At 71.7% G+C, this 55869-nt stretch carries 56 protein-coding genes (2 of these 56 running past the window's edge); 36 read left to right on the top strand and 20 right to left on the bottom strand.

Features of this window, described 5'->3' with window-relative positions; all coding sequences use genetic code 11:
- The 11 genes from E0W78_RS03390 to E0W78_RS03345 all read left to right on the top strand — a co-directional run.
- Positions 1-752 carry the 3' portion of a sirohydrochlorin chelatase gene (locus E0W78_RS03390; RefSeq protein WP_131402427.1) on the top strand. 49 nt of this gene lie to the left of the window's left edge, so 752 of the gene's 801 nt are visible here — the last part of the coding sequence; its start codon lies off the left edge, out of view; its stop codon occupies positions 750-752.
- An 89-nt stretch (positions 753-841) separates the two neighbouring features.
- The gene (locus E0W78_RS03385; protein ID WP_131402426.1) at positions 842-3334 is read left to right on the top strand and encodes a DNA translocase FtsK; all 2493 of its coding nucleotides are present in this window, start codon (positions 842-844) and stop codon (positions 3332-3334) included.
- A 2-nt stretch (positions 3335-3336) separates the two neighbouring features.
- Positions 3337-3819 (top strand): hypothetical protein, encoded by a 483-nt coding sequence (locus E0W78_RS16690; RefSeq protein ID WP_207392611.1) that lies wholly within the window; start codon positions 3337-3339, stop codon positions 3817-3819.
- A gap of 5 nt (positions 3820-3824) precedes the next feature.
- On the top strand, positions 3825-4448 hold the full coding sequence (locus E0W78_RS03380) for a CDP-alcohol phosphatidyltransferase family protein (protein ID WP_207392610.1): 624 nt from the start codon (positions 3825-3827) through the stop codon (positions 4446-4448).
- Between the two features lies 1 nt (position 4449).
- Positions 4450-4944, top strand: a complete 495-nt coding sequence (locus tag E0W78_RS03375) for a nicotinamide-nucleotide amidohydrolase family protein (RefSeq protein ID WP_131402425.1) — start codon at positions 4450-4452, stop codon at positions 4942-4944.
- Positions 4945-4972: 28 nt separating this feature from the next.
- Positions 4973-5266 carry a helix-turn-helix transcriptional regulator gene (locus tag E0W78_RS03370; protein ID WP_019145421.1) on the top strand — a complete coding sequence of 98 codons (294 nt, stop codon included), beginning with the start codon at positions 4973-4975 and terminating at the stop codon, positions 5264-5266.
- Complete coding sequence (locus E0W78_RS03365; RefSeq protein WP_131402583.1) at positions 5266-5460, top strand: DUF3046 domain-containing protein; 195 nt, start codon at positions 5266-5268, stop codon at positions 5458-5460. The genes E0W78_RS03370 and E0W78_RS03365 overlap by 1 nt, the downstream gene beginning before the upstream one ends.
- Before the next feature lie 192 nt (positions 5461-5652).
- Complete coding sequence (recA, locus tag E0W78_RS03360) at positions 5653-6747, top strand: recombinase RecA (protein WP_131402424.1); 1095 nt, start codon at positions 5653-5655, stop codon at positions 6745-6747.
- On the top strand, positions 6747-7271 hold the full coding sequence (locus E0W78_RS03355; protein WP_131402423.1) for a regulatory protein RecX: 525 nt from the start codon (positions 6747-6749) through the stop codon (positions 7269-7271). Before recA ends, E0W78_RS03355 begins: the two co-directional genes overlap by 1 nt.
- A gap of 58 nt (positions 7272-7329) precedes the next feature.
- Entirely contained in the window at positions 7330-8403 is a 1074-nt protein-coding gene (locus E0W78_RS03350) for an exo-alpha-sialidase (RefSeq protein ID WP_131402422.1), read from the top strand.
- 36 nt (positions 8404-8439) lie between these two features.
- Positions 8440-8898: a hotdog fold domain-containing protein gene (locus tag E0W78_RS03345; RefSeq protein WP_131402421.1), complete on the top strand. Its 459-nt coding sequence runs from the start codon at positions 8440-8442 to the stop codon at positions 8896-8898.
- A gap of 59 nt (positions 8899-8957) precedes the next feature.
- Here the strand turns inward: E0W78_RS03345 and E0W78_RS03340 are convergent, their stop codons facing one another.
- The 5 genes from E0W78_RS03340 to E0W78_RS03320 all read right to left on the bottom strand — a co-directional run bounded on the left by E0W78_RS03340 (position 8958) and on the right by E0W78_RS03320 (position 13862).
- Entirely contained in the window at positions 8958-9833 is an 876-nt protein-coding gene (locus E0W78_RS03340; protein WP_131402420.1) for an amino acid ABC transporter permease, read from the bottom strand.
- Positions 9830-10480 (bottom strand): amino acid ABC transporter permease, encoded by a 651-nt coding sequence (locus E0W78_RS03335; protein WP_131402419.1) that lies wholly within the window; start codon positions 10478-10480, stop codon positions 9830-9832. The genes E0W78_RS03340 and E0W78_RS03335 overlap by 4 nt, the downstream gene beginning before the upstream one ends.
- Positions 10481-10531: 51 nt before the next feature.
- Positions 10532-11413 carry a glutamate ABC transporter substrate-binding protein gene (locus E0W78_RS03330; protein ID WP_131402418.1) on the bottom strand — a complete coding sequence of 294 codons (882 nt, stop codon included), beginning with the start codon at positions 11411-11413 and terminating at the stop codon, positions 10532-10534.
- 28 nt (positions 11414-11441) lie between these two features.
- Positions 11442-12170 (bottom strand): amino acid ABC transporter ATP-binding protein, encoded by a 729-nt coding sequence (locus E0W78_RS03325; protein WP_207392623.1) that lies wholly within the window; start codon positions 12168-12170, stop codon positions 11442-11444.
- 132 nt (positions 12171-12302) lie between these two features.
- Positions 12303-13862, bottom strand: coding sequence for a hypothetical protein (locus tag E0W78_RS03320; RefSeq protein ID WP_131402416.1), 1560 nt, complete (start codon positions 13860-13862; stop codon positions 12303-12305).
- A gap of 125 nt (positions 13863-13987) precedes the next feature.
- Between E0W78_RS03320 and E0W78_RS03315 the strand changes: the two genes are divergently transcribed.
- The 6 genes from E0W78_RS03315 to E0W78_RS03290 all read left to right on the top strand — a co-directional run bounded on the left by E0W78_RS03315 (position 13988) and on the right by E0W78_RS03290 (position 19647).
- The gene (locus tag E0W78_RS03315) at positions 13988-14677 is read left to right on the top strand and encodes a DUF305 domain-containing protein (protein WP_207392609.1); all 690 of its coding nucleotides are present in this window, start codon (positions 13988-13990) and stop codon (positions 14675-14677) included.
- A 58-nt stretch (positions 14678-14735) separates the two neighbouring features.
- The gene (gene miaB, locus E0W78_RS03310) at positions 14736-16208 is read left to right on the top strand and encodes a tRNA (N6-isopentenyl adenosine(37)-C2)-methylthiotransferase MiaB (RefSeq protein ID WP_131402414.1); all 1473 of its coding nucleotides are present in this window, start codon (positions 14736-14738) and stop codon (positions 16206-16208) included.
- Between the two features lie 72 nt (positions 16209-16280).
- Positions 16281-18074 carry a thiamine pyrophosphate-requiring protein gene (locus E0W78_RS03305; protein WP_131402413.1) on the top strand — a complete coding sequence of 598 codons (1794 nt, stop codon included), beginning with the start codon at positions 16281-16283 and terminating at the stop codon, positions 18072-18074.
- A gap of 5 nt (positions 18075-18079) precedes the next feature.
- Positions 18080-18433: a hypothetical protein gene (locus tag E0W78_RS03300; RefSeq protein WP_131402412.1), complete on the top strand. Its 354-nt coding sequence runs from the start codon at positions 18080-18082 to the stop codon at positions 18431-18433.
- A gap of 21 nt (positions 18434-18454) precedes the next feature.
- Positions 18455-19012 (top strand): HhH-GPD-type base excision DNA repair protein, encoded by a 558-nt coding sequence (locus E0W78_RS03295; RefSeq protein WP_131402411.1) that lies wholly within the window; start codon positions 18455-18457, stop codon positions 19010-19012.
- Positions 19009-19647: a hypothetical protein gene (locus E0W78_RS03290; RefSeq protein WP_131402410.1), complete on the top strand. Its 639-nt coding sequence runs from the start codon at positions 19009-19011 to the stop codon at positions 19645-19647. The genes E0W78_RS03295 and E0W78_RS03290 overlap by 4 nt, the downstream gene beginning before the upstream one ends.
- 141 nt (positions 19648-19788) lie before the next feature.
- On the opposite strand, the gene E0W78_RS03285 is transcribed toward E0W78_RS03290, so the two are convergent.
- Positions 19789-20037: an antitoxin gene (locus tag E0W78_RS03285; RefSeq protein ID WP_131402409.1), complete on the bottom strand. Its 249-nt coding sequence runs from the start codon at positions 20035-20037 to the stop codon at positions 19789-19791.
- A gap of 73 nt (positions 20038-20110) precedes the next feature.
- On the opposite strand from E0W78_RS03285, the gene miaA reads away from it, so the two are divergent.
- The 5 genes from miaA to galE all read left to right on the top strand — a co-directional run bounded on the left by miaA (position 20111) and on the right by galE (position 26230).
- On the top strand, positions 20111-21016 hold the full coding sequence (gene miaA / locus E0W78_RS03280; RefSeq protein ID WP_131402408.1) for a tRNA (adenosine(37)-N6)-dimethylallyltransferase MiaA: 906 nt from the start codon (positions 20111-20113) through the stop codon (positions 21014-21016).
- Positions 21013-21846 carry a diaminopimelate epimerase gene (dapF, locus tag E0W78_RS03275; protein ID WP_131402407.1) on the top strand — a complete coding sequence of 278 codons (834 nt, stop codon included), beginning with the start codon at positions 21013-21015 and terminating at the stop codon, positions 21844-21846. Before miaA ends, dapF begins: the two co-directional genes overlap by 4 nt.
- Positions 21839-23224, top strand: coding sequence for a GTPase HflX (gene hflX, locus E0W78_RS03270; protein WP_131402406.1), 1386 nt, complete (start codon positions 21839-21841; stop codon positions 23222-23224). The genes dapF and hflX overlap by 8 nt, the downstream gene beginning before the upstream one ends.
- Before the next feature lie 71 nt (positions 23225-23295).
- Positions 23296-25260: an ATP-dependent DNA helicase gene (locus E0W78_RS03265; RefSeq protein ID WP_242686208.1), complete on the top strand. Its 1965-nt coding sequence runs from the start codon at positions 23296-23298 to the stop codon at positions 25258-25260.
- 13 nt (positions 25261-25273) lie between these two features.
- Entirely contained in the window at positions 25274-26230 is a 957-nt protein-coding gene (gene galE / locus E0W78_RS03260) for a UDP-glucose 4-epimerase GalE (protein WP_131402405.1), read from the top strand.
- Between the two features lie 3 nt (positions 26231-26233).
- On the opposite strand, the gene lexA is transcribed toward galE, so the two are convergent.
- Positions 26234-26959, bottom strand: coding sequence for a transcriptional repressor LexA (gene lexA / locus E0W78_RS03255; RefSeq protein ID WP_131402404.1), 726 nt, complete (start codon positions 26957-26959; stop codon positions 26234-26236).
- Between the two features lie 310 nt (positions 26960-27269).
- Between lexA and E0W78_RS16440 the strand changes: the two genes are divergently transcribed.
- Complete coding sequence (locus E0W78_RS16440; protein ID WP_165570391.1) at positions 27270-27614, top strand: LysM domain-containing protein; 345 nt, start codon at positions 27270-27272, stop codon at positions 27612-27614.
- A 56-nt stretch (positions 27615-27670) separates the two neighbouring features.
- Here the strand turns inward: E0W78_RS16440 and E0W78_RS03245 are convergent, their stop codons facing one another.
- Entirely contained in the window at positions 27671-28825 is a 1155-nt protein-coding gene (locus E0W78_RS03245; RefSeq protein ID WP_131402402.1) for an ROK family transcriptional regulator, read from the bottom strand.
- 225 nt (positions 28826-29050) lie between these two features.
- On the opposite strand from E0W78_RS03245, the gene E0W78_RS03240 reads away from it, so the two are divergent.
- The 3 genes from E0W78_RS03240 (at position 29051) to E0W78_RS03230 (ending at position 32185) form a co-directional block, all read left to right on the top strand.
- Positions 29051-30085, top strand: coding sequence for a substrate-binding domain-containing protein (locus tag E0W78_RS03240; protein WP_131402401.1), 1035 nt, complete (start codon positions 29051-29053; stop codon positions 30083-30085).
- Between the two features lie 85 nt (positions 30086-30170).
- On the top strand, positions 30171-30962 hold the full coding sequence (locus E0W78_RS03235) for an ATP-binding cassette domain-containing protein (protein WP_131402400.1): 792 nt from the start codon (positions 30171-30173) through the stop codon (positions 30960-30962).
- Entirely contained in the window at positions 30959-32185 is a 1227-nt protein-coding gene (locus tag E0W78_RS03230) for a sugar ABC transporter permease (protein WP_131402399.1), read from the top strand. Before E0W78_RS03235 ends, E0W78_RS03230 begins: the two co-directional genes overlap by 4 nt.
- A 158-nt stretch (positions 32186-32343) precedes the next feature.
- Here E0W78_RS03230 and E0W78_RS03225 read toward each other — a convergent pair whose 3' ends face one another.
- Positions 32344-32907, bottom strand: coding sequence for a DNA starvation/stationary phase protection protein (locus E0W78_RS03225; RefSeq protein ID WP_131402398.1), 564 nt, complete (start codon positions 32905-32907; stop codon positions 32344-32346).
- 40 nt (positions 32908-32947) lie between these two features.
- Positions 32948-36103 (bottom strand): EAL domain-containing protein, encoded by a 3156-nt coding sequence (locus E0W78_RS03220; protein WP_131402397.1) that lies wholly within the window; start codon positions 36101-36103, stop codon positions 32948-32950.
- 351 nt (positions 36104-36454) lie between these two features.
- On the opposite strand from E0W78_RS03220, the gene nrdR reads away from it, so the two are divergent.
- Both nrdR and E0W78_RS03210 read left to right on the top strand, forming a co-directional pair.
- Positions 36455-36949 carry a transcriptional regulator NrdR gene (nrdR, locus tag E0W78_RS03215; protein ID WP_131402396.1) on the top strand — a complete coding sequence of 165 codons (495 nt, stop codon included), beginning with the start codon at positions 36455-36457 and terminating at the stop codon, positions 36947-36949.
- A gap of 84 nt (positions 36950-37033) precedes the next feature.
- A complete protein-coding gene (locus E0W78_RS03210) occupies positions 37034-39919 on the top strand; it encodes a vitamin B12-dependent ribonucleotide reductase (RefSeq protein ID WP_131402395.1) in 2886 nt (961 codons plus the stop codon).
- 56 nt (positions 39920-39975) lie between these two features.
- On the opposite strand, the gene E0W78_RS03205 is transcribed toward E0W78_RS03210, so the two are convergent.
- Both E0W78_RS03205 and E0W78_RS03200 read right to left on the bottom strand, forming a co-directional pair.
- Positions 39976-40821 (bottom strand): HNH endonuclease, encoded by an 846-nt coding sequence (locus E0W78_RS03205; protein WP_207392608.1) that lies wholly within the window; start codon positions 40819-40821, stop codon positions 39976-39978.
- A 97-nt stretch (positions 40822-40918) separates the two neighbouring features.
- On the bottom strand, positions 40919-41602 hold the full coding sequence (locus E0W78_RS03200) for a DUF4386 domain-containing protein (protein ID WP_131402393.1): 684 nt from the start codon (positions 41600-41602) through the stop codon (positions 40919-40921).
- Positions 41603-41733: 131 nt separating this feature from the next.
- Between E0W78_RS03200 and E0W78_RS03195 the strand changes: the two genes are divergently transcribed.
- Positions 41734-42411: a TetR family transcriptional regulator gene (locus E0W78_RS03195; protein WP_207392607.1), complete on the top strand. Its 678-nt coding sequence runs from the start codon at positions 41734-41736 to the stop codon at positions 42409-42411.
- Between the two features lie 84 nt (positions 42412-42495).
- Positions 42496-43104, top strand: coding sequence for a hypothetical protein (locus E0W78_RS03190; protein WP_131402391.1), 609 nt, complete (start codon positions 42496-42498; stop codon positions 43102-43104).
- Positions 43105-43207: 103 nt separating this feature from the next.
- Here the strand turns inward: E0W78_RS03190 and E0W78_RS03185 are convergent, their stop codons facing one another.
- The 5 genes from E0W78_RS03185 to E0W78_RS03165 are packed head-to-tail and all read right to left on the bottom strand — an operon-like array spanning position 43208 to position 47589.
- Positions 43208-44083 carry a universal stress protein gene (locus tag E0W78_RS03185; RefSeq protein WP_131402390.1) on the bottom strand — a complete coding sequence of 292 codons (876 nt, stop codon included), beginning with the start codon at positions 44081-44083 and terminating at the stop codon, positions 43208-43210.
- Positions 44084-44141: 58 nt separating this feature from the next.
- Complete coding sequence (locus E0W78_RS03180) at positions 44142-45005, bottom strand: SGNH hydrolase domain-containing protein (protein WP_131402389.1); 864 nt, start codon at positions 45003-45005, stop codon at positions 44142-44144.
- A 21-nt stretch (positions 45006-45026) separates the two neighbouring features.
- Complete coding sequence (locus tag E0W78_RS03175) at positions 45027-45683, bottom strand: response regulator transcription factor (protein WP_131402388.1); 657 nt, start codon at positions 45681-45683, stop codon at positions 45027-45029.
- Positions 45680-47125 (bottom strand): HAMP domain-containing sensor histidine kinase, encoded by a 1446-nt coding sequence (locus E0W78_RS03170; RefSeq protein WP_131402387.1) that lies wholly within the window; start codon positions 47123-47125, stop codon positions 45680-45682. The genes E0W78_RS03175 and E0W78_RS03170 overlap by 4 nt, the downstream gene beginning before the upstream one ends.
- Positions 47122-47589, bottom strand: coding sequence for a YbaK/EbsC family protein (locus tag E0W78_RS03165; RefSeq protein ID WP_131402386.1), 468 nt, complete (start codon positions 47587-47589; stop codon positions 47122-47124). The genes E0W78_RS03170 and E0W78_RS03165 overlap by 4 nt, the downstream gene beginning before the upstream one ends.
- A gap of 118 nt (positions 47590-47707) precedes the next feature.
- Between E0W78_RS03165 and E0W78_RS03160 the strand changes: the two genes are divergently transcribed.
- The 4 genes from E0W78_RS03160 to E0W78_RS03145 all read left to right on the top strand — a co-directional run bounded on the left by E0W78_RS03160 (position 47708) and on the right by E0W78_RS03145 (position 51344).
- Positions 47708-48325, top strand: a complete 618-nt coding sequence (locus E0W78_RS03160; protein WP_131402385.1) for a hypothetical protein — start codon at positions 47708-47710, stop codon at positions 48323-48325.
- Entirely contained in the window at positions 48322-49254 is a 933-nt protein-coding gene (locus E0W78_RS03155) for an NADP-dependent oxidoreductase (RefSeq protein WP_131402384.1), read from the top strand. Before E0W78_RS03160 ends, E0W78_RS03155 begins: the two co-directional genes overlap by 4 nt.
- Positions 49255-49329: 75 nt before the next feature.
- The gene (locus E0W78_RS03150; protein ID WP_131402383.1) at positions 49330-50988 is read left to right on the top strand and encodes a catalase; all 1659 of its coding nucleotides are present in this window, start codon (positions 49330-49332) and stop codon (positions 50986-50988) included.
- A gap of 101 nt (positions 50989-51089) precedes the next feature.
- Positions 51090-51344, top strand: coding sequence for an excalibur calcium-binding domain-containing protein (locus tag E0W78_RS03145; RefSeq protein ID WP_131402581.1), 255 nt, complete (start codon positions 51090-51092; stop codon positions 51342-51344).
- A 6-nt stretch (positions 51345-51350) separates the two neighbouring features.
- Here E0W78_RS03145 and E0W78_RS03140 read toward each other — a convergent pair whose 3' ends face one another.
- A complete protein-coding gene (locus E0W78_RS03140) occupies positions 51351-51878 on the bottom strand; it encodes a hypothetical protein (RefSeq protein WP_131402382.1) in 528 nt (175 codons plus the stop codon).
- A 76-nt stretch (positions 51879-51954) separates the two neighbouring features.
- On the opposite strand from E0W78_RS03140, the gene E0W78_RS03135 reads away from it, so the two are divergent.
- Positions 51955-52623, top strand: a complete 669-nt coding sequence (locus E0W78_RS03135) for a lytic murein transglycosylase (RefSeq protein WP_207392605.1) — start codon at positions 51955-51957, stop codon at positions 52621-52623.
- A gap of 103 nt (positions 52624-52726) precedes the next feature.
- On the opposite strand, the gene E0W78_RS03130 is transcribed toward E0W78_RS03135, so the two are convergent.
- A complete protein-coding gene (locus E0W78_RS03130; RefSeq protein ID WP_131402380.1) occupies positions 52727-54232 on the bottom strand; it encodes an acetyl-CoA hydrolase/transferase family protein in 1506 nt (501 codons plus the stop codon).
- Between the two features lie 57 nt (positions 54233-54289).
- Entirely contained in the window at positions 54290-55003 is a 714-nt protein-coding gene (locus E0W78_RS03125; protein WP_131402379.1) for a hypothetical protein, read from the bottom strand.
- Between the two features lie 78 nt (positions 55004-55081).
- Between E0W78_RS03125 and E0W78_RS03120 the strand changes: the two genes are divergently transcribed.
- Positions 55082-55869: the 5' portion of an FhaA domain-containing protein gene (locus tag E0W78_RS03120; protein ID WP_131402378.1), read on the top strand. It continues 193 nt past the right edge of the window; only the first 788 of its 981 coding nucleotides appear in the window; it begins with the start codon at positions 55082-55084; its stop codon lies off the right edge, out of view.

Genomic DNA, 55869 nt, shown 5'->3' with positions numbered 1-55869 from the left:
ACCGTCCGGTCGCCGGCCGTGACCGTCCGCGGCTCGAGGGGGCGGTCGTGAGCGTCGAGGTGCTGCTCGCCTGCTCGCCGGCGCCGACGACCCCGGTCGAGCGCGCCGCGCTGGCCGGGCTGGCCAACGCGGTCCGCCGCGAGGCCCCGGGCCTGGACGTGCGCCAGGTCGTCGTCTCCGGCCCGCTCGCCGACTCCCTCCCCGTCCTGGACGTCCCCGCCGTGGCGGTGCCGATCGGACTGTCGCCCCAGCGCGACGTCGTCCGGGCCCTGGCCACGGCTCGCGCCCAGGCGCCTCGGCTGCGGCTCGCCGCGCCCCTGGGGCCCGACTGGGCCCTCGCGGAGATCGGCGCCGAGCGGCTCATCGCGGCGGGTGCCCGCAAGGGCGACACCATCGTGCTCGGCGTCCCGGGCTCCACCGAGGGGCAGGAGCTCGCCGCGTTCGCCCGGGCGGCCCGGCTGCTCAGCGCGGTGTGGGGCGGGCGCGTGCACCTCGGTTCGCTGACGGGCTCAGACACGTCCCTGACCGACGCCATCGACATCGCGCGGGCCTACGGACGCCGCGTGGTCGTCTCGTCCTACCTGCTCAGCGGGGGACAGCAGCTCGGTGCCCTGCGCGCGTGCGGGGCCGACCTGGTGACGGCGCCTTTCCTCGACGGCGGGCCGCCCGACGCGCGGCTGGCCGGGCTGGTGCTGACCCGGTTCGAGCAGGCGCTGGGACGTTCGGCGCTGGCCAGCGACCCCGGGGCCTGAGGTCGCCGATCCCGTGCGTCCCGAGAACGCGGGGCGGGACGGGCGTGTACGGGCGCCCAACTCTCGACTCTTGCTTTAGGCTTACGCCCATGGCGACCCGTACGTCTTCCCCGCCGCGCAAGCGGCCGTCCGGTAGCCAGGCCCGCAAGCGACCCGCGAGCAAGAAGCCCGCGGCCCGCAAGCCGGCGGCGCGCAAGCCCGCCGCCGCGTCCGGTCCTGGCCCGCTCGTGCTTGCCCTCGGTGGCCTCGGCCGCCTGGTGCTCGCGTGCTGGACCGGCCTGGCCGCCCTCGTGGGCACGATCACCCGCAGCGTGGGCCGCAGCGCCCGCGACCTCGACCCCGAGCAGCGCCGTGACGGCATCGGCCTGGCGGTCCTCGCCCTGGCCATCGTCGTCGCCGCGTCGGTGTGGTGGCACATCCCCGGCTTCGTGGGGCGTGCCGTGCGTGGCGCCACCATGGGCAGCGTGGGCGTGCTCGCCTGGGCCGTGCCGGTCGCCCTGCTCGTGCTCGCGTGGCGCACGATGCGTCCCTCCCAGGAGGAGACGCCCGCCGGACGCACGCTGCTCGGCTGGTTCTGCCTGGTCGGCGGCCTGCTCGGCCTCGTGCACCTGGCGCACGGCGTCCCGCGGCCGTCCGACCACGACGCGGACGCGATGCGCGAGGCCGGGGGAGCGATCGGCTACCTCGTCTCCGCCGTGCTGGTCGACCTGCTCAAGTCCGCCTGGGTCGTCGCCCCGATCCTGGTGCTGCTGACCGCGTTCGGCGCCCTCACCGTGCTCAACACGCCGCTCTACGCCGTGCCCGCACGCGCCGCCGCCGTGCGCGACCGGCTGCTCGGCCGCTCGGCCTCGCCCGCCGAGGACGTCCCGGAGCCGGTCGTGGAGGAGAAGCCGGCGCGCAAGCGTCACCCGCGCACGCCGCCGCCCGCCGTCGACGAGGTCTACGAGAACCCGCTGGTCGAGGGTCCGGACGACGAGGACGCCGGCGACCGGCCCGAGCCCCTGGAGACCGCGGCCGACGTCGAGTCCGAGGTGCTGGTCACCGAGGAGCCGGCCAAGGTCGAGAAGCCCTTCGAGCCGATCCCGTCGCGCACCGAGCAGCTGGCGCTGTCCGGCGACGTCGTCTACAACCTGCCCGAGCCGTCGTTGCTGCGCGAGGGCACGCCGCCCAAGGCTCGCTCCGCGGCGTCCGACGACGTCGTGAAGCGGCTCACCGAGGTGCTCGAGCAGTTCCAGATCGACGCCGCCGTCACCGGCTACACGCGCGGCCCGACGGTCACGCGCTACGAGGTCGAGCTCGGCCCGGCCGTCAAGGTCGAGAAGGTCACCGCGCTCACCAAGAACATCTCCTACGCCGTCGCCTCCAACGAGGTGCGCATCCTGTCGCCGATCCCGGGCAAGTCCGCCATCGGCGTCGAGATCCCGAACGTCGACAAGGAGATGGTGTCGCTCGGCGACGTGCTGCGCTCGAGCAAGGCCCGCGGCGACCACCACCCGATGATCGTCGGGCTGGGCAAGGACGTCGAGGGCGGCTTCGTCGTGGCGAACCTGGCCAAGATGCCCCACCTGCTCGTCGCCGGCGCCACCGGCTCGGGCAAGTCGTCGTTCGTGAACTCGATGATCAGCTCGATCCTCATGCGCGCCACGCCCGACGAGGTGCGCATGATCCTGGTCGACCCCAAGCGCGTGGAGCTCACCAGCTACGAGGGCATCCCGCACCTGATCACGCCGATCATCACCAACCCCAAGAAGGCGGCCGAGGCGCTGCAGTGGGTCGTGCGCGAGATGGACATGCGCTACGACGACCTGGCCAACTTCGGCTTCCGCCACATCGACGACTTCAACAAGGCGGTGCGCGCCGGCCAGGTGGAGCTGCCCCCGGGCAGCGAGCGCGAGCTGGCGCCGTACCCGTACCTGCTCGTCGTGGTCGACGAGCTCGCCGACCTCATGATGGTCGCCCCGCGCGACGTCGAGGACTCGATCGTCCGCATCACGCAGCTGGCGCGTGCGGCCGGCATCCACCTGGTGCTGGCCACGCAGCGTCCGTCCGTGGACGTCGTCACCGGCCTGATCAAGGCCAACGTGCCCAGCCGCCTGGCCTTCGCGACCAGCTCGCTGGCCGACAGCCGGGTCATCCTCGACCAGCCGGGCGCCGAGAAGCTCGTCGGCCAGGGTGACGGCCTGTTCCTGCCGATGGGCGCGAACAAGGCGATGCGCATGCAGGGCGCCTGGGTCGACGAGGCCGAGATCAAGGCGATGGTCTCCCACGTCAAGGAGCAGCTGCAGCCGACGTACCGCGAGGACGTGACCGCCGCCAAGGAGTCCAAGCGCGAGCTGGACGACGACATCGGCGACGACATGGACCTCGTGCTCCAGGCGATCGAGCTCGTCGTCACGACGCAGTTCGGCTCGACCTCGATGCTGCAGCGCAAGCTGCGCGTCGGCTTCGCCAAGGCCGGCCGGCTCATGGACATCATGGAGAGCCGCGGCGTCGTCGGGCCGAGCGAGGGCTCGAAGGCGCGCGACGTCCTGGTCAAGCCCGACGACCTCGAGGACGTCCTCGCCTCGGTGCAGGTGGGATGAGCGTGACCTCGCTGCACGTCGTGACCGACCACGGCTCCGTCGACCCCGACCCGGCCTACGAGATCCACCGTCGCGGCCTGCTGTTCGTCGTCCTCGGCGCGCTGTGCCTGGCGCTGGGCGCCGGGTTCGCGGTGCTCGCGCTCGAGGGCGAGGGCCCGGTGTGGTGGTACGGCGTGGCCGCGGTGCTCATCGTGCTCGGCCTCGTCCACCTCGCGGCCACCGCGGACGCCCGCACGCCGGTGCTCGTCGCGGACGACCTGGGCCTGCGGCTGCGCCAGCGCCGCTCGTGGGTCGGCCTGCCCTGGCGCGAGGTCGGCGACCTGCGCGTCGAGCCGCGCCACGGCCTGCTGCGCGACCCGCACGTCAAGGTCGTGACCCGCCAGGGGGAGCGCGTGTTCACGGTCCCGCTGGGGCTCGCGATGTCGTCGTCGCCGGCCGCCGCGCAGGACCGCCTGGCCCGCCTGCGCCGTACTGCCTCATACTGAGCGACGTGTCGTCCGCAGAAGAGCGCGCTCAGCAGCCGCCGAGCAACCTCAACATCGCCAACGTCCTGACCGTCGTACGGATCCTGGGCGTCCCCGTGTTCGGGTGGCTCCTGCTGGCCGAGGGCGGCGAGTCCGTCGGGCTGCGGATCGCGGCCTGGGTCGCCTTCGTGCTGCTCATGATCACCGACAAGATCGACGGCGACCTCGCGCGCAGCCGCAACCTGGTCACCGACTTCGGCAAGCTGGCCGACCCGATCGCCGACAAGGCGCTGACCGGCATGGCGTTCATCGGCCTGGCGATCATCTTCGACAGCTGGCTGTTCTGGACGGTGACCGTGCTCGTGCTCGTGCGCGAGTGGGGCATCACGGCCATGCGGTTCGCGGTCAAGAAGTACGGCGTGATGCCGGCCAGCAAGGGCGGCAAGCTCAAGACGATGCTCCAGGCGATCGCGCTCGGCGGCTACGTCCTGCCGCTGGAGCTGTGGGACAACGTCGCGGCGGACGCGCTGCGCTGGGCCACCCACGTGGTCATGGCCGCGGCCGTCGCCCAGACGCTCTGGACGGGCGCCGTCTACGTCCGCGACGCGATCGCGCTGCGGCGCGAGGCGCAGGACCGCAGCGCGGCCTGACATGACCGCCGACGTCGCGGAGCGCGCGGTCGCGCTGCTGCGCGAGCGCGGCGAGTCCGTCGCCACCGCCGAGTCGCTGACCGGCGGCCGTGTGTGCGCCGCGCTGGTCGACGTGCCCGGTGCGTCCGTCGTGGTCCGCGGGGGAGTCGTGGCCTACGCCGCCGACCTGAAGACCGAGCTGCTCGGCGTCCCGGCCAACCTGGTCGCCGAGCGGGGCACCGTCGACGCCGACGTGGCGGCCGCGATGGCCGAGGGGGTGCGCGTCCGCCTCGGCGCCACGTGGGGCGTGTCGACCACCGGCGTCGCCGGTCCCGGACCCAGCGAGGGCAAGCCGCAGGGCACGGTGCACGTCGCCGTGGCCGGCCCGGACGGGGTGCGTGGGGAGCTGCTGGCGCTGCCCGGCGACCGCGACGACGTCCGTTCCTCGACCGTCCTGGCGGGCTTGTCGCTGCTGGTCGCTAGGCTGGGGGAACATCTCGGCCCACGGACGGGTTGAACGAGACGATGACACCGGAGGTGCAGGCATGACGCTGATGCGACAGTTCGTCGGTGAGGTCCTGCGCGCCCGCCGGATCGCCCAGGGACTCACCCTGCGCGACGTCTCGGCCAAGGCCCGGGTCAGCCTGGGCTACATCTCCGAGATCGAGCGCGGCCACAAGGAGCCGAGCTCGGAGCTGCTGGCAGCGCTCGCCGGCGCGCTCGACGTCCCGCTCTCGAAGGTGCTGGTCGACGTGAGCGCCCTGCTCGAGGTCGAGGAGGCCACCGAGCTGGCCAGCGTGTCGTCCATCGCCCCCGACGTGTCGATGTCCGCCGCTTGATGCGTCACAGCGAGTTCTGGGAGCGCATGGAGCTCCACCTCGGCGAGGCCTACGCCCACGTGTGGGCGTCCACCCAGTCGCTCGGCGAGCTGGGCAGCCGCACGCCGACCGACGCCCTCGACGCCGGCGTCGACCCCAAGCTCGTCTGGCGCGCGGTGCACGCGAACCTGCAGCTCCCCGCGTCCGAGCGCTGACCTTACCTCCGCCCGGCGTGTCGCGCGCTGGTCGAACACCTGTTCGTGTAGCGTGAGGTCCACAGGTTGACGTCGGGAGGACGTCCCTCCACAGGCGGGTCGACGAGGCCCAGGATGTCAGTGGGTCCTCCTAGCGTTGAAGATGCCTGGCCATCCGGCGCCTCGGTGCCCCTCGCAGAACGGAACCGCCCCATGCCTCCCAAGACCTCCTCCCGCTCCGCCGTCAAGCCCGACGCGGACAAGGGCAAGGCGCTCGACAACGCGATCGCGCAGATCGACCGCAACTACGGCAAGGGCGCGGTCATGCGCCTGGGCGACCAGGCCCGCGCGCCGATCGAGATCATCCCCACCGGCGCCACCTCGCTGGACGTGGCCCTCGGCATCGGCGGCCTGCCCCGCGGCCGCATCGTCGAGATCTACGGCCCGGAGTCCTCCGGAAAGACCACGGTCGCGCTGCACGCGGTGGCCAGCGCGCAGAAGGCCGGCGGCGTCGCGGCGTTCATCGACGCCGAGCACGCGCTCGACCCCGAGTACGCCCGCAAGCTCGGCGTCGACACCGACGCGCTGCTGGTCTCCCAGCCCGACAGCGGCGAGCAGGCGCTCGAGATCGCCGACATGCTGATCCGCTCCGGCGCGCTCGACATCATCGTCATCGACTCCGTCGCCGCGCTCGTGCCCCGCGCCGAGATCGACGGCGAGATGGGCGACAGCCACGTCGGCCTCCAGGCCCGGCTCATGAGCCAGGCGCTGCGCAAGATGACCGGCGCCATCAACGGCTCGGGCACCACGGCGATCTTCATCAACCAGCTGCGCGAGAAGATCGGCGTGATGTTCGGCAGCCCCGAGACCACCACGGGCGGCAAGGCGCTGAAGTTCTACGCCTCGATCCGGCTCGACGTGCGCCGCATCGAGACGCTCAAGGACGGCACCGACATGGTCGGCAACCGCACCAAGGTCAAGATCGTCAAGAACAAGCTCGCCCCGCCGTTCAAGATCGCCGAGTTCGACATCATGTACGGCCAGGGCATCAGCCGTGAGGGCAGCCTGATCGATCTCGGCGTCGAGACGGGCATCGTCCGCAAGGCCGGCGCCTGGTACACCTACGACGGCGACCAGCTCGGTCAGGGCAAGGAGAACTCGCGCAACTTCCTGCGCGACAACCCCGACCTCGCCGAGGAGCTGGAGAAGCGCATCAAGGAGCACCTGGGAGTCGGGCCGAACGTGGCCGAGCCGGCCGACGACGTCGCCCCCGACGTGGCCGAGACGGACGACGCCACCGCGTTCTGATGTCCGTGCCGCACGACCCGCAGCAGGACCTGCCGGAGGCGGACGCCGAGTCGTTCGCCCGGCAGATCCTGCTGCAGCGGCTGACCGACCAGCCGCGCAGCCGCGCCGAGCTGGCGGAGTCGCTGGCCAAGAAGAACGTCCCGGCCGACGTCGCGGTCCGGCTGCTCGACCGGTTCGAGGAGGTCGGCCTCATCGACGACGCGGCCTTCGCCCGCATGTGGGTGGAGTCGCGGCAGCGCTCGAAGGGGCTCGGCCGATCGGCGCTGGCTCGTGAGCTGCGCAAGAAGGGCATCGACGACGACGTGGCCGCCGAGGCGCTCGAGCAGGTCGACGCCGACACCGAGGTGGAGGCGGCCCATCAGCTCGTCCAGAAGAAGCTGCGCAGCATGCAGGGTCTCGACCGCACGGTGAAGACCCGGCGGCTCACCGGCATGCTCGCCCGCAAGGGCTACTCGCCGAACGTCGCGTTCAGCGTCGTCCGCGAGGAGCTCGGCTCCGAGCCGGAGCCGCTCGAGTCGATGTGACCCGTTGACGCTGCCGCCATGGCACTCCTACCGTCGTCTGGACGAAGGGCGGAGTGTCATGGCGGCTGTCGTGCTGGTCGGGACGCGCAAGGGACTGTTCGTGGGACGGTCCGACGACCGTGAGCGCTGGGCCTGGGACCCGCTCGCCTTCTCCATGGAGGAGGTCTACTCGCTCGGCGTCAGCCCGCACGGATCGCCGCCACGCCTGTTCGCCGGCACCACCAGCTGGCCCTTCGGTCCGCGGCTCATGCGCTCGGACGACCTCGGGGCGTCGTGGCAGGAGCCGAAGCGGGCCTTCGGCTTCCCGCCGGGATCCGGCGCCATCGTGGAACGCATCTGGCAGGTGCAGGTGTCCCCGGTCGACCCGGACGTCGTGTGGGCGGGCACCCAGCCCTCGGCCCTGTTCCGGTCGACCGACGGCGGCGAGACGTTCGACCTCGTCCAGTCGCTGTGGGACCACCCGCACCGGCCCGACTGGGAGCCGGGTGCCGGCGGCCAGGCCATCCACACGATCCTGCCGCACCCCACCGATCCCGACGTCGTGACGGTCGCGATGTCGACAGGCGGCGTGTACCGCAGCGAGGACGGCGGGGCCTCGTGGCACCCGCGCAACCATGGCATCGCGGTGCCGTTCCAGCCGGGCGAGACCCCGGAGTACGGGCAGTGCGTGCACAAGGTGGCGGTCGACGCCGCCGACCCCGACCGGATGTACGCGCAGAACCACGGCGGCGTCTACCGCACCGACGACGCGGGTCGCACCTGGACGCGGATCAGCGAGCCGTTGCCGGCCGAGTTCGGCTTCCCGGTCCTGACGCACCCGCGTCGGCCCGGCACGGCGTACGTCTTCCCGCTGAGCGCCGACATCGAGCGGTTCCCGCCGGGCGCCCGCCCGAGCATCTGGCGGACCGAGGACGCCGGCGACAACTGGCACGAGCTGCACGAGGGCTTGCCCGACGAGGCCTACACGGTCGTGCTCCGCGATGCCCTGTGCCACGACGGCGCCGACCCGTTGGGCGTCTACGTCGGCACCCGCCACGGCGCGGTGTGGTCGAGCACGGACGAGGGGGAGTCCTGGCACGAGATCCGTTCCAACCTGCCCGAGGTGGTGTGCGTGCGGGCGCTGACGGTCTGACACCATCCACGGTTACCTACCGGTAACGTGGTGCCCATGACCGCGACCTACGACATGTACCGGCGCATCACGGCGCTGCCCCAGGGCGACTGGATCTTCTCGAAGCTGTTCGGGCGCAAGGCCCCGTACTTCCGCACGATCAAGATGCGCGTCCGGTCCGTCGAGCCGCACCACGCTGAGCTGCTGCTGCCCAAGCGGAAGGCCGTGCACAACCACATCGGCACCGTGCACGCCATCGCCGTCTGCAACGGTCTCGAGGCCGCCATGGGCCTGCTGGCCGAGGCGACGGTGCCGGACGGCCACCGCTGGCTGCCCAAGGGCATGGACGTGAAGTACCTCGCGAAGTCCACGTCCGACCTCGTCTGCACGGCCACGACCACCGCCGAGGACTGGGCCCAGGCGCCCGACGTCCCCGTGACCGTGCGCGCGACCCGTGCCGACGGCACGGTCGTCGTCGAGGGGACCATCCATCTGTGGGTCACGCCCAAGTCCTGACCCGGACGCACGAGGGCCCCGGCACCATCGGTGCCGGGGCCCTCGTGCGTGTGGGGCGCCTAGACGGGGCCACCCACGGTGCTGCCGTTGTCGAGACGGCGCTGCTCCAGGTCCGTGGTGCTCCGAGCCGCGTCGTTGCCGACCGTCTTGGGCGAGCGGTTGATGCGCCCCTCGACCCAGTTGCCGAACCAGCTCAGCAGCAGGTTGAGGATGATGTAGATGACCGCGAGGACGATGGCCGTGGACAGGTAGTTGCCGAACGTCCGCCAGATCTCGCGGCCGGCGACCGTGAGGCCGGACGCGGTGATGACGTAGCCCAGCGACGTGTCCTTGAGGGCGACGATGCACTGGCTGATGAGCGACGGGATCATGATCCGGATCGCCTGCGGCAGCTGGATGATCCGCGTGACCGCGGTCTTGCGCAGGCCGAGGGCGTAGCCGGCCTCGACCTGGCCGCTCGGGACGGCGTTGATCCCCGCCCGGAAGATCTCGGCCAGGACGGAACCGTTGTAGAGCACGAGTCCGGCGACGAGCGGCCAGATCGTGTAGAGCGGGTAGCCGGCCAGGGACCAGATGAAGATGATCAGGAGCAGCAGGGGGACGGCGCGGAAGAACTCCACGAACAGCCATGCCGGCCAGCGGACGATGCGGTGGTCCGACAGCTTGGCGACACCCAGGACCACGCCGAGCACCACGGCACCGGCGATGGCGAGGACCGCCGAGATGATGGTCCACATCAGGCCCTCGAGGAGGACGTTGATGTAGACCGGCGTGACGAACGGCTCCCAGTTCTGCGCCGTGAAGAGGTCCTCGCTGTACAGCTTCCAGATCGCGAGCGCGAAGAGGCCGACCAGGGCCAGGATCGTCAGCCCGCCGATGATGCGGTGACGGCGGCGTGCCTTCGGGCCGGGGACGTCGAACAGGACGCTGGTCATCGGGTCACCACCTTCCAGCGGCGCTCGATCAGGTAGGCGATCAACGAGATGACCTCCACGATGACGACGTAGCCGAGGCCGATGCCGAAGAAGATCCACCACCGGTCGGTGGCGTGGTCGTTCAGCAGGCCCCTCATCCGGAACGTGGCCTCCGCGATGCCGAAGGCACCCGCGAGGGAGGTGTTCTTCACCAGGGCGATGAGCACGCTGGCGACCGGCGGGACGATCAGGCGTCCGGCCTGCGGCAGCACGACCTGCGTCATCGTCATGCCGAACGGCATCCCGACGGCGCGAGCTGCCTCGGCCTGCCCGACGGGCACGCCGTTGATGCCCGAGCGCAGCGCCTCGGCGATGAACGTCGAGGTGTAGATGCCCATCGCGATGGTGATGAGCGGGAAGAACCCGGGGTTGATGCCGATGTCCGGCATGCCGTAGTACGCGATGATGATGAGGATCAGCAGGGGCGTGTTGCGGAACAGGGTCACGTAGACCGTCGCCGCTCCGCGCAGCACCCCGACGGGGCTGACGCGGGCGACCGCCACGAGGACGCCGATCACGAGCGCGTACGCGCCCGAGACCAGCACCAGCTGCAACGTCTTCCAGAATCCGTCGAGGATCAGGTCGGCGTTGTCGACCAGGACGTCCATCTCATCCTTTCGGTGGCGATCAGGCCCGCGTCAGCGGGTCGTGCTCAGTGCTCAGGCGCAGGCGTCGAGCTTCGGCGCCTCGGGGACCTCGTTGCCGGACTTGCCGAGGGTGGCGTCGAACGCGTCCTCCCAGGCGCCGTCCTCGAACGCCTTGGTCAGCGTGTCGTTGAGGAAGGTGCACAGCTCGGGGGAGTCCTTGCTGTAGCCGATGCCGTAGCGCTCCTCGGAGAACGGCTCGCCGACGACCTTGAGGGCGTCCGGGTCCTGAGCGGCGTAGCCGAGCAGGATCGAGCCGTCGGTGGTGACCGCGTCGACCGAGCCGTTCTTCAGCTGCTCGACGCACTCGGAGTACGTGTCGAAGCCGGCGGGCGTGACGTCGTACTTCTCCTCGATCGTCTTGATCGGGGTGGAGCCGGTGACCGAGCAGACCTTCTGGCCCTTCAGATCCTCGGGGCCGGTGATGTCGCTGTCGGCGGCGACGAGCAGCTGCTGGCCGGTGAGGTAGTACGGGCCAGCCTGGCCGACGACCTGGCGGCGCTCGTCGGTGATCGAGTAGGACGCGATCACGAAGTCGACGGTGCCGTTCTGCAGGAAGGGCTCACGGTTGTCCGAGATGGTCTCGACCCACTCGATGTCCTTGGGCTCGATGCCGAGCTGGCCGGCGATGATCTTGCCCATCTCCGGGTCGAAGCCGGTCGGCTCGTCCGAGCCGGCGGCCTTGAAGCCGATGCCGGGCTGGTCGAACTTGACGCCGATCTTGACCTTGCCGGCCTCGGCGATCTCGGCCATGCGGGTGCCGTCGTCGAACTTCGGGCTGTCGACGACCTCGTAGTCGTTGTCGGCGGCCTCGTTCTCGGAGCCGGCGTCGCCGCAGGCGGCGAGCGTCAGCAGGGCAGCGGCGCCGAGCGCCGCGAAGCGGGTGCTGATCTTCATTGTTCCCCCAGGGGTGTTGAGTGGGTGGTCAGTGCTTGAGGATCTTGCCCAGGAAGTCCCGGGCGCGCTCCGACTGCGGGTGGTCGAAGAACTCCTGCGGCGTGTTCTGCTCGACGATGCGTCCGTCGGCCATGAACACGACGCGGTCGGCAGCGGTGCGGGCGAAGCCCATCTCGTGGGTGACCACGATCATCGTCATGCCGTCCCGCGCCAGCGAGGTCATCGTGTCGAGGACCTCGCTGATCATCTCGGGGTCCAGCGCCGAGGTCGGCTCGTCGAAGAGCATCACCTTGGGCTGCATCGCCAGGGCGCGGGCGATCGCCACACGCTGCTGCTGGCCGCCGGAGAGCTGCGCGGGCAGCTTCTGGGCCTGCGAGTCGACTCCGACGCGCTTGAGCAGCTCCATCGCGCGGGCCTCGGCGTCGGCCTTCTTCTCGCCGCGGACCTTGATCGGGCCCAGCGTGACGTTCTCGAGGATCGTCTTGTGCGCGAAGAGGTTGAACGACTGGAACACCATGCCGACGTCCGCGCGCAGCTGGGCGAGTGGCTTGCCCTCGGCCGGGAGCGGCTGGCCGTCGAGGGAGATCGTGCCCTCGTCGATCGTCTCGAGCCGGTTGATCGTGCGGCAGAGCGTCGACTTGCCGGACCCCGAGGGGCCGATCACGACGACGACCTCGCCCTGGGCGACCTCAAGGTCGATGTCCTGGAGCACATGCAGGGAGCCGAAGTGCTTCTGGACGCCCTGCATGGCGACCATCGGGGTGGAAACCATGGCGCACAACCTATCGGTCCCACTGGGCGAGACGACACCCGGAACCGAGATCGTCACCACAACGCAACGAAGCCGGCCGGACACGAGGTCCGACCGGCTCCGTCACGGGCGTCCGTGCTACTCGCGGTAGCGCGGCTGGCTCTGCGGGTTCAGCTCGTCGAACCGGACCCGCTCCGCCCCACGGATGCGGCGGTCGTCGACCTTGAAGACGTCGAAGCCGCGCTGGATCTCGTTGGAGTAGATGTAGCCGTTGTAGTAGTACGTCGACCAGGGGCCGGCCGTCACGAGCTCGGCCGCGTCGTACGGGCCGCGGTCGTGCCAGGCGATCTCCTTGGGGTTGGCCGAGTCGGTGAAGTCGAACATCGACCAGCCGCCCTGGTACCAGGCCTGGACCATGATGTCCTTGCCCTTCACCGGGACCAGCGAGCCGTTGTGGGCGACGCAGTTCTCGGTGTTGGCCTGGGTGCGCGGGATCTTGTAGTAGCTCTTGAACGTCAGCTCACCGCGGCGAGTGATGTCGTAGATGCCGTTGGCGCCCTTCTCCGGGCCGACCGTCGGGTTGCAGGTCGGCGCACCGCCGCCGCCGAGCTCGTCGGTGAAGACGACCTTCGTGGCGTCGTTGTTGAACGTCGCCGAGTGCCAGAAGGCGAAGTTGTCGTCGCGGACGTTCTCGGTGACGACCGGCTTCTCGCGGTCGGAGATGTCGAGCAGGATGCCGTCACCCATGCAGGCGCCGGCCATGATGTCCTTGCTCGGGTACGCCGTCAGGTCGTGGCAGCCGGACGTGGCCCGCGTGTAGCCGTTGCCCGGGTTGCCGCCGTCCGGGAAGAGCACCGGCACGTTGACCAGCGAGGCCTTCTCGGGCTTGTCGGTCGGGATCTTCACGACGCCGATCGAGTCCAGCGGAGGCTGGCAGTCCGGGAAGCTGGCGCTGGGGGAGTAGGACGAGACGTAGACGTACAGGTCCTCGCCCTTGCGTCCCTTGCCGCCCTTCTTGTCGTGGCCCCAGCCGCCCTTGCGGGCCTTCGGCGCGAGCGTGTGGGTGTGCGAGCCGCACGGGGTCTCGACCGCCGACACGTACTCGGGCACGCGCGGGTTGGAGATGTCGAAGACCTTGATGCCCTCCCACGAGTCCTTGATCGTGGCCGACTGGGCGGTGCTCTCGCAGGAGTCGTCCGAGCGGGACGAGTCGGTGCTCAGCACGAGCAGGTCGCCGTAGACCGACACGTCGTTCTGCGAGCCGGGGCACACGACCTGCGACAGCACCTTCGGCTTGGCCGGGTTCTTGAGGTCGTAGACGGTGAAGCCGTTGTAGTTGCCCGCGTAGGCGTAGCGGCCGCTGAACGCGAGGTCGCTGTTGAGCGCGTCCACGGAGGCGAACGACCCCTGCTTGGGGATCGTCTTGAGCCGGCGGACGTTGCTGCTGGACTGCTCGTCCTGCTCGGTGTCGAGCTTCGTCCCGCGGTCGTTCATGCGGGCGATGTCGTTGCCGGGGACGCAGTTGCCGGCGCGCCGGTCGGCGTCGGAGAGGGCCGGGAAGTCCTTGCAGGGATCCTCGGTCGTGGTGGAGTCGTCGGCCGATGCGCCGAGCGGCGTGAGCAGCGCCGTGGTGAGGGCGCCGGCTGCGGCCAGGGTGAGAAGAGCCGTTCCTGAGGCTCTGGAGCGCGAGATACGCATGTGTGTTCCTTCCCCCGAAGTGTTCGTATCGTCGTCGGGCGGAACGGGCAGGCACAAGACCCTGGTGCGAAAAGTTTTGCGCCGTTAACCTCGGCGGGACGAAGCCGTCGGCCGGGGGGATGACGATGACGAGCAGGATCGGGGCCGTGCTGTGCGCGGTCGTGCTGATGGGGGCCGCCGCGTGCAGCGGTGACGACGACCGTCCACAGGTGGACGGCACGATCGTCCAGCCGGGCAAGCCGGGCGAGGACTCCAAGACCCTGGACGAGGCGCCCGAGGTGGAGCCGGCGGACGCCAACGACGCCGACATCGCCTTCGCGCAGATGATGGTGCCGCACCACGCGCAGGCGCTGGAGATGGCCGCGTTCGCGCCGGCGGCCGGCGGCGGCGAGGGCGTGCGGACGTTCGCCGAGCGCATCGCCGCGGCGCAGAAGCCCGAGATCGTCCTCATGGCGAGCTGGCTGACCAAGCGAGGGCAGGACGCCCCGACCGCCGAGCAGATCGAGAAGGGCGAGCTCGGACCGCTCTCGATGGACGCCCACGACCACCACGGGTCCGGCGCGCACGAGTCGATGGAGGACATGCCCGGCATGGCGTCCGAGGCCGACCTCGAGCGGCTCTCCCAGGCCAAGGGCGAGGCGTTCGACGAGCTCTTCCTGGAGCTGATGATCATGCACCACCAGGGCGCCATGGAGATGGTCGACGAGGTGCTCGCCGAGGGCAGCGACCAGGAGCTCAACGAGCTCGCGGCCGGCATCGGCGCCGACCAGTCGGCCGAGACCGACCGCATGCGCCAGATGCTGGAGGCGATGTAGCCGGGCCTGCCGCGCGGATGCGGGGGACGGCGGATCGCGGACGTACGATGGTGCGGCCATGACGAAGACGTATGAGGTGCGCACCTACGGGTGCCAGATGAACGTGCACGACTCCGAGCGGCTCTCGGGCCTGCTGGAGACCGCCGGCTACGCGAAGGCCGACGGCGACGCCGTGCCCGACCTCGTCGTGTTCAACACCTGCGCGGTGCGCGAGAACGCCGACAACAAGCTGTACGGCAACCTCGGCCACCTGGCGTCGGTCAAGGCGAAGAACCCGACCATGCAGATCGCCGTCGGCGGCTGCCTGGCCCAGAAGGACCGCGCCACCATCACCGAGCGCGCGCCGTACGTCGACGTCGTCTTCGGCACCCACAACATCGGCTCGCTGCCGGTGCTGCTCGACCGCGCGGCCATCGAGCGCGACAGCCAGGTGGAGATCCTCGAGGCGCTCGAGGTCTTCCCGTCGACGTTGCCGACCAAGCGCGACTCGGTCTACTCCGCGTGGGTCTCGATCAGCGTCGGCTGCAACAACACCTGCACGTTCTGCATCGTCCCGGCGCTGCGCGGCAAGGAGAAGGACCGCCGCCCCGGCGACATCCTCGCCGAGGTGCAGGCGCTGGTGGACGACGGCGTCGCCGAGGTGACGCTGCTGGGCCAGAACGTCAACGCGTACGGCGTCGAGTTCGGCGACCGGCAGGCGTTCGCCAAGCTGCTGCGCGCCTGTGGCGAGATCGAGGGCCTGGAGCGCGTCCGCTTCACCAGCCCGCACCCCAAGGACTTCACCGACGACGTCATCGCCGCCATGGCCGAGACGCCCAACGTCATGCCGCAGCTGCACATGCCGCTGCAGTCGGGCTCGGACCGCGTGCTCAAGGCGATGCGCCGCTCGTACCGCAAGGAGAAGTTCCTCGGCATCCTCGACCGGGTGCGCGAGGCGATGCCGCACGCGGCCATCACGACCGACATCATCGTCGGCTTCCCCGGCGAGACCGAGGAGGACTTCCTCGAGACGATGGACGTCGTGCGCCGGGCGCGGTTCAGCAGCGCGTTCACGTTCCAGTACTCGCAGCGTCCGGGCACGCCGGCCGCGACCATGGCGGACCAGCTGCCCAAGGCGGTCGTCCAGGAGCGCTACGACCGGCTCATCGCGCTGGTCAACGAGGTCGCCTACGAGGAGAACAAGCGGCTCGAGGGCACCACGGTCGAGCTGCTGGTCGCCGACACCAGCGGCAAGAAGGATGGCGAGACGTCCCGCCTGACCGGACGTGCGCGCGACAACCGGCTGGTCCACTTCGTCACCGGCGGCGCCGAGGTGCGTCCGGGCGACATGGTCGAGGTGACGATCACCAAGGGCGCGCCGCACCACCTGGTCAGCGACGTCCCGCCCGCCTCGATCCGCCGCACCCGCGCCGGCGACACGTGGGAGGCCCGCCAGGGACGCACCGAGGTGCGCTCGGTCGGCCTGGGCATGCCGAGCATCGGCGTCCCCGCGCCGCTGCCGGCCGCGGACGTCCCCGCCTGCGCGCTGTAGCTCTGGCCGGCGCGATTGCGCCGCGCCCGCCCGGGTACTCCGCCTGAGTCACACGACTCATCCGGAGGTCCCATGAGCAGCACCCCGCAGGACGCACCCCGCCTCGTCGCCGACCTGGTCGTCGAACGGCTGCTGGCCTGGGACGTCCACCGGGTCTTCGGCTACTCCGGCGACGGCATCAACGGGCTCATGGGAGCGTTGCGCCGGGCCGACGGTGACCCGGTGCTGGTGCAGGCCCGGCACGAGGAGAACGCCGCTCTCATGGCCGTCGGCCACGCCAAGTACACCGGCGGGGTCGGCGTGGTCGTGAGCACCCAGGGGCCCGGCGCCGTGCACCTGCTCAACGGGCTCTACGACGCCAAGCTCGACCACCAGCCCGTGGTCGCGATCGTCGGGCAGCAGCCCACGACGGCGCTGGGCTCGGAGTACCAGCAGGAGATCGACCTCACCGCGCTGTTCAAGGACGTCGCCGCCCAGTACGTCCAGGCGGTGCTGGCCCCGGAGCAGGCGGCGATGGTGCTCGACCGGGCGTTCCGCACGGCGCTGGCCACGCGCTCACCCTGCGTCGTGATCCTGCCGCACGACGTGCAGGTCGCCGAGGCTCCGGCCGAGGTGCCGCACGAGCACGGGGTGGTGCCCACGACCCCGCAGTGGCGCACGCCGCGCGTGCTGCCGGCCGAGGACGACCTGGCCGAGGCGGCGGCGGTGCTCAACGCAGGCGAGCGCGTCGCCCTGCTCGTCGGCCAGGGCGCACGGGACGCGGCCGACCAGGTGCGGGCCGTGGCCGAGCGGCTCGGCGCGGGCGTGACCACCAGCCTGCTCGGCAAGCCGTGGTGGGACGAGACCCTGCCGACCAGCTGCGGCGTGATGGGTCACCTCGGCACCACGGCGTCCGGCTGGCTCATGGACCAGTGCGACACCCTGCTGATGATCGGCACCAACGACCCCTGGACCGAGTACTACCCGAGGCCCGGCCAGGCGCGGGCGGTGCAGGTCGACCTCGACGGACGGCACCTCGGCAACCGCTACCCGGTCGAGGTCGGGGTCGTCGGCGACGCCGCCGGCACGCTCGAGGCGTTGCTGCCGCTGCTGGACGAACGGACCGACCACGGGTGGCGCGACCAGGTCGTCGCCCAGGTCGAGCGCTGGCACGAGATCGCCCAGGAGCGGGCGGACGGCCCCGCCGACCCGCTGAGCCCCGAGCGGGTCGTGCGTGTGCTGTCGCCGCGGCTGCCGGCCGACGCGCAGGTCAGCGTCGACGTCGGGTCGGTGACCTACTGGTACGCCCGGCACCTGACCCTGCCGTCCGGCGTCCAGGCGCACCTGTCGTCGACGCTGGCCTCGATGGGCTCGGGACTCCCGTACGGGCTCGCGGCCAAGCTGGAGTGGCCCGGACGTCCGGTCGTCGCCCTCGTCGGTGACGGGGCCATGCAGATGAACGGGGTCGCCGAGCTCATCACGGTCGCCAGCCGGTGGCAGGACTGGGCCGACCCGCGGTTCGTCGTCCTCGTGCTGCACAACGGCGACCTCGCGGAGGTCACCTGGGAGCAGCGCGAGACCGAGGGCGACCCGCGCTTCGACACCAGCCAGTCGCTGCCGCACTTTCCGTACGCGGGGTACGCCGACCTGCTCGGCCTGCGGGGCATCCGGGTGGACCGGCCCGAGGACGTCGACGCCGCCTGGGACGAGGCGCTGGCCGCCGACCGGCCGGTCGTCATCGAGGCGATCGTCGACCCGGACGTGCCGCTGCTGCCGCCGTTCCCGGCGGGCGAGCAGATGCTGGAGGGCTACCACCGAGCGCTCGACCTCGAGGGCAACGCGCACGCGAGGGCGCTGCTCGACGGCCAGGCCGAGCAGGAACAATGACGGCCGTGACGGACGAGGGATGGACCGGAGGCGCGCCGAGCTCGCACGAGCGCGACGCCGCGCAGGTCGAGGGCACGGAGATCCGCTTCATGTGGGACTACGGGGTCACGGTGCCGCTCTGGGACGCGACCGGCCTGCTCCCGGACGACCGCGTGTGGTTGGGCACCGCGCTCGGCCTGCCGTCCGATCTTGTCGACGACCTGCGCGCGTGGGGCGAGGCGATGGAGAACCTCGACGCGAACCCTAGGCTCGGCACGCCCAAGGCCTTCCGCGACCTCGACCGGCAGGCCAAGAAGCTCGTGACGCGCCTGCAGGACGAGCTGGCCGGACGCTTCACCGTCACGTACGTCTCCTGGTAGACGTCCGGCAGGATGGGCGTCATGGCAATCGCGATCACCGGTGACACCGAGGCCGACCAGCTGCTGACCGACGACCCGTTCGCGCTCGTGATGGGCATGCTGCTGGACCAGCAGTTCCCGATGGAGCGCGCGTTCTCGGGTCCGGCGCGACTGCGTGAGCGGTTCGGCAGCCTCGACCCCGCCGCCATCGCCGACGCGGACGCGGAGTCGTTCGCCGACCTGTGCGCCGAGCCCCCGGCCGTGCACCGCTACGCCCGCTCCATGGCCGGACGCATCCAGGCCCTGGCGCGGATCGTCGTCGACGAGCACGACGGCGACGTGACGCGGCTGTGGACCGAGGCGTCCAGCGGCAAGGACCTGCTCAAGCGGATCAAGGCCCTGCCCGGATTCGGCGAGCAGAAGGCGAAGATCCTGCTCGCGCTGCTGGCCAAGCAGAAGGGCGTGCAGCCCGAGGGCTGGCAGGAGGCCGCCGGCGACTACGCGCAGCCCGGGTACCGCTCGGTCGCCGACGTCGTCGACGCCGACTCGCTGCAGAAGGTGCGCGCCTACAAGAAGGAGAAGAAGGCGGCCGCGAAGTGACGGTCCCCGTCGCGGTGGTGCCGTCGGCGCCGCTGCTCGTCCCCGGCCTGGGCGGGGGACAGGATCCGCTCGCCGGTCTGCGCGTGACGTGCCTGGACGTCGTCCGGTCCGTCGTGAAGGACGCGACGCGCGTCGTCGTGCTGGCGTCCGAGGGCCACGACCGGGACGAGTCCGCCGGCGGCACGCTCGCCTCGTGGGGCGTGGACGTCCGTGCCGGGGGAGACGCGCTGGGGCTCCCGCTCGGCCACACCGTCGGAGCCTGGCTGCTCGACGCGGCCGGCTGGACCGGTGCGCGCACCTACACGTCGGCGACCCCGGCGCTGGAGGACGGCGTGGCGCTGCTGGTCGTGGCCGACGGCACCGCCACCCGTGACACGACGTCGCCGGGCTACGAGGACGTCCGCGCCGTGCCGTTCGACCACGGTCTCGCCGAGGCGCTGGCCTCGGGCGACGCCGCGCGGCTCGCCACGCTCGACCTCGATGAGGCCGCCGAGCTCTGGTGCCACGGCGCACCGGCACTGTGCGCGCTCGGCCGGGCGACGTCCGGGCACGAGGTCGAGGGCGAGCTGGTGGCGTACGAGGCGCCGTTCGGCGTCGGCTACCTCGTCGCCCGCTGGAGCGTCAGCACGTCCTGAGCGGGCGTCCGCCCCGCGCCCCAGACGCCCCGCGCTCCAGACGCCAGGAAAACTGACAGGAGCCAGGAGAACTTCCCTGGCTCCTGTCGGTTTACCTGGTCAACCAGGTAGACCGACCACCGGGCGGCTTAACCAGGTGACTCAGCGCGGGGCGACGCGGCCGTCGGGGCCGTCGCCGCGGTGCTGCTGGCCGAGCTTGTCGACGCCGTCCTTCGCCTTGCCAGCGGCGCCGGTGATGCGGTCGTCGTACTTGCCCTTCGTGGCGCGGCTCGCGGCCTGCGAGGCCTTGTCGATCGCGCCGTCGATCTTGTCGTGGTGGGTGGACGCCAGCTCCGTGGCCTTGCTCCTCAGCTCGGGGGCGTGCTTGCGGACCTTGTCGAACAGACCCATGAGGACCTCCGGGGGGATCGGGCGCGGCCGGGCGCCGCGCCTGTCCCGTCAACGTATCTGGGAGGATCCAGCCATGCCTCCCGTCGTCGCCGTCGTCGGCCCCACCGCGTCGGGGAAGTCGGACCTGGCGATCGACCTCTCGGTGCGGCTGGGCGGCGAGATCGTCAACGTCGACGCCTACCAGGTCTACCGCGGGATGGACGTCGGCACGGCGAAGACGCCGCTCGCCGAGCGCCGCGGCGTCCCGCACCACCTCATCGACGTCATGGACGTCACCGAGACCGCGTCGGTCGCGGAGTTCCAGCACCTGGCCCGCGCCGCGGTCGCCGACTGCCACGACCGCGGCGTCGTGCCGGTGCTGGCCGGCGGGTCGGCGCTCTACGTGCGTGCCGTGCTCGACCCGCTCGAGTTCCCCGGCACCGACCCGGACGTCCGCGCCCGCTGGGACGCCGAGCTGGCCACCCGCGGCCCCGAGCACCTCCACGCGCTGCTCGCCGAGCGCGACCCCGACGCGGCCGCGCAGATCCTGCCGACCAACGGGCGCCGTCTCGTGCGAGCACTCGAGGTGGTCGAGATGACCGGGTCGTTCACCGCGACCATGCCCGGCTACGAGCACGTGTACGACGACGTGGTCATGGTCGGCCTGGACGTGCCCCGCGACGTCCTGGACGAGCGCATCACCCGCCGGGTCGACCGCATGTGGACGGACGGGCTCGTCGACGAGGTGCGGTCGTTGCTGCCCGCGGGACTGGCCGGGTCGCCCACCGCGAGCCGCGCGCTCGGCTACCAGCAGGTGCTGGCGTTCCTGGCCGGGGAGATCACCGAGGACGAGGCTCGCGAGCAGACCGTCACCGGCACCCGCAAGTTCGCCCGGCGCCAGGAGCGGTGGTTCCGCAAGGACCCGCGCATCCGGTGGCTGCCGCACGACGCCGTGGATCTCGGCGGGCATGCGGAACGGCTCGTAGACTGGAAGGCATGACCTTTTCCTGGGCCAAGGGCCACGGCACCGAGAACGACTTCGTGCTGCTGCCCGACGCCGACGGCACCGTGCACGGCGACCTCGATCCCGCGTTCGTGGCCGCGCTGTGCGACCGCCGCCGGGGCCTGGGCGCCGACGGCGTGCTGCGCGTCGTCCGCACGTCCGCGGTCGGCGAGGCCGGTGACGGACAGGACGTGGCCGAGTGGTTCATGGACTACCGCAACGCCGACGGCTCGGTCAGCGAGATGTGCGGCAACGGGGTGCGCGTGTTCGCGCGCTACCTGGCCGACCGCGAGCTCGTCGACACCGACCGGCCGCTGCCCGTCGGCACCCGTGACGGCATCAAGACCGTCACCTTCGACGGCGACGCGATCAGCGTCGACATGGGGGTGCCGGAGCTCGGCGGCGTCTCCAAGGTGACGGTCGAGGGCCGGACGTTCGAGGCCGACGAGGTGCACACCGGCAACCCGCACGCGGTCGCCCAGGTCGCCAGCCTCGACGACGCCGGCACCCTGCTGGACGAGCCGGGCTACGACCACGCGGTCTACCCGCACGGCGTCAACATCGAGCTGGTCGCGCGTCGCGGCCCGCAGCACGTGGCGATGCGCGTGCACGAGCGCGGGTCGGGCGAGACCCGCTCCTGCGGCACCGGGGCCTGCGCGGCCGCGGTCGCCAGCATGTCGGCCGACGGCGTCGCGCTGCCGGCCACCTACCGCGTCGACGTCCCCGGCGGACGCCTCGACGTGACCTGGACCCCTGAGGGCCGTGTCGTCCTGACCGGCCCCGCCGAGATCGTCGCCGAGGGCGAGATGGAGTGGTTGCGTGGCTGAGCACGACGAAGAGCTGGGCACCGAGGACCTGGAGCTGGAGGAGCGCAACTCCCTGCGCCGCGTGGGCGGACTGCGCACCGAGCTCGAGGACATCACCGAGGTCGAGTACCGCCAGCTGCGCCTGGAGCGCGTCGTGCTGGTCGGCGTCTGGACCGAGGGCAGCGCCGAGGACGCCGAGAACTCGCTCGCCGAGCTCAAGCTGCTCGCCGAGACGGCCGGCTCCGAGGTGCTGGACGCGCTGATGCAGCGCCGGCAGAAGCCCGACGCCGCCACCTACATCGGCAGCGGCAAGGTCGAGGAGCTCAAGGCCGCCGTGCAGGCGACCGGCGCCGACACCATCATCTGCGACGGCGAGCTCGCGCCCAGCCAGATGCGCAACCTGGAGGACCGCACCAACGTCAAGGTCGTCGACCGCGTCGCGCTGATCCTCGACATCTTCGCCCAGCACGCGAAGAGCGCCGAGGGCAAGGCGCAGGTCGAGCTCGCCCAGCTGCAGTACCAGACCCAGCGCCTGCGCGGATGGGGCGGCAACCTGTCGCGCCAGGCCGGCGGACGCGCCGCCGGCGGCGAGGGCATCGGTGGCCGCGGACCCGGTGAGACGAAGCTCGAGACCGACCGCCGTCGCATCCAGGCCAAGATGGCCAAGCTGCGCCGCGAGCTCGAGGGCCTGCGCACGACCCGCGACACGAAGCGGGCGAACCGCAAGCGCAACGCGGTGCCGGCCGTCGTCATCGCCGGCTACACAAACGCGGGCAAGTCGAGCCTGCTCAACCGGCTGACCGGTGCGGGCGTGCTGGTCGAGGACGCGCTGTTCGCCACCCTCGACCCGACCACGCGGCGCAACCAGACGTCCGACGGCCGCGTCTACACGCTGTCCGACACGGTCGGCTTCGTCCGGCACCTGCCCCACCAGCTGGTCGAGGCGTTCCGCTCGACCCTGGAGGAGGTCGCCGACGCCGACCTGGTGCTGCACGTCGTCGACGGCTCGCACCCGGACCCGGCCGGACAGCTGGCCGCCGTCCGCTCGGTGTTCGCCGACGTGGACGCCCTGCAGGTGCCCGAGATCGTGGTCATCAACAAGGCGGACGCGGCCGACCCGCTGGTGCTCAAGCGCATCCTGGCCAGCGAGCCGCACTCCGTGGTGGTGAGCGCCCGCACCGGCGAGGGCATCGACGAGCTGCTGGCGGCGATCGAGGCCGACCTTCCGCGGCCCGCGGAGCACGTGGACGTGGTGCTGCCCTACGACCGGGGCGACCTGCTGGGCCGCATCCACACCGAGGGCGAGATCGAGGCGCTCGAGCACGAAGGCGACGGCACGCACGTCCAGGCCCGGGTGAACCCCGAGCTGGCCCACGCGCTGTCCGAGTACGCCCGGTAGCCGCTGGCGGGCGCGGACCGGTTGTGGACCGGGCGGTCGGGGCCACGGCGTCCGGCGACTAGGCTCGACCCGTGCCCACCCCCGACGTGAAGACCGTGCTGCAGGCTGCCGTCGACGCGGTCGGGGGAGCCGAGCGGCCCGGCCAGGTCGCCATGGCCGAGGCGGTCGCGCAGTCGCTCGGCGACGGTGAGCACCTGCTCGTCCAGGCCGGCACCGGCACCGGAAAGTCGCTCGGCTACCTGGTGCCGAGCCTGCTGCACGAGGGTCGCGTCGTGGTCGCCACGGCGACGCTGGCGCTGCAGCACCAGCTCGTCGAGCGTGACCTGCCGGCCCTCGCCGAGGCGGCCGCGTCGACCATGGAGACGGTGCCCCGGTACGCCGTGGTCAAGGGACGTTCGAACTACGCCTGCCTGCACCGCGTCCGCGAGGGCGCGCCCGACGACCAGGGCGTCCTCGTCGAAGTGCCCGAGGGCACGCTCGGCTCGGAGGTCGTGGCCCTGCGCGAGTGGGCCGAGGAGGAGTCCTCGGCCCGAGGCGTCGGCGACCGTGACGCCGCACCCCGCCACTCCGAGCGCGCCTGGCGCGCGGTGAGTGTCAACCACCGCGAGTGCCTGGGCGCCAGCCGGTGCCCGTACGCCGAGGAGTGCTTCGCCGAGCGCGCCCGCGCCGAGGCGTGGAACGCCCACGTCGTGGTCACCAACCACGCGATGCTGGCCATCGACGCGGTCGACGGCGTCCCGATGCTGCCCGACCACGACGCGGTCGTCGTCGACGAGGCGCACGAGCTCGCCGCCCGCGTCACCCAGGCGTCCACGGCCGAGCTCGGCCCGGTGCTCGTCGAGCGCGCCGCCCGCCGGGCCCGCAACCACGTCGACGGGAACGAGGCCGACGACCTCACCGAAGCGGCCGACGCGTTGTCCGAGGCGCTGGCCCACGTCGAGGCCGGACGCATCGACGCCACCCCCGAGCACCTGCAGATGGCGCTGGAGAACGTCCGCGACGCCGCCCGGGCGTGCCTGTCGGCGTTCCCGCGCGAGAAGCCGTCGGCCAAGGACGACGAGGTCGACCCCGGCAAGCAGCAGGCGCAGGCCCACGTCACCGAGGTGCGCCGCATCGCTGAGCGCATGGCTGGCAAGGGCGACACCGAGGTGCTGTGGGTCAGCGACGGCCCCGGCCGTGGCGGGCCGCAGCTGCACGTGGCTCCGCTCGACGTCGCGTTCAGCCTCCGCGACAAGCTGTTCAGCGCCAAGACGGTCGTCCTGACCAGCGCGACGCTGACCGTCGGCGGCACGTTCGACTCCGCCGCCCGGGGCCTGGGACTGGTCCCGGGTGACGAGGTGCTGCCGTGGCGCAGCCTCGACGTCGGGTCGCCGTTCGACTACGGCCGCCAGGGCGTCCTGTACGTCGCCAAGCACCTGCCCGTGCCCGGACGCGACGGCCTCGTCGACGCCCAGCTCGACGAGATCGCCGAGCTGGTCGAGGCCGCAGGTGGACGGACGCTGGGGCTCTTCTCGTCGCGCCGCGCGGCCGAGCGCGCCGCCGAGGCCACGCGCGAGCGGCTGCCGGACCTGGAGATCCTGTGCCAGGGCGACGCCCAGCTGAGCGACCTGCAGCGGCGGTTCGCCGACGAGCCGACCACGTGCCTGTTCGGCACCCTGAGCCTGTGGCAGGGCGTCGACCTGCCCGGCGACACGCTCCAGCTGGTGCTCATCGACCGCATCCCGTTCCCGCGTCCGGACGACCCGCTGATGAGCGCCCGCCAGCGGCTGGTCGAGAAGCGCGGCGGCAACGGCTTCATGTCGGTGGCGGCCACGCACGCCGGGCTGCTGCTCGCCCAGGGCGCCGGCCGGCTCATCCGCCGGTCGACCGACCGTGGCGTCGTGGCGATCCTCGACCCGCGCATCGCCACCGCCCGCTACGGGGGCTTCCTGGCCGCCTCGCTGCCGCCCATGTGGCGCACCACCGACCCGCAGGTCGTCCGGCAGTCGTTGCGCCGGCTCGACGCCGCCGCCACGGAGGGCGCTGCGGCCCGCTGACTAGGCTGGCGGCATGACGTTCTTGGTGACGGGTGGTGCCGGGTACATCGGGTCGCACGTGGTGCGCGCGTTCGGGGAGGCCGGGCTCGACGTGGTCGTCGTGGACGACCTGTCGAGCGGGCACCGTGAGTTCGTCCCCGACGACGTCCCGTTCGCCGAGACGTCCGTGCTCGACACCGCGACCCTCGAACGGTTCATGACCGCCCACGAGGTGGAGGGTGTCGTCCACCTGGCCGCGTTCAAGTACGCCGGGGTCTCCGTGGAGCGCCCGCTGCACACCTACGAGCAGAACGTGCAGGGCACGGCCAGCCTGCTGACCGCGATGGAGGCCGCCGGGGTCGACCGGGTGGTGTTCTCCTCCAGCGCCGCCGTCTACGGCACGCCGGACGTCGACCTGGTGACCGAGCAGACCCCCACGACGCCGGAGTCGCCCTACGGGGAGTCCAAGCTGGTCGGCGAGTGGCTGCTGCGCGACCTCGGGCGCGCGTCGTCGCTGACCCACACCTCGCTGCGCTACTTCAACGTCGTCGGGTCGGCGACACCGGACCTGTACGACAGCAGCCCGCACAACCTGTTCCCGCTGGTGATCAAGGCACTCCGCGAGGGCCGGCGACCGCGCATCTACGGCGACGACTACCCGACGCCGGACGGCACCTGCGTGCGTGACTACGTGCACGTGGCCGACCTGGCCGAGGCGCACGTGGCCGCGGCCCGCCGGCTGGTGGCCGGCGAGCCGCTGGAGCCCGTCTACAACCTCGGCAGCGGCGACGGCGTGTCGGTGCGGCAGATCATGAGCGCGTTCGCCGCGGTGACCGGCACGGACGTCGACCCCGAGGTGGTGCCCCGGCGCCCCGGCGACCCGGCACGCATCGTGGCGTCCGGGAAGCTGGCCGCGCGCGACCTCGGCTGGACGATGCGCCACACCGTCGAGCAGATGGTGGCCTCGGCCTGGGAGGCCGCGCGCGACTGAGCGTCAGACGCGGCGCAGGACCGCGGTGACCTTGCCCAGGATCGTGGCGTGGGTGCCGTCGATGGGGGAGTAGTCGTCGTTGTGCGGCAGCAGCCAGACCTTGCCGTCCTTGCGCTGGAAGGTCTTGACCGTGGCCTCGCCGTCGAGCATCGCGGCGACGATCTCGCCGTTCTCGGCGACCGGCTGCTGGCGGACCACGACGTAGTCGCCGCTGCAGATCGCCGCGTCGATCATCGAGTCGCCCTGCACCTCGAGCAGGAAGAGCGTGCCGTCGCCGACGAGCGACTTCGGGAGCGGGAAGACGTCCTCGACGCGCTCCTCGGCCAGGATCGGTCCGCCGGCCGCGATCTTGCCGACCATCGGCACGTACGTGGCGTCGGGACGCTCGTCGCGTGAGCCGGTCTCGTCGACGACGTCCTCGACGACGGCCGGCGCGGGGACCGGGGCGGTGGGACGGACGGCCCCGCCGGGCGCGAACACCTCGAGCGCGCGCGGACGGTTCGGGTCGCGCCGGATGTAGCCGAGGCGCTCGAGCGACTTGAGCTGGTGCGAGACCGACGAGGTGCTGACCAGGCCGACCGCCGCACCGATCTCGCGCATGCTCGGCGGGTAGCCGCGGTCGCTGATCTGCTCGCGCAGGAACTCCAGGACGCGTCGCTGCCGCGGGGTCAGGCCGTGCTCGTCGGCGGGACCGTCGGGGAGCTCGCGGACGTCGGTGTCATCGCTCATGGACCGACGGTAGCGCGTTCGAACAGGTCAGATCAAACATATGTTCGACACGGCGCGCCGCGTGTCGGCGTGGAGCCCGGGACGGGAACTCCTGGCGTTCCGGCGTTTTTCGGGTGTGACCGAGACCACCGGCAAGAAAAATCGAAAAGATGTTCGATTCGGGCTGGTGCTTGTCGGTGGGCGTCTGTATTGTCAAACATGTGTTCGATCGAACGCCTGTTCGCACCCGAATGACATCCCGTACGCTCCGGCGTCCGGTCGGACGCACCAAGACAACCGACACCGTCTCACTTCCCCCTCGGAGGCACTCATGAGCACCATCTCCCTGCACGCCCCGGTCGCCCGCACGCACGCTCCCGTCCGGCTCACCACCCGCGGCAAGCTCGTGCTGTTCGCGGCCGCGCTCGCGGCGATGTTCGCCCTGGCCGTCGCGATGGGCTCGACGACCGCGGCCACGTCCGACGCCGGCGCGGCGGTCCAGACGACCGAGGTCACCGTCCAGCCGGGCGAGACCCTGTGGCAGATCGCCGGCGCCGCCAACCCGGGCGGCGACCAGCGCGAGACCGTCGACCAGATCATGAAGCTCAACGCGCTCGAGTCGGCCTCCGGCCTGCAGATCGGCCACAAGCTGGCCGTCCCGGTCTACTCCGAGTAGGTCCGACGAGCGGGGCCCCGTGCTGCTGGGAAGGCGGCACGGGGCCCCTTCTGCGTTCAGACGCGGGCCGGGCCGGTGAGGGAGAGGCCCTCGAGCGCGTAGAGCACGCTGCCGATCGACGACGAGCGGGCGCCCAGGGCGGCCCGCTCGACCCGTACCTGGGCGGCGACCGGGGCGAGGGCGTGGCGGCGCAGCCCGTCGCGGACGCCGTCGATGAGCGGCGCGCCCGCGTCGGACAGGTCGCCGCCGATCACCAGCAGCTCCGGACCCAGGACGTTCGCCAGCGCCGCGGCCGCGCGTCCGAGGTAGCGGCCGGCGTCCTCGATGAGTCGCTGGGCGCCGGTGTCGCCGTTGTTGGCCAGGGCGACGAACTCACGGACTGAGAGCTGGGCGCGGATGGGGGCGAACTGCGCGGTCAGCGCGGTGCCGCCGACGTACGCCTCCAGGCAACCGCGGCTGCCGCACCGGCACAGCGGTCCGGTCTCGTCCATCGTCATGTGGCCGAGCTCGCCGGCCGTGCCGATGCCGCCGCGGTAGACCCGGCCGTCCAGGATCAGGCCGCAGCCCACGCCGGACGAGAGCTTCAGGTAGGCCATGGAGGACGTGCCGCGTCCGGCGCCGACGGCGTGCTCGGCCAGGGCGCCGAGGTTGGCGTCGTTGTCGGCCCGGGTCGGGACGCCGAACTCCTTCTCGGCGGCGTCGGCGGCGTGGACCCCGATCCAGCCGGGCAGGATCGAGCCGGAGTCGATGACGCCGTCGGCGCCCAGGGGAGCGGGGAGGCCGATGCCGACCGCGTGCAGGTCGCCGGCGTCGCTCTCGGCGGCCAGGAGCCGGTCGAGCATGCGGTGCGCGAGGGCGAGTCCGTCCTCGTGCGCGTGGTCGTTGTCGAGCGGCTCCTGCGCCGTCACCAGCACGCGTCCGCCGAGGTCGCCCAGGCTCACCTGCACGTGCGAGTGGCCGAAGTCGACGCCGCCGACCAGGCCGGCCCGGCGGGAGATGGCGACCGTCGCGCCACGTCGTCCGGCGCCTCCCGTGGTGGTCAGCAGGCCCGCCGCGACCAGGTCCTTCACGATGCTGGAGACCGTCGCGGGGGCGAGCCCGGTGTCGCGGGCGATGTCGGCCTGGCTGAGCTCCTGGTGCTGCCGCAGGGCGCGCACGACACGCACCTGGTTCGCGGCGCGCAGGGAAGCGGCGGTGCCTGGGGACGACATGTGCGTCACTGTGAGGCAAGCCACTCGTTGTCGTCAAGTGTCGAATGCAAGACTGCCGCGTCCAGCGTTAGTCTCTCGTTTTGTCTTCACGTGTTGACGACAAAGCATGTGACGTATGACACTGGCTCACGTCTCGCCCCGCGCGAGGTGGATCAGACCGTGACGGCAACCCCCGCCGTCCAAGACCTGGAGGAACGCGTGAACCGACTCACCCGCGCAGCCGTCATGGCTGTGGCAGCGAGCACCTCGCTCGCGGCGCTCGCCGCGTGCGGTGCGAACGACGAGGGCTCCGACGGCGGCGACGACAAGGGCAAGACCATCGCCCTGCTGCTGCCCGAGACCAAGACGACCCGTTACGAGGCGTTCGACCGTCCGCTGTTCGAGGCGAAGGTCAAGGACCTCTGCGACGACTGCGACGTCAAGTACCTCAACGCCGACCAGGACGCCTCGAAGCAGCAGGAGCAGGCGCAGTCCGCGCTGACCGACGGCGCCTCGGTGCTCGTCGTCGGCGCCGTCGACGGCAAGGCCGCCGAGGGCATCGTCAAGTCGGCCGAGTCCAGCGACGTCCCCGTCGTGGCCTACGACCGCCTCATCACGAACGCCAACTACTTCGTCTCGTTCAACAACGAGCGCGTGGGCCAGCTCCAGGGCGAGGCCCTGGTCAAGGCGACCGGCGGCAAGGGCGACATCCTCATGCTCAACGGCGCCCCGACCGACCCGAACGCCGGCGACTTCAAGAAGGGCGCGCACAGCGTCATCGACGCCAGCGGCCTGAACGTCGTCGCCGAGTTCGACAACCCGGACTGGAGCCCGGAGAAGGCCCAGGAGTTCACCAGCACGCAGCTGAGCAAGATCGACGCTGCCGACCTGGCGGGCGTGTACGCGGCCAACGACGGCCAGGCCGGCGGCGTGTTCGCCGCCCTGCGTGGCAACGGCGTCACCAAGATGCCCCCGATCGTGGGCCAGGACGCGGAGCTCGCGGCCATCCAGCGCATCGTCGCCGGTCAGCAGTACATGACGGTCTACAAGCCGATCAAGGCCGAGGCCGAGAAGGCCGCCGAGCTCGCGGTGAACCTGGTCAACGGCAAGAAGGCCAGCGACACCACGGACTTCCGTGGCGTGCCGTCCTACATCCTCGACCCGATCGCGGTCACCGTCGACAACATCAAGGACACCGTCGTCGCCGACGAGTTCTACAGCACCCAGGACATCTGCACCGGCGAGTACGCGGACGCGTGCACGGCGGCCGGCCTGAGCTGACCCGACGACCTCGAGGGGGTGGCCCTGTCCAGGGCCGCCCCCTCGAGGCCTGCACGTCCCCTCCCTCAAGCAGAAGGTCTGCAGCATGACCACCACTTCAGCCCCCGTGCTGTCCCTCAAGGGCGTCGGCAAGCGCTTCGGCGCCGTCCAGGCGCTCGCGGACGTCGACTTCGACGTCCGCCCCGGTGAGGTCGTCGCCCTGGTCGGCGACAACGGCGCCGGCAAGTCCACCCTCGTCAAGATCATGTCGGGCGTCTACCAGCCCGACGAGGGCGAGATCGTCTTCGACGGCTCGCCGGTCTCGATCCCCGGCCCGAAGGCCGCCCAGCAGCTCGGCATCGCCACGGTCTTCCAGGACCTCGCGCTGGCCGACAACCTCGACGTGGTCGCGAACCTGTACCTCGGCCAGGAGCTGACGTCCGCCGGCACGCTCGACGAGGTCGAGATGGAGAAGAACAGCTGGGCCCTGCTGCGCCAGCTGTCGGCCAAGATCCCGTCGGTGCGCATCCCGATCGCGTCCCTGTCCGGCGGTCAGCGCCAGACCGTCGCCATCGCCCGCAGCCTGGTCGGCAACCCCAAGGTCGTCATGCTCGACGAGCCCACCGCCGCGCTGGGCGTCGCCCAGACCGCCGAGGTGCTCAACCTGGTCGAGCGCCTGCGCGAGAACGGCCTCGGCGTCGTGCTCATCACGCACAACATGGCCGACGTGCAGGCCGTGGCCGACCGCATCTACGTCCTGCGCCTGGGCCGCAACGGTGCCGAGTTCGGCATCGACGACGTCACCACCGACAAGCTGGTGGCCGCCATCACCGGCGCCTCCGACAACGCCGTCTCGCAGCGTGCGAGCCGCACCGCCCCGAAGGGAGCCGAGGCATGAGCTTCGCCGACAAGACCGACGAGCGTCTGGTCGAGGACTCCTCGCCCAAGGCCATGCTCGAGGGGTTCGTGCGCCGCATGAAGTCCGGCGACCTCGGCATGGTGCCGGTGATCGTCGGCCTGCTCATCATCTGGGTCGTCTTCTACTCCCAGAACGAGCGCTTCCTGTCCTCGCGCAACCTGGTGGAGCTGCTGCTGTCGTCGTCGGCGATCGGCATGATCTCCGTCGGCGTCATCATGGTGCTCCTGCTGGGCGAGATCGACCTGTCGGTCGGCTCGGTCAGCGGCATGAGCGGCGCGATCATGGCCGTCCTGGTCGTCTACCACGACTGGTCGGTGCTGCCGGCCATCGGCGTCGCGCTGCTCGCCGGCCTGGCCATCGGTGTCGTGTACGGCCTGCTGTACACCCGGTTCGGCGTGCCGAGCTTCGTCATCACGCTCGCCGGACTGCTGGCCTTCCTGGGCCTGCAGCTGGTCGTGCTCGGCGACAACGGCACGGTCAACCTGCCCGGTGACTCGTGGCTGATCGACTTCGCGAACTTCAAGTTCCTGTCGCCGCTGGCGTCGTACGTGCTCGCGGTGCTCGCCGGCCTGGCCTACTTCGGTGGCCGTGTCCTGACCATCCGCAAGCGTCGCGCGGCCAACCTGTCGGCGCCGTCGGTGCTGAGCGTGGCCATCCGCGCCGCGCTCATGGTCGCCGGCCTGGCGTACGTCGCGTACTACCTGAACCTGGACCGCGGCATCGGCTACATGCCGCTGCTGTGGATCCTGGTGATCGTGTTCATGGACCAGGTGATCCGCAAGACCCGCTTCGGCCGTCACGTGTTCGCCGTGGGCGGCAACGAGGAGGCCTCGCGCCGCTCGGGCATCCGGGTCGACCGCGTCTACGTGGCCGTCTTCGCGCTGTGCACGATGTTCGCGGCGTTCGGTGGCGTGCTGGCCGCGGCCCGGCTGCAGTCGGTCGCGCAGTCCAGCGGCGGTGGCGACACCAACCTCATGGCGATCGCCGCGGCGGTCATCGGCGGCGTCAGCCTGTTCGGTGGACGCGGCTCGATGTACGCGGCGCTGTTCGGCATGCTCGTGCTCCAGTCGATCACGAGCGGCCTGAACCTCATCGGCGTCGACGCCGAGGTGCGCTACATGGTGACCGGCGGCGTCCTGCTGCTCGCGGTCACGATCGACTCGCTGTCGCGCCGTGCGCGCCGCAGCAGCGGTCGCGGCTAGCCGCGACCCCCAGACCACGGCGGTGGTCGCCACCCGAGGGAGGGGGCGGCCGCCGTCGTGCTTCACCCCCGGTGTCGGACGCGGGTCCGGCACACGCGACGGCGGCCGCTCCCCTCGAGGGGAGCGGCCGCCGTCGTCGTGCGTGCGGGGGAGAAGCCTCAGTCGGCAGCCTCGCTGGCGGCCACGGCCGCCTCGGTCTCGCCGTCCGCCTCGGCGGTCGACAGCTGACCGCCGGCGTTCTCCAGATGGGCGCGGACGAACCAGTGGAACAGCTCCAGCTGGCGGGACTGGGCGATGATGAGGTCCTCGGTCATCGGGTCGATCTCCGAGACGGCCTCCTGCGCCTTGCGGTGGTCGCCGATGAGGCCCTGGTAGACCTCGTCCAGCGCACCGAGGTGCTCGTTGGTCGTGCCGCGGCCGAGGGAGTAGTCGTCCCACGTGCGGCCGTTGACGATCGCGCTCGGCGTGCCCTTGGGGGCGACGCCCAGCGTCGCGATGCGCTCGGCGGTCTCGTCGACCATCGCACGGACCTCGTCGACGTGCGGATCGATCATCTCGTGGACCGCGATGAAGTGCGGGCCGACCACGTTCCAGTGGACGTGCTTGAGCGTGAGCTGCAGGTCGTTGAGCGCGTTGAGGCGCTCCTGGAGGATGCCGGCGACCTTCTGGCCCTCGGCCGTGGTCAGACCCGGGACGGTGTACTGGGGAGTGTCGGTAGCCATGCCTCCAACGTAGCCACGCGGGTCCGGCTCGCAACCCGAGCTAGGCGCTGCCGGGCCCCTGGACGCGGGTGAACGTGCCCTCCAGCTCGGCCTGCTCGGGGGTGACCGCCTTGCTCCACAGCCAGCCCTGCGCGAGGCGGCAGCCGTGCCGGCGCAGGACGCGAGCGTGCTCCTCGGTCTCGACCCCCTCGGCGACCAGCGCGAGGTCGAGCGTGCGGGCCAGCTGGAGCACCGACGCGACGATGGCCAGCGAGTGCTTGTCGTCGGTCACCCCGGACACGAAGCTGCGATCGATCTTCAGCATGGTGACGGGCAGGTCGCGCAGGTAGGCCAACGAGCTGTAGCCGGTGCCGAAGTCGTCCACCGCGACCGGGAAGCAGTGCGTGCGCAGCCGGTCGAGCAGGCCGATCGCCACCTCGGGGTCGGCCATGATCGCGCTCTCGGTGAGCTCCAGGACGACCTTGCGCGGGTCGAGACCGTGGTGCGCGGTGCGCTCGATGATGTAGCGGTCGAGCGTCTCGTCGGCCAGGCTGCGACCGGACAGGTTCACCGCCACGTAGGCGTCCTCGGGCAGCACCCCGCGCTCGCGCATCCGGGCGACGTCGCCGAGTGCGCGGTCGAGCGCCCACCGGTCGAGGTCGGGCGCCAGGCCGAGCGACTCGGCCAGGTCGACGAAGCGCTGCGCGGGCACGGGGCCCTGCTGGGGGTGTTCCCAGCGCGAGAGGGCCTCGACGCCCACGACCCGCCCGTCGGCCAGGTCGACGACCGGCTGGTAGGCCATCTGGAGCCCACCGTCCTGCAGGGCGGCCCTCAGGTCGGCGCCCAGCACGTACCGCTCGCGGCTGCGGTGCTCGAGCTCGGCGTCGAAGACCTGGATGCGTCCGCGCCCGGCCGCCTTGGCCGCGTACATGGCGGTGTCGGCGTACCGGAGCAGGTCGTCCGCGCTGGCCGCGGGCGACAGGGCGATGCCGATCGAGCCGCCGATGCCGATGTGGACGTCGCCGACGTCGAACGGCTCCTGCAGCGAGTCGAGCGCGCGGCTGGCCACCGCGCGCGCGTGGGACTCGTGGGCGTCGCGGAGCAGCACCACGAACTCGTCGCCGCCGAACCGGGCCACGGTGTCGTGCGGCCCGGCGATCGCCGCCAGCCGGTGGGCCACGGCGACCAGGACCTGGTCGCCGACCCCGTGGCCGCGGGCGTCGTTGACGTCCTTGAACAGGTCGAGGTCGACGAACAGCAGCGCGACGTCGGCCTGCTGCTCCAGGGCCTCCTCGACCCGCTCCATGAGCATGGAGCGGTTGGGCAGACCGGTGAGCGCGTCGTGCAGCGCCGCGTGCCACAGCTCGCCCTCGATGCGTCGCGTCTCGGTGACGTCGGAGACCATCGCCAGCGATCCCTCGGCCTCGCCGTCGGCGTTGCGCATGGGGCTGGCGGCGATGCGCAGGCGGCGCACGCGTCCGTCGGGGTGGCGGTAGGCGACCTCGTACCGCTCGGAGCCGCGCACCTCCCGCTCGGTGAGCCGGGGGAGGGTGAGCCGGGCGATCTCCTCGTCCATGTAGTCCCACACCGGCGCGGCGTAGAGCTGGTCGAGGGAGTAGCCCACCAGCGAGGCGAGCCGCGCGTTCGCGTACAGCGTCCGGCCGTCCTGGGCGATGACCCAGATGCCCTCGTCGGCGAGGTCGGCGATCATCCGGTGCCGCGCCTCGCTCTCGGCCAGCGCCCGCTCGGCCTCCATCTCGTCGGTGACGTCGCGCAGCGTGGTGACGACGCCGCCGATCGCGGTGTCGGTGAGGTTCGTGGACGTCTGCTCGAGCCAGATCAGCTCCCCGTCGTCGCGGAACGCGCGGAAGCGGAACGTCGTGGCGATGCCCGTGGTGGTGATGTGCTCCCACTGGCGCTGGACCAGCTCGACGTCGTCGGGGTGCGCGAACGCGCCGAGGTCGTCGATGACCCCGGACTGACGGAAGTTGGCCAGCCGCGGCCCGTTGGGGGAGGAGTAGAGGATCTCGCGCTGCGGGGTGACGACGGTGAGCAGCTCGTCGCTGCGGTCGGCGATCGTCTCGAACAGGCGCTGCGCCTCCTCGCGCTGCCGCTCGCTGGCGAACAGGGCGCGCTGGTCCTCGAGCACCGCCGCGTAGCCGATGAGCCCGCCGGAGGCGTCCTGGAGCGCGGTGCCGCTCACCAGCACCGGCACGGGGCTGCCGTCCTGGTGGGCGAAGACCCGGTAGACGCGGTGCGTGGAGCGTCCGACGTCGGCCATCGTGGCCAGCTCGTGCCCGCCGGTGCCCGGGTCGGTCGGGTGCAGGAAGTCGTCCGGGCGGCGCCCGATCAGCTGCTCGCGGTCGCGGCCGAGCAGCGTGCAGTACGCGGCGTTGACGTCCTGGTAGCGGAACGTGGGGTCGGTGACCGACTGCGGGATGAGGCTCTGCTCGAAGCGAGCGCGGTACTGCGCCTCGTCGTCGGCGCGACGCGCCTCCTCGGCCTTCTTGTCGTCGATGTCGACGGCGCTGCCCATGATGCCGCCGACGGACGGCTCGTGGCGCAGGTCGGTGAGGGTGGAGCGCGTCCACACGGTGGTGCCGTCGGCCCGCAGCAGCCGGATCTCGTAGACCAGCTGGCGCTCGCCGCCACGCACCCGGTCGAAGGTGGAACGGGCCAGCGCATGGTCGTCGGGGTGGACGAAGTCGGTCGCCGGCCGGCCGCGGACGTCCTCGACCCGCCAGCCGAAGCGGGCGGCGAGCGCGGAGGTGGTGAACACGACGACGCCCTCGTCGTCCATGAGCCACATGACGTCGGCGGAGTTGGACGCCAGCACCCGGACGCGCTCGGCGAAGGCCTGCAGGTCGAAGTAGCGGCTGAGGGACTCGGTCTCGTTGGCGACGACCACGCGCAGGCGGTCGTCGCCCAAGGGCACGGCGGCGAGCACGACGTGCTGCACGCTGTCGTCGCTCGGGCGGATCACCGCGAGCCGTCCGTAGCCGACCCCCGCCGGGGCGGCGAGCAGGGCGGTCAGCTGGTCGCGGTCGTGCGCCGTCGCGCCGAACTCCGCGATCCGACGGCCGAGCACGAGGTCGCCGGGGTAGCCGGCGACGTCGTCGAAGCCGGGGCCGGTCTCCAGGATCGTGCCGGCGCCGTCGACCAGCACGGAGGTGTACGGCGCGCGCTCGTGCTGGGGCAGGTGGTGCAGGTCGTCCATGCGCGTCCCCTCCCTCGGCACCAGCACACAGTAAGCGAGCCCGGTCCGTCGCGCTGGCGGTCGGACGGATCGCCGCCGCGCGGTGTGTCGCCAGGCACGCTCCGGGGGCGTCCGGCCCGGGATTCCGGGCGCGTCCGAGCGGTGTCGGAGAGGTCTGTCGGTGGGCCCTGCGAAGGTGCTTGCACGAGCCGGGACGAGGGCGTACGGTTCCCCTACATCTAGTAGTTACACGGGTGTAGTTCTCCACATCTAGTTCCACAGAAGTGGCGGTCCCACCCACAGGAAGCGCCGTGTTCCACAGCGGGACGCACAGCTTCATCCACATCGCGACGACACCGAAGGAGCCCGCTCGTGCACTGCCCGTTCTGCCAGCACGACGACACCAAGGTGCTCGACAGCCGCATCGCCGACGAGGGTGCCTCGATCCGCCGCCGCCGCACGTGCGCGCGGTGCGAGAAGCGGTTCACCACGATCGAGCAGATGCAGCTGATGGTCGTGAAGCGCTCGGGCGCGACCGAGCCGTTCGTCCGCGAGAAGGCGGTCGCCGGCGTCGCGAAGGCCTGCAAGGGCCGTCCGGTCTCCACCGACGACCTGGCCCGTCTGGGGCAGCAGGTCGAGAAGACCCTGCGCGCCTCCGGCTGCGCCGAGGTCCCCGCCCACGAGGTCGGCCTGGCCGTCCTCGAGCCGCTCAAGGCGCTCGACGAGGTCGCGTACCTGCGCTTCGCCAGCGTGTACAAGGCGTTCGACTCCGCCGACGACTTCGCCGCCGAGATCGCGACGCTCATGGCCGCCTCCGCCGACGGCGAGCTGGCCGAGACCGAACGGGTCCAGCACGAAATCCCCTGACCGTCGGGGTTGTTGAACCTGACGGGCCACGAACCACCCAGCACCACCCCCATCCACCGCACCGCAGCACACGAGGAGCACTCCATGACGGAGACCGTCAGCGGCCAGACCGGCCCCCGCCGCGCCAAGGGGAAGGCCAAGGGCCTGACCATCGAGCGCGTCTACACCACCGAGGGCGTGCACCCGTACGACGCCGTCACGTGGGAGCGTCGCGACGTCGTCCAGACCAACTGGAAGACCGGCGAGAACGTCTTCGAGCAGCGTGGCGTGGAGTTCCCCGACTTCTGGAGCCTGAACGCCTCGACGATCGTCACCACCAAGTACTTCCGCGGCGCGGTGGGCTCGGCCGAGCGTGAGTCCAGCCTCAAGCAGCTGCTCGACCGCGTCGTGCTGACGTACGTCAAGGCCGGCAAGGACCACGGCTACTTCGCCTCCGACGAGGACGCCGAGGTCTTCGAGCACGAGCTGACGCACATGCTCCTGCACCAGGTCTTCAGCTTCAACAGCCCGGTGTGGTTCAACGTGGGCACCTCGAGCCCGCAGCAGGTCAGCGCCTGCTTCATCCTGGCCGTCGACGACTCGATGGACTCGATCCTCAACTGGTACCGCGAGGAGGGCCTGATCTTCAAGGGCGGCTCCGGTGCCGGCCTCAACCTCTCGCGCATCCGCTCGTCCAAGGAGCTGCTCCGCTCCTCGGGCGGCACCGCGTCGGGCCCGGTCTCCTTCATGCGCGGTGCGGACGCGTCGGCCGGCACGATCAAGTCCGGCGGCGCCACGCGTCGTGCGGCCAAGATGGTCGTCCTGGACGTCGACCACCCCGACATCGAGGAGTTCGTCGAGACCAAGGAGCGTGAGGAGGAGAAGATCCGCGTCCTGCGCGACGCCGGCTTCGACATGGACCTCGGTGGCTCCGACATCACCAGCGTCCAGTACCAGAACGCCAACAACTCGGTCCGCGTCAACGACGAGTTCATGCGCGCCGTCGAGGAGGGCACCGACTTCGGTCTGCGCGCCCGCACCAACGGCGAGGTCATCGAGAGCATCGACGCCCGCGACCTGTGGGGCAAGATCGCCAAGGCCGCGTGGGCCTGCGCCGACCCCGGCATCCAGTACGACTCGACGATCAACGACTGGCACACCACGCCCGAGGCCGGCCGCATCACCGCGTCCAACCCGTGCTCGGAGTACATGCACCTGGACAACTCCAGCTGCAACCTGGCCAGCCTGAACCTCATGAAGTTCCTCGAGGCCGACGGCAGCTTCGCCGTCCAGCGCTTCGTCAAGAGCGTCGAGATGATCATCACCGCGATGGACATCTCGATCTGCTTCGCCGACTTCCCGACCGAGGCGATCGGCGACACCACGCGTGCCTTCCGTCAGCTGGGCATCGGCTACGCCAACCTCGGCGCGCTGCTCATGGCCTCGGGCCTGGCGTACGACTCCGACGGCGGCCGCGCGCTGGCCGCGTCGATCACGTCGCTGATGACCGGCACGTCCTACCGCCGCTCGGCCGAGCTGGCCGGCGTCGTGGGTGCCTACGACGGCTACGCCCAGAACAAGGACGGCCACACCCGCGTCATGCGCAAGCACCTCGCGGCCAACGACGACGTCCGCACGATGCACGCGATGGACATCGCCGTGCACCGCGAGGCCACCAAGCAGTGGGCCGAGAACCTGAAGATCGGCGAGAAGGCCGGCTGGCGCAACAGCCAGGCGTCGGTGCTCGCGCCGACCGGCACCATCGGCTTCATGATGGACTGCGACACGACCGGCATCGAGCCGGACTTCTCGCTGGTCAAGTTCAAGAAGCTGGTCGGCGGCGGCTCCATGCAGGTCGTCAACCAGACCGTCCCGGCGGCGCTGAAGAAGCTCGGCTACACCAACGAGACGATCGAGGCGATCGTCGAGTACATCTCCGAGCACGGCCACGTCATCGACGCGCCCGGCCTGAAGACCGAGCACTACGAGGTCTTCGACTGCGCGGTCGGCGAGCGCGCCATCAAGCCGATGGGCCACGTCCGCATGATGGCCGCGGCGCAGCCGTTCCTGTCGGGCGCCATCTCCAAGACGGTCAACATGCCCGAGACCTCGACGGTCGACGAGATCGCCGACGTCTACTTCCAGGGCTGGAAGCTCGGCCTCAAGGCGCTCGCGGTCTACCGCGACAACTGCAAGGTCGGCCAGCCGCTGAGCGACGCCAAGGCCAAGAAGGCCGAGGAGCCGGCGGAGAAGACCGAGGTCAAGACGGTCGTCGTCGAGAAGCCGATCCGTCGTCGTCTGCCGAAGTCGCGCACGTCGATCACGACGTCCTTCTCGGTCGGCGGTGCCGAGGGCTACATGACCTCCGGCGCGCACGAGAACGGTGAGCTCGGCGAGCTCTTCCTCAAGCTGGGCAAGCAGGGCTCGACCCTGGCCGGCGTGATGGACGCCTTCTCGATCGCCGTCTCGATCGGCCTGCAGTACGGCGTGCCGCTGGAGACCTACGTCCAGAAGTTCACGAACCTGAAGTTCGAGCCGGCCGGTCTGACCGACGACTCGGACATCCGCATGGCGCAGTCGATCATGGACTACGTCTTCCGCCGCCTGGCGCTGGACTACCTGGACTTCGACACCCGCTCGGCCCTGGGCATCCACTCGGCCGCGGAGCGTCAGCGCTACCTGGACACCGGCTCGCACCAGCCGGTCAGCAACGGCACGACGGCCGCCGAGCTCGTCGAGTCCGCGCCGACCGAGAAGGGTGCTCCGGTCGAGGCCACGGCGTCGGCTCCGGCTCCGGAGACCCCGGCCGAGGTCGTCGCCGAGACGGCCAAGGCCGCCCCGGCGCAGGCCCACACGTCCGCGGAGCTGCTCGAGGTCATCACCGGCTCGGCGGTCGACAGCCCGCTGTGCATGACCTGCGGCACCAAGATGCGTCCGGCCGGCTCGTGCCACGTCTGCGAGGGCTGCGGCTCGACCAGCGGCTGCAGCTGACCTGAAGCACGCGAGAGCCCGGTTCCCCCGATGGGGGAGCCGGGCTCTCGGCGTTCTTAAGCTGAGGCGAGGAACTTTTGGAAGCGGTAGCCCAGCCGGTCACGATCGGGCTTCTCGCTGGCGCGATGCGGTACGTGTAGCTCGCGGCCATCCATTTCTTGAAGTCCATGTCGCAGCATGGGTCCATCGGTTTCTTCGAGGAGGGCGCTGTTGATATGCACCTGGTAATCAGGGGAGATGCCCAGCAGGTCGCTGTCGTAGGCAGCATGGTGCAGCTTGCAGAGCGCCAGTCCGTTCGCCGTAATCGGAGTCCCCGTCACCTCGTGATCAGCCACGATGTGCGCCGCGTCTAGAAGTCGCCCGTGACGAAGTACGCAAACGGCACATCGAGTTTCGTACGCGCGGAGCACCCGGCCTCGGAACTCCGGCTGGTGGAGACGTTCACGGGTGATCCGCTCCACGTACCGGCGCTCGTCCTCGGAAGGATTGAGCGGATCCGACAGTAGGCGTATGCCCTCGTCAAGCGCGAGGAGGAAGTAACGCGCGTCCTGGACGTCCGCGACGACGTACACGGGGTGAATTGGTACGTACACGGAAGGCTCGATCTTTTTCAGCAAGATGAGCGGCATCCCTAGCTCGTAGGCGCGACGGAGCTTGGTGTTATCGCCGTTCACACTTCCCGCTCGGTACTCGTACTTGAGCAAGCCCCCCTGAAGGTCCTCGTCCCGGTACGGACCTGTTGGGGAGGACATCACGGTCAGAGTCGCGGCGAGTTCGCGGGGATTTCGGATTCCACGAGAATGATCCAGAAGCTTCCATACCGAATCCGCGACTGGAAAGCTCAACAGCTGCTCGCGAGTGAGAGTGCCCTTCTCCGTGGTGGCATCCGTGAGGTGCTGCATGATTTCGCGTCGAAGTTGAAGCTCCCGCTGACTGTCCACATCCTCATCTTCGAGGACTAGCTGTTCCGGCGGTGCCAGTTCATCAAACCGAAAGCAATCAAGTGCGCGGACTGTAGAAGCCGCGGGCGATGAGCCAGACGCCGAGCGAGAGCTCCCAGGCGGCGATCGGCAGCGCCCCGAGCCCGGCGAGCGGGCTGCGCATCTCGTACAGGCCGGTCAGCTGCGCGAGGTCCGACGCAAGCAGCAGGGGAGCGCCGACCAGTCCGATCGCCGGGATGATCCGCGGCACGAGGCGAGCGCGGTACAGGACGGTCCCGAGGGTCAGCGCACACAGGGCGGGCATGACGCTCTGGCCGAGCAGGAAGGTCGCGTCGTAGAGCCCGACCAGCGCAGCGGCCGTGGCATCGGCGTCGGCGAATCCCCGGTCGCGGAGGGTGAGCACGGTGAGGACGGCGCCGACGCCGACCAGGATCAGCGCGCCTTCGACGACGCGGGCGGCCAGGTATCCCACGGCGAGTGTCTCCCCGTGGCGACGGATCAGGGGGACCAGCACCACCGCGGTCCCGACGCAGCAGACCGCCAAAGCCACCTCGAGCGCGGCGCCCGTCGTCGGACCGCCCGTCCCGTCGGTGCGGGCCAGGAAGTCGTGCTCGCGCAGCGGCGCGTAGAGCGCGAGTGTCGGGACCGAGGTGAGGAACGTCAGCAGGTACAGGGCGCCGGCCAGCCGGGTGCCCGCACGCGTGCGGGCGGCGTGGTCCGAGCGGAGGTTCAGCGTGGTCATGGGGCCTCCGAACAGGAGGTGTACGACGTACACCTTTGGTTCCGAACGGTAGGTGTACGGTGTCCACCTGTCAAGGATCGAGGAGTCACATGTCGCCGCAGGAACGACGGGCCCCGCTGAACCGTGATCGCGTGCTGGCCGAAGCGGTGACCCTCGCGGACGAGATCGGGATCGACGCGCTCAGCATGCGTCGCCTGGCCCAGGAGCTGGGTGTGGTCCCCATGGCGCTCTACAAGCACGTCGCGAACAAGGACGACCTGCTCGACGGCATGGTCGACGTGGTCATCGCCGAGCTCACCGAGCCTCCGGCGGACGTGTCGTGGCAGGACGCCGTGCGGCATCGCGTGCTCTCGGCGCGGGCAGCCGTTCAGCGTCACGCGTGGGCGCGACGGGCGATCGAGTCACGCACCCGCCGCACGCCGACCGTCCTGGCGCACATGGACGCGGTCACGGGCGGATTCCTGGCCGGCGGGTGCTCCGCGGACCTGACCCACCACCTCATGCACGCGCTGGGCAACCGGATCTGGGGCTTCAGTCCCGAGCTCTTCGATGCGCCCGCAGACCCGGACGCGCCCGGTCCGGACGCCGAGACGGCGGCCGCCGCGATGGCCGAGATGGGTCGGCGCTACCCGCACATCCTGGCCATCGCGACGGCAGCGACCGGGGGAGACCTCGGCCAGGTCGGCGCGGGGTGCGACGAGGACTTTGAGTTCGTGTTCGCCCTGGACCTCCTGCTGGACGCCGCGGAGCGGCTCCGCCGCGGTGGGTGGACGCGGGGTGGATCCCCGGCGGCGTCCGAAAACAGATAAGAACTCCCTCACCGGGGATTCATGTTGCCCTCATCACGGACGGGCAAGGTCTGGAGGAGACCGACCCGTCGAGGAGGAGCTTTCATGAGCTGGACCGCACGAGGGTGCCTGGCGGCGCTCAGCACGGCCGCCGTCCTGGGAACCGCCGGCGTGACCGTCGCCGTCGCGAGCGAGAGCGGCAATGACCGCCGCATCGACACGTCTCCGGTCACCGGTACGTCCGGAGCCGTCGACACCGAGTCCGCCGGCGACCTGAGCCTGCAGATCAGCGGCGTGCTCGACGCGGCGCTCAACCAGACCAACCAGCTGACCAGCCAGTTCCAGACCGCGCAGCAGCGGGTCGCCCTCGCCAAGCAGCGTGCTGCCCAGCAGGCGCGGGCGCAGCAGGTCGCGGCGGCCGAGCGGGCCGAGCGGGAGCAGGCCGAGCGCACGGAGGCCCGAGCGGCCGAGCGCGCGACGTCCTCACCGATCCCGGTGGCCAGTGTCGGCAAGGACGACGACGCGGACGACGTGGCCGCGCGCCCGGGCAAGCACCGTGGCGACCACCGCGATGCCCGCGAACGCGCCCGCGACCGCCGCACGGACGACCGCCCCGGACGCCACCGCGGCTGGGACCGCGAGCGCGGGTGGGAGCGTCACGGCGACGACGGCCCGGGCCGCCACCGCGGCCACGACCGTCACGACGACGACTGACCAGCAGACCCACGGCGGGGCCGGGACGATCACTCCGTCCCGGCCCCGTCGTGCGTCCGGGTCCGGGAACCCGACCCGCGCGGGTCAGCACGACGACGAGCGATCAGCCGTCGCGGGGCGTCGGCACGATCACGACCGGACGGTCGGCCTCGTCGAGGACGAACCGGCTGGTCGAGCCCAGCAGCATCCGCCGCACCGCACCCTTGCCGTGCGTGCCGACGACGACCAGCTGCGCGTCGTCGGCTGCGCCGAGGATCGCCTCGGCCGCCCGCTGGGACTCCAGCACGAGGTCGATCGGGACGGCGGGCTCACCCTGCTCGTCCAGGACGCTCGCGATCGTGGCCCGCGCCTCGGACTCGACGTCCTTGCGCAGCTGCTCGGCCAGCTCCGGGTCCGCCGCGAACGCCGGGTGGAGCACGTCGTAGGCGGCGACCGCTCGCACCGACGTGCCGCGGACCGTCGCCTCGCCGACCGCCCACCGGAGGGCCTGGGTCCCCGTCGCCGAGCCGTCGACGCCGACCACGATCGGGCCGGAGTCCGGGGCGCCGTCCTCGCCGACCACGGCCACCGGGCAGGACGACTGCACCGTCACACGATGGGCGACCGACCCCACCAGGACGCTCGCGGCCCAGCCGAGACCGCGCCGGCCCACGACGACGAGGTCCGCCGACCGCGAGGCCTCCACCAGGACCGTGGCCGGGTGCCCGCTGTCGACGCGCACCGTGACCGGGACGTCCGGGGCGAGCTGCTCGACCCGAGCCCGTCCGGCCTCGACCAGGTCGTGTCCGGCGGCGGCGAGGTCGTCCACGACCGAGGCGGCCAGCACCGCCTGGTAGCCGAAGAAGTCGGCCACGACGGGCGTCTCGTAGACGTGCACCAGCTCCAGGTGCTCGCCTCCGCGCCGGGCCCGTTCCACGGCCCACTCCAGCGCGGCCCCGCTCTGCGGCGAGCCGTCCACACCCACGACGAACCTGCTCATGATCGTCCCCCTCAGCACGACGTCCGTCCGGCAGCGCAGGGTCCTGCGCCGGTGAGGCTCAGCGCAGGGCGCGCACCAGCCGGCGCGCGATGTTCTCGCGCTGCCAGCGGACGAACGTCTCGGTGAAGTGGTGACTGTCGCGGTAGACGATCACGCTGCTCTTCGCCGCCTGGCAGCTGCGCGACGTGCACAGGGACCCGGTGATGCTGACCAGGCGGCGCGACGGCACGAGGCCCCGCATGAGCCGCTGCCGGGCGGACGACGTCCAGAACCGCTGCGAGCTCAGTGCGTACCCGCGGCTCTCGTCGCAGCGGCTGGGGCGCGAGCTGTTCCGCTTCAGGCACGACGGCACGTCGTGGCCGAACTTGGGAGTGTCGTTGAGCAGCACGACCTTGGCGCCGCCGCGCTGCAGGTAGGAGATGCGCGACCGCATGCCCTTGATGAAGCGCGTGCGGCGCTCGGAGTCGGTGTTGTAGCGCGACGTCGCGTACGCGTGGGTCTCGTAGAGCGCGGTGACGACGTAGTCGTAGCCGGCTCGGCGCACCTTCCGCATGACGTTGCGGTTCCAGTCCGCACACTGCTTCCCGGCGCGTCCGTTGTAGCGGCCGAAGGAGCACGCGGTCTTGGCGTAGACGTCGACCGCCCAGCCACGGGTGCGGCCGGCGTGGTCGAGCGCGGTCACGTACTGCTTGGCGACCGAGTCGCCGATGACCGCGACGCGGGTGGCGCTGCCGCGGCGGCCGAACGTGCAGTGCGTCGGCCGGGAGCCGGACGTCTTGCTCTGGTAGCACGAGGCCATGTAGTCGGCCCGGACGTCGGACCCGGCCCGCGCGGGGCTGGGCCGTAGGGCGGCGGAGGCCGACGGAGCGGCCAGCAGGCCGGCCGTGAGCACCGCGACGAGGAGGATCGCGAGACGCTTCATGTGATCCACGCTACGGCCGGATCAGTCGACGCGGTACCCCGCGCCGCGGACCGTCGTGACGAAGTCCGAGCCCAGCTTCTTGCGCAGGTAGCCGACGTACACGTCCACGACGTTCGAGCCGGGATCGAAGTCGTAGCCCCAGACCTGCGAGAGCAGCTGCTCGCGCGACAGCACCTGCCCGCGGTGACGGACCAGCACCTCGGCGAGGGTCATCTCGCGCGCCGACAGCTCCACGACCTTCTCGCCGACGCTGGCCCGGTGGCGGCGCAGGTCGAGGGTCACGTCGCCGACGGTCAGCTCCAGGACGGCGGGCTCGCTCTGGTCGCGCAGCCGCAGCCGGACGCGTGCCAGCAGCTCGTCGAACCGGAACGGCTTGGCCATGTAGTCGGCGGCCCCGCCCTCCAGCGCCGCGACCGTGGTGTCGAGCGAGTCGCGTGCGGTGAGGACGATGACCGGCAGGGCCGGGCACTCGGCCGACAGCCGCGCGAGCACGGCGAAGCCGTCCATGACGGGCAGGCCGATGTCGAGCACGACGAGGTCGGCCTCGCCGGCCAGCGCGTGGTCGAGCGCCGACTGGCCGTCGGCCACGACGGTGGGGGCGAACCCCTCCGCGCGCAGGCCCTTGGAGACGAACGAGGCGATGCGCTCCTCGTCCTCGGCGATCAGGATCCGGTTCACGAGCTCTCCTTCAGCGGAAGGCGCAACCGCACGGTCGCGCCGGTCTCGGTGTCGTCCAGCACGACCGCGCCGTCGTGCGCGGTCGCGATCGCCTCGACGATCGACAGCCCCAGCCCGAGGCCGAAGCGGTCGTCGTCGTCGGCACCGCGGCTGAAGCGCTCGAACAGCCGGTCGCGCAGCTGCGGCTCGACGCCGGGCCCGGTGTCACGGACCCACAGCTCCAGCCGGCCGTCCGCGACGGCCGACCCGACGCCGATCTCGTCGCCGGGCCCGGTGTGCCGGACGGCGTTGTCGGTGAGCTGCAGCAGGGCCTGCACGATGCGCTGCTCGTCCAGCTCGGCGGTGGTCTCGGCGACGGCGTCGACGACCCAGTGGCGGTCGCCCAGTCCCCGGGCCCGGGCCACGACGCCGTGGGTGATCGCGGCGACGTCGGACGGGTGCGGCTGGACGAAGTCGGTGCGCCGGGCCTTGGCCAGCAGCAGCAGGTCCTCGACCAGCCGGGTCATCCGGTCGACCTCGTCCAGCAGCAGCCGCCGGGTGTCGTCGACGTCCACGGGATCGTTCGGGTCGAGCACCTCCAGGTGCCCCCGCAGCACGGTGAGCGGGGTGCGCAGCTCGTGGCCGGCGTCGTCCAGCAGGCGGCGCTGGGCGGTCAGGGCGGCGTCGAGCCGGTCGAGCATCGCGTTGAACGTGCGCTGCAGATCGGCCAGGTCGTCGTTGCCGGTGACGACCATGCGGCGTCCGACGTCGCCCTCGCTGATCTGCAGGGCCGTGTCGCGCAGGTTGCGGACCGGACGCAGCAGGCTGCCGGCGATGCGGGACGACAGCGCCGCCACCACGAGCACGGCCAGGACGGCGAGCGCGGTGTAGTTCAGCACCAGCGCACGCAGCCCCTCGCGGTCGGCGCTGAGGTTGTGCACCGCGACGAGGGCGGCGGTGGTGTCGTCGATCGACACCGGCTTCACCGCCACGCGGTACGTCTGGCCACGCACCTCGAGGTCGCGGACGCCGCCCTCGTCGCGCATCTCGTCCACGAGCGGCCAGAACCGCCCCGATCCCTCCAGCCCCGGGTTGGAGTCGCCCTGCACGGCGCGGTCCCCGTTGCTGAACACCGCGTAGAGGTCCTCGTTGTGGCCGGCGAGGCTCTGCTCCAGGAACGCCGCGACCAGTCGGTCCGAGCTGGCGTACGGGCGCCCGGTGTCGAGGTCGTTCTCGTTGCGCACCGTCTCGATGTGGTCGAGCTGGTGGGACAGGCTCTCGTCGGCGTCCTCGTCGATGCGACCGGACTCGACGCCGTACAGCGTGAGGCCGACGCCGGCGAGCACGAGGGCGGTCAGCGCCGCCACGGCGTAGGCGAGCCGGCGGCGCACGGGCAGGCCGCTCAGCCGGGGCAGGCGCCGCACCCAGGACGGGAGCGCGGCGCGGCGGGACGCGGCGCTCATCCGGTGACGTCGGCGACGGTCGCGGCGTAGGCCCGCACCAGGTCGTCCGCCTCCACCCGGGCCATCCAGCCGCGCTCGCCGGCGCCGAGGCAGACGGTGCGTCCGGCCAGCGACGCGTCGCCGACCACGGGCCAGTCGCCGCGCGCGCCGAGCGGGGTGATCGTGCCTCGGGCGTAGCCGGTCGCGGCGAGCGCGACCTCGGCGTCCGGGAGCTGCAGGCGGTTGGCGCCGAGCAACGAGCGGAGCTTGGGCCACGCGATCTGCCGGTCGCCGGGCACGAGCACCAGCACGAAGGTGTCGTCGCTGCGCTTCACGACGAGCGTCTTGACCACGTCGCGCGGCGTCACCCCCAGCGCCTCGGCGGCCTGCTCCAGCGAGTCGACCCGGGGGAGCGGGACGATCTCGACGGCCAGGTCGCGGGACCGGGCGTCGTCGAGCGCGCGCGCACGTCCGGCCAGTTCCATGGGGACGAGACTATCGGCGCGGGGCGGCGCGCTCCCGGCGCGCCGGGGTGCGGCAGGCCCGTGCATGAATCCCGCGTCCGTGGGTACGGCCCGGCCAGCCCCGACGAGAGGACCGAGGATGAGCAAGATCCTGAACGCCGCCGCCTTCGCCACCGGCTACGTGCTGGGCACCCGCGCTGGCCGTGGCCGCTACGAGCAGATCGTCCGCACCGCCCAGCGGGTGCGCGAGGACGCCCCGGACCTGGCGTCCCAGGTGGTCGACCAGGCCACGGGAGCCGCGAGCGGCTCGTCGAGCTCCGGCTCCGGCTCCAGCAGCAGCACCGGCTCGAGCAGCACCGGCTCTGGCAGCAGCGGCTCGAGCAGCAGCGGCTCCGGCACCAGCGGCTCGGGCACCGAGGCCGCCGCGTCCACCCCGATGTACTCCGCGCCGACGCCCGACGCGGGCCCCGCTCCGGACGACGCCGGCTCGGCGGACGACGCGACGCCGGGCGGCACCGCCGCCTCCACCCCCATGTACTCCGCGCCCACGCCGGGCAGCGGCACCGCGCCCGAGGGCGGCTCGTCGGGCGAGGGCGGTGCCCACGCGGCCGACCGGCCCACCGACGCACCCAGCGGTGCGGGCACGCAGCCCGTCCCTCCGGTCGGCCACACCGAGGTCGAGGAGGAGGTCGTCTACAGCAGCGGTCCGGACGTCGATGCCCCGATCGAGGAGCTGACCGAGGACGACCCGCGGTGAAGGCGATCACCTACGCCGAGTACGGCGGTCCCGAGCAGCTGACCTACGGCGAGGTGGACGACCCGAAGGTGGGTCCGGACTGGGTGCGCGTCGCGGTGCGGGCGAGCTCGGTCAACCCGGTCGACTGGAAGGTCGCCTCCGGCGGCCTGGACTCGGCCCTGGACGTCTTCCTGCCCGCCGTACCCGGCTGGGACGTCGCCGGCGTCGTCACCGAGGTCGGGCCGGCCCACCGCGACCTGCGCGTGGGCGACGAGGTCTACGGCTACCTCCGCAAGGACGCCGTCCACGGCGGCACCTACGCCGAGCAGGTCGCGGCGCCCCGCGCCACGCTGGCGCTGAAGCCCACCTCGCTGTCGTTCGAGGAGGCGGCCGGCATCCCGCTGGCCGGGCTCACCGCGTTCCAGGCGCTCGAGGACGCGCTGCAGGTGGGTGCCGACGACGTCGTGCTCGTCCACGGCGCGTCCGGCGGCGTCGGCGTCTTCGCGGTGCAGATCGCCGCGGCGCGCGGGGCCCGGGTCATCGGCACGGCGTCGGAGGCCAACCACGACTTCGTCCGCGAGCTCGGCGGCGAGTCGGTGGCCTACGGCGACGGGCTCGTCGACCGGGTCCGCGCGCTGGCTCCCGACGGCGTCACCGCGGTGCTCGACACCCGGGGCGGAGACGCGCTCACGACGGCCCCGGACGTGCTCGCCGACCAGCACCAGGGCCGGGTGGCGTCGATCGCCGACCCGGCCGTGGCCGAGCTGGGCGGCACCTACGTGTTCGTCCACCCCGACGTGGACGACCTCGCGGCGCTGGCGACCCTGGCCGACGCCGGCGAGCTGACGGTGCCGATCGCGTCCACCTACCCGCTCGAGCGCGCGGCCGACGCCTGGCGCGAGTCCATGGAGGGGCACGTGCGCGGCAAGATCGTGCTCACCGTGGGCTGACCGGACCGTCGACGGTTCAGGTCGCCGGAGCGGGGTACGGGCGAGAGATACCCACCCGCTCAGGAAGGACGACCCATGACCGACGTCGCAGCCCAGCCGCCCGCCGAGGGCGACGACCGCCGGGTCCTCACGACCCGGCAGGGCCATCCGGTCCACGACAACCAGAACCAGCGGACGGTCGGAGCCCGTGGCCCCGCCACCCTGGAGAACTACCAGTTCCTGGAGAAGATCAGCCACTTCGATCGGGAGCGGATCCCCGAGCGTGTCGTCCACGCCCGGGGATTCGTCGCGTACGGCCACTTCGAGGCGACCGGCCAGTGGGGCGACGAGCCGATCTCGCGCTACACCCGCGCCAAGCTGTTCCAGGAGGCCGGCAAGCGCACGGACGTCGCGATCCGGTTCTCGACCGTCATCGGTGGCCGCGACTCGTCCGAGGCGGCCCGTGACCCGCGCGGGTTCGCGGTGAAGTTCTACACCGAGGACGGCAACTGGGACCTCGTCGGCAACAACTTGGGCGTGTTCTTCATCCGGGACGCGATCAAGTTCCCCGACGTCATCCACGCGCTCAAGCCGGACCCGATCACCTTCCGCCAGGAGCCGGCGCGCATCTTCGACTTCATGTCGCAGACGCCCGAGGCGATGCACATGCTGGTCAACCTGTTCAGCCCCCGCGGCATCCCGGCGAACTACCGCACGATGCAGGGCTTCGGCGTGAACACCTACAAGTGGATCAACGAGCAGGGGGAGTCGCACCTGGTCAAGTACCACTGGATCCCGAAGATCGGGGTGAAGAGCCTCACCGAGGCCGACGCCGCCGCGATCCAGGCCGGCGACCTCGGTCACGCGAGCAAGGACCTCTACGACGCGATCGAGGCCGGCGACTTCCCCGAGTGGGAGCTGCAGGTGCAGCTGATGAGCGACGAGGAGCACCCCGAGCTCGACTTCGACCCGCTCGACGACACCAAGGTGTGGCCCGAGAACGAGTTCCCGCCGAAGGTCGTCGGACGCATGGTGCTGGACCGCAACGTCACCGACCACCACGCCGAGAACGAGCAGATCAGCTTCGGCACCGGCGTCCTGGTCGACGGCCTGGACTTCTCCGACGACAAGATGCTGGTCGGGCGGACGTTCTCCTACAGCGACACCCAGCGCTACCGCGTCGGCCCGAACTACCTGCAGCTGCCGGTGAACTCGGCCAAGAACGCCCAGGTCGCGACCAACCAGTCCGGCGGGCAGATGTCGTTCGGGCCGGACCAGCGTGGCGAGAACCCGCACGTCAACTATGAGCCCTCCATCACCGGCGGCCTGCGTGAGGGCCAGGCGCCCACGCACGACGAGCAGGGCCCGGAGATCGTCGGCCGGCTGACCCGCAAGCGCATCCCGCGGACGAACGACTACACCCAGGCCGGCCAGCGCTACCAGCTCATGGAGCAGTGGGAGAAGGACGACCTCGTGGCGAACCTGGTGGCCAACATCGGCGAGGCCGTCCGGGAGGTGCAGGAGCGCATGGTCTGGCACTTCCTGCTGTGCGACGACGAGCTCGGCCAGCGGGTCGGGGAGGGCCTGGGCATCGGCGCCGACGACGTCCGCGACCTGCCGCCGCTGCAGAGCCAGACGTTGGACGCCGACGAGCTCGAGCGGCTCAAGAACCTCGGCAGCAACGGTCCGCGCGACGTCGAGGGGCTGACCATGACCCACTGCGTGCCGGACGAGCACGTGGTCGTCGAGCGCTAGAAGGCCGAAGTTCGCGAAAACCGCCCGCGCGCGGGGCCTCCGGGGCGAGGATCGACGGGTTCGTCCCGTCCTGCACCGTCCCGGAGGCCCTCGTGCGTGTGATGCCCCTCGTCCTGTCCGCCGTCGTCGGTGCCGCCCTCGCGGTCGGTCCGGCCACCACGGCGGACGCCGGACCGCGCGTGTTCAAGAACTGCACCGAGATGCACAAGACCTACAAGCACGGCGTGGGCAAGCCCGGGGCGCGCGACCGCACGTCCGGCACGCCGGTGACGACCTTCAAGCGCAGCAAGAAGATCTACACCGCGAACCGCAAGAGCGACCGCGACAAGGACGGCATCGCCTGCGAGAAGCGCTGACCGCGGTCAGTCGCAGGTGTCGCAGCTGCCGCTGAGCGGCAGCTGGACGAAGCAGCGTCCGCACACCGGCGCGTGGCGCTGCGGCGCCGCCTTGGCGGCGGCGGCCTTGGCCGTCGCCCGGCGGCGCGCCTCCTGCGCGGTGAGCGCCGGGGCGGCGTCCTCGGGCACGTCGGCGGCGAAGGCGCGGTAGCAGGCGAGTCGGTGCTCGGCGGCGCGCGCCTCGAGGTCGCTGACGTCCGAGGTGCCGTTGATGACGGCGGCCTTCGCGTAGGCCTCGCCCACGCGGCCGTCGTGACGGACGGCGAGCGAGGTCAGCGGCGGCTCGCCGGAGCGCTGCGCGTGGAGCGCGACGACGTCCAGGAGCGGTCCCATCCAGGCCGACGGCCGCGCGGCGGCCCGCACGCCCGAACGGGTCTGGACGAGCTCGGCGAGCTCGCTGTAGGTGATGGTCTGCTGATAGGTCGAGGCGGTCGTCTTGAGGATCTCGTGGGCCACCGGGACCCAGTCCTTGAGCTGCGGGGGAAGGCCAGGCACGATCGACGATCCTATGTCGCGGCGGCGGGCCCGGTGCAGCCGGGTCCGGGCTTGGACCGTCCGGGACACTGGCGCCGTGAGGACCCTCCGCCTGGCCCCGCTCGTCGCCGTCGCCGCCCTGCTCGCGGCCTGCTCGGAAGGTCCGCAGCGGCCCGACGTGGACGTCCCGGAGCGCGTGTCCGCGCCGGTGGCCGACGGGGTCGTGGACGCCGCCTGGCTCGCCGAGACCGCCGATCGCACGCAGGTGCCCGAGCGGGTGCTACGGGCGTACGCGCGAGCCTCCGACCGCCTGGCCGCCCGCGGGTGCGAGATCGGCTGGAACACGCTGGCCGGCATCGGACGGGTCGAGACGTCGCACGCCCGGTTCGGCGGCGCCGAGGTCAGCGAGGCCGGCGACGTCCGCCCGCGCATCCTCGGTCCCCGGCTGGACGGCGGGCCCGGCATCCGGGCGATCGAGGACACCGACGGCGGCGAGCTCGACGGCGACACCACGTGGGACCGGGCCGTCGGCCCCATGCAGTTCATCCCGACCACGTGGGAGCGCTGGGGCGCGGACGGCGACGGGGACGGGCGGCGCGACCCGCACTCGATCGACGACGCGACCCTGGCCGCCGCGCGCTACCTGTGCGACGCCGGCGACGGGATGTCCGACGACGACGGCTGGGTCGAGGCGGTGCTCACCTACAACAACAGCGGCGCCTACGCCCGCAAGGTGGCCGACGCCGCCCGCGAGTACGCGGGCTGAGGCCTGGCCCGCTCCCTGAGCCTGCCCGCTCCCTGAGCCTGTCGAAAGGAGTCCTCTCGACCGGCTCGAGGAGCGGCATCCGGCCCCCGGAGCGGAAGCGCGCCTACATGTGGCCGGTGTCGAGGAAGCGCTGGTGCCACGAGAGCGCCTCGCCGAGCAGGTGCGGCGTGTGCCGGGCGGTGGGGCGCGACGCCTCGGCGCGCTCCAGGTAGTCGGTGAGGCCGTCGCGGAAGTCCGGGTGGGCGCAGTGCTCGATGATGCGCCGGGCGCGCTTGCGCGGCGCGAGCCCGCGCAGGTCGGCCAGGCCCTGGTCGGTGACGACCACGTGGACGTCGTGCTCGGTGTGGTCGACGTGGCTGACCATCGGCACGATCGCCGAGATGGCGCCGTGCTTGGCCGTGGACGGCGACAGGAAGAAGTTCAGGAACGCGTTGCGCGCGAAGTCGCCCGAGCCGCCGATGCCGTTCATGATCGCGCTGCCCATGACGTGGGTGGAGTTCACGTTGCCGTACAGGTCGGCCTCGATCATCCCGTTCATGGCGATGATCCCGAGCCGCCGGACGAGCTCGGGGTGGTTCGAGATCTCCTCGCTGCGCAGCAGGATGCGTCCCTTGTAGGCGTCGATCCCGTCCATGAAGCGGCGGACGCCGGCGTCGGACAGGCCGAACGACGTCGCCGAGGCGGCTCGCAGGGTGCCGCTGTCGAGCAGGTCGAGCATCCCGTCCTGCAGCACCTCGGTGTAGGCCACGAGGTCGGTGAAGTCGCTGGCGTCGAGGCCGGCGAGCACGGCGTTGGCGACGTTGCCCACGCCCGACTGCAGCGGCAGCAGCTCGGCCGGCATGCGTCCGGCCGCGACCTCGTGCCGCAGGAAGTCGACCAGGTGCTCGGCGATGGCCCGCGACGCGTCGTCCGGCTCGCTGAACGGCGAGTTGCGGTCCGGTGCGTCGGTCTCGACGACGGCGACGACCTTGCTCGGGTCGACCCGCAGGTACGGCTCGCCGATCCGCTGCATCGGCTCGGTGAGGGCCAGCGGGCGGCGGTGCGGCGGCAGGGCGGTGCCGTAGTAGACGTCGTGGAAGCCCTCGAGCTCGCGCGGCTGCCAGTGGTTGACCTCGAGGATGATCCGGTCGGCCTGGTCCAGCCAGGTCTTGTTGTTGCCCACCGAGCTGGACGGCACGAGCAGCCCGTCGGCCAGGATCGCGGTCACCTCGACCACGGCGACGTCGAGGTTGCCGTAGAAGCCGAACCACATGTGCTGGGCGCTGTGGCTCAGGTGGGCGTCGACGTAGTCGACCTCGCCGGAGTTGATGAGCGCCCGCAGCGTCGGGTCGGAGTTGTACGGCAGACGGGTCGAGATGCCGTGCGCCTCGGCGAGCACGCCGTCGGCGTCCGGCGCGGTGGACGCACCGGTCCACAGGCCGATGCGGAAGTCCTCGCCGCGGCCGTGCGCGGCCTGCATCCGGGACGCGAGGGCCGCCGGCAGGGCCTTGGGGTAGCCGGCGCCCGTGAAGCCGCTCATGCCGACGTTGTCGCCGTGGCGCACGAAGGTGGCGGCCCGCTCGGGCGTGGTGATGCGCTGCTGGAGCTGAGGGCTGAGGACGCGAGTCATGGTGCGTCCATCATGGCCCGCCGGGCCGTCCGCGCACGGGCGGCCCCGGACGGACGCTCAGGCCGCGAGCCGGGCCCGCACCTCGTCCAGCACGCGAGGCGGGAACTCGGCCGTGCGCCGGCAGCGCTCGACGAGGTAGACGATCTTGTTGAGCCGTCGGCCGGGCAGCTCGACGCCTCGGGCCTCCAGCGACGGACGCAGCACGTTGCGGTCGAAGGTGCCGTCGGACATCTCCGGCTCCCCGCGCCACGCGGCGAACGCGGCCTTGAGGTCGGCGTGCCCGACGATGCCGTGGTCGGGGGAGAGGGCGACGGCGAGCGCGGCGACGAGCCAGGCGTCGTCGTGCTCGAGCGCGCCGACGCCGAGCTGCACGGTGCCCGAGCCCACCGGGGCGGCGGCCTGGTCGAGCTCGACCTCGAGCGTGAGGACGAGCGCGGGCACCCGCAGCTCGACCCGCGTGCCGGACGCCGTGAGCGAGACCCGCTGGCCGGGCTCCGGCGTCACCGGGCTCCCGCCAGGGGCGGCCAGCTCGACCACGGCACCGTTGGCCCGCTGCCCGCGGTGCAGCACCGGGTGGCCGTCGGTCGCGCTGAGCACGAGGGCCGGGTCGCTGACGTAGGGCAGGCGGACGAACAGGTACACCGAGCCGTCGATGCGCTCGACGGTGAACGGCTGCTGCTCGGGGAGCGTCATGCGGCGGGCGACGACCAGGCGGGCGCCCGGGCCCAGCACCTCGGTGCCGCTCGGCCCGCCGTCGCGGGACCACGTCACTCTCACCACCGTGGCTCCTCCTGGAACACGTTCCGCGCCGGCTCGACCTGCCCGGCGCAGGACGCCGACGATGATGCCATGCCCGGTTCCCTCTCCGCCGTCGTCTCGAACCTGTTGATCCTCGCGCTGCTCGTCGGGGTGGTCGTCCTGCTGCTACGCGTCGGCCAGGCGATCTTCCGCACGGACACCAAGCGGGCGGCCGCCGGCGAGGTCGCCGCGAAGCTCGTGACGCTCCCCGCCGGCTCCGACGGCGTGCTGCGACGCCGGTTCGTGCGGGCGGTGACCGGCCAGCACGTCGTCATGCCCAGCGGCGAGCGGCTGGCCTTCGGCTCCCTCGTCGTGCGGCTCGCGCCCGAGGACGTCGTCCGGCTCGACCCCGACGAGGACCTCGAGCGGCTCGGCGCCGACGCCGCCCGGCTGTACGTCGCGCACGCCGAGCGCCAGGACTGGACCGTCCCGGCGGACGTGCGGGTGCAGGTCGAGGTCGACCCGTCGCTGCGGGCGGGCTGGATCCCGCCGGCGCGCGGCGGCTCGGCCGCGCCGGCCCGCGGCGCCGTCGCCGGTGCGGACGCGGCCCCGGCTGCGGCCGGCTGGTCGGTGCTGCGTCCGGCCGCCGACGACGAGCGACGTCCCGAGCCCGTGCGCGCCCCCGTGGCCGAGGCGGCCACGACCCGCTTCCCGGCCCTCGTCCACGACCTGCCCGACACAGGCACGATGCCGGTGCTGGCGTCCGGCCTGCGGCTCGAGCGCGGCGACGACGCGGCCGAGCTGACGCCGGGGGAGGAGCCGGTCCTGGGCCGCGTCAAGGCCAGCCCGCTCGCCCTGCCCCAGCCGGAGGTGTCGTACCGCCACGCGACGCTGCGCCA

Source organism: Aeromicrobium sp. IC_218 (assembly GCF_004336805.1).
GTDB lineage: Bacteria > Actinomycetota > Actinomycetes > Propionibacteriales > Nocardioidaceae > Aeromicrobium.
The sequence above is the reverse complement of the archived record's forward strand: the minus strand, read 5'-3'. Positions and strand labels throughout refer to the sequence as shown.

Bases quoted from the DNA above. Each gene is read 5' to 3' on its own strand.
- E0W78_RS03385 (WP_131402426.1), top strand. From the start codon at position 842: ATGGCGACCCGTACGTCTTCCCCGCCGCGCAAGCGGCCGTCCGGTAGC.
- E0W78_RS03375 (WP_131402425.1), top strand. From the start codon at position 4,450: ATGACCGCCGACGTCGCGGAGCGCGCGGTCGCGCTGCTGCGCGAGCGC.
- E0W78_RS03370 (WP_019145421.1), top strand. From the start codon at position 4,973: ATGACGCTGATGCGACAGTTCGTCGGTGAGGTCCTGCGCGCCCGCCGG.
- E0W78_RS03365 (WP_131402583.1), top strand. From the start codon at position 5,266: ATGCGTCACAGCGAGTTCTGGGAGCGCATGGAGCTCCACCTCGGCGAG.
- recA (WP_131402424.1), top strand. From the start codon at position 5,653: ATGCCTCCCAAGACCTCCTCCCGCTCCGCCGTCAAGCCCGACGCGGAC.
- E0W78_RS03355 (WP_131402423.1), top strand. From the start codon at position 6,747: ATGTCCGTGCCGCACGACCCGCAGCAGGACCTGCCGGAGGCGGACGCC.
- E0W78_RS03350 (WP_131402422.1), top strand. From the start codon at position 7,330: ATGGCGGCTGTCGTGCTGGTCGGGACGCGCAAGGGACTGTTCGTGGGA.
- E0W78_RS03345 (WP_131402421.1), top strand. From the start codon at position 8,440: ATGACCGCGACCTACGACATGTACCGGCGCATCACGGCGCTGCCCCAG.
- E0W78_RS03340 (WP_131402420.1), bottom strand. From the start codon at position 9,833: ATGACCAGCGTCCTGTTCGACGTCCCCGGCCCGAAGGCACGCCGCCGT.
- E0W78_RS03335 (WP_131402419.1), bottom strand. From the start codon at position 10,480: ATGGACGTCCTGGTCGACAACGCCGACCTGATCCTCGACGGATTCTGG.
- E0W78_RS03330 (WP_131402418.1), bottom strand. From the start codon at position 11,413: ATGAAGATCAGCACCCGCTTCGCGGCGCTCGGCGCCGCTGCCCTGCTG.
- E0W78_RS03325 (WP_207392623.1), bottom strand. From the start codon at position 12,170: ATGGTCGCCATGCAGGGCGTCCAGAAGCACTTCGGCTCCCTGCATGTG.
- E0W78_RS03320 (WP_131402416.1), bottom strand. From the start codon at position 13,862: ATGCGTATCTCGCGCTCCAGAGCCTCAGGAACGGCTCTTCTCACCCTG.
- E0W78_RS03315 (WP_207392609.1), top strand. From the start codon at position 13,988: ATGACGAGCAGGATCGGGGCCGTGCTGTGCGCGGTCGTGCTGATGGGG.
- miaB (WP_131402414.1), top strand. From the start codon at position 14,736: ATGACGAAGACGTATGAGGTGCGCACCTACGGGTGCCAGATGAACGTG.
- E0W78_RS03305 (WP_131402413.1), top strand. From the start codon at position 16,281: ATGAGCAGCACCCCGCAGGACGCACCCCGCCTCGTCGCCGACCTGGTC.
- E0W78_RS03295 (WP_131402411.1), top strand. From the start codon at position 18,455: ATGGCAATCGCGATCACCGGTGACACCGAGGCCGACCAGCTGCTGACC.
- E0W78_RS03285 (WP_131402409.1), bottom strand. From the start codon at position 20,037: ATGGGTCTGTTCGACAAGGTCCGCAAGCACGCCCCCGAGCTGAGGAGC.
- miaA (WP_131402408.1), top strand. From the start codon at position 20,111: ATGCCTCCCGTCGTCGCCGTCGTCGGCCCCACCGCGTCGGGGAAGTCG.
- dapF (WP_131402407.1), top strand. From the start codon at position 21,013: ATGACCTTTTCCTGGGCCAAGGGCCACGGCACCGAGAACGACTTCGTG.
- galE (WP_131402405.1), top strand. From the start codon at position 25,274: ATGACGTTCTTGGTGACGGGTGGTGCCGGGTACATCGGGTCGCACGTG.
- lexA (WP_131402404.1), bottom strand. From the start codon at position 26,959: ATGAGCGATGACACCGACGTCCGCGAGCTCCCCGACGGTCCCGCCGAC.
- E0W78_RS16440 (WP_165570391.1), top strand. From the start codon at position 27,270: ATGAGCACCATCTCCCTGCACGCCCCGGTCGCCCGCACGCACGCTCCC.
- E0W78_RS03245 (WP_131402402.1), bottom strand. From the start codon at position 28,825: ATGTCGTCCCCAGGCACCGCCGCTTCCCTGCGCGCCGCGAACCAGGTG.
- E0W78_RS03240 (WP_131402401.1), top strand. From the start codon at position 29,051: ATGGCTGTGGCAGCGAGCACCTCGCTCGCGGCGCTCGCCGCGTGCGGT.
- E0W78_RS03235 (WP_131402400.1), top strand. From the start codon at position 30,171: ATGACCACCACTTCAGCCCCCGTGCTGTCCCTCAAGGGCGTCGGCAAG.
- E0W78_RS03230 (WP_131402399.1), top strand. From the start codon at position 30,959: ATGAGCTTCGCCGACAAGACCGACGAGCGTCTGGTCGAGGACTCCTCG.
- E0W78_RS03225 (WP_131402398.1), bottom strand. From the start codon at position 32,907: ATGGCTACCGACACTCCCCAGTACACCGTCCCGGGTCTGACCACGGCC.
- E0W78_RS03220 (WP_131402397.1), bottom strand. From the start codon at position 36,103: ATGGACGACCTGCACCACCTGCCCCAGCACGAGCGCGCGCCGTACACC.
- E0W78_RS03210 (WP_131402395.1), top strand. From the start codon at position 37,034: ATGACGGAGACCGTCAGCGGCCAGACCGGCCCCCGCCGCGCCAAGGGG.
- E0W78_RS03205 (WP_207392608.1), bottom strand. From the start codon at position 40,821: ATGCAGCACCTCACGGATGCCACCACGGAGAAGGGCACTCTCACTCGC.
- E0W78_RS03200 (WP_131402393.1), bottom strand. From the start codon at position 41,602: ATGACCACGCTGAACCTCCGCTCGGACCACGCCGCCCGCACGCGTGCG.
- E0W78_RS03190 (WP_131402391.1), top strand. From the start codon at position 42,496: ATGAGCTGGACCGCACGAGGGTGCCTGGCGGCGCTCAGCACGGCCGCC.
- E0W78_RS03185 (WP_131402390.1), bottom strand. From the start codon at position 44,083: ATGAGCAGGTTCGTCGTGGGTGTGGACGGCTCGCCGCAGAGCGGGGCC.
- E0W78_RS03180 (WP_131402389.1), bottom strand. From the start codon at position 45,005: ATGAAGCGTCTCGCGATCCTCCTCGTCGCGGTGCTCACGGCCGGCCTG.
- E0W78_RS03170 (WP_131402387.1), bottom strand. From the start codon at position 47,125: ATGAGCGCCGCGTCCCGCCGCGCCGCGCTCCCGTCCTGGGTGCGGCGC.
- E0W78_RS03165 (WP_131402386.1), bottom strand. From the start codon at position 47,589: ATGGAACTGGCCGGACGTGCGCGCGCGCTCGACGACGCCCGGTCCCGC.
- E0W78_RS03160 (WP_131402385.1), top strand. From the start codon at position 47,708: ATGAGCAAGATCCTGAACGCCGCCGCCTTCGCCACCGGCTACGTGCTG.
- E0W78_RS03150 (WP_131402383.1), top strand. From the start codon at position 49,330: ATGACCGACGTCGCAGCCCAGCCGCCCGCCGAGGGCGACGACCGCCGG.
- E0W78_RS03145 (WP_131402581.1), top strand. From the start codon at position 51,090: ATGCCCCTCGTCCTGTCCGCCGTCGTCGGTGCCGCCCTCGCGGTCGGT.
- E0W78_RS03130 (WP_131402380.1), bottom strand. From the start codon at position 54,232: ATGACTCGCGTCCTCAGCCCTCAGCTCCAGCAGCGCATCACCACGCCC.